The organism is Agrococcus sp. Ld7, assembly GCF_045064095.1.
Classification (GTDB): domain Bacteria; phylum Actinomycetota; class Actinomycetes; order Actinomycetales; family Microbacteriaceae; genus Agrococcus.
Map to the genome: position 1 here is coordinate 1 of NZ_JBISGY010000032.1, position 55271 is coordinate 55271.

A 55271-nucleotide genomic window follows, 5' to 3' on the forward strand; every position below is an offset into this window, starting at 1 on the left:
CCCGTGCCCACCAGCAGCGCGGTCGGGGTCGCGAGGCCGAGCGCGCAGGGGCAGGCGATGATCAGCACGGCGACGGCGGCGGTGAATGCGGCCGCGGCGGGGAAGCCGGCGCCGAGCCAGGCGCCGAGCGTGGCCACGGCGATGGCGATCACGATCGGCACGAAGATGCCGGAGATCTTGTCGGCGAGGCGCTGCACGTCGGCCTTGCCGGACTGCGCGTCCTCCACGAGCTTCGCCATCTGGGCGAGCTGCGTGTCCGAGCCGACCCGCGTGGCGCGCACGACGATGCGGCCGCCGGCGTTGACGGTGGCTCCGGTGACGGTGTCGCCCGCTCCGACCTCGACGGGCACCGATTCGCCGGTGAGCATGGAGGCGTCGACCGCGGAGGTGCCGGAGACGACCGTGCCGTCGGTGGCGATCTTCTCCCCGGGCCGGACGACGAACTCGTCGTCGACGGCGAGATCTGTGGTCGGGATGCGCACCTCGACGCCGTCGCGGAGCACGGCGACGTCCTTCGCGCCCAGCTCGAGCAGCGCTCGCAGCGCCGCGCCAGCCTGCCGCTTGGAGCGCTTCTCGAAGTAGCGGCCAGCCAGGATGAACATCGTCACCCCGGCGCCGACCTCCAGGTAGATGTTCGCGGCACCGTCACTGGGAGCGACGGTGAGCTCGAACGCGTGGGTCATGCCGGGGACGCCGGCGGTGCCGAAGAACAGGGCGTAGAGCGACCACAGCAACGCCGCGCTGGTGCCCATGGAGATGAGCGTGTCCATCGTCGCGGCCCCGTGCCGCAGGTTCGTCCACGCCGCCTTGTGGAACGGCCACGCGCCCCACACGATCACCGGCGCGGCGAGCGCGAGCGAGAGCCACTGCCAGTAGGTGAACTGCAGCGCCGGCGCCATCGCCATGGCGATCACGGGGACGGTGAGCACGACGGAGCCGATCAGCCGGTGCCGCAGACTGACCAGCTCAGCATCCGGAGCCTCGCTCTCGTCGTCCAGCATCGACGGCCGGTCTGGGGCGGGGAGCGCTGCCGTGTAGCCGGTCTTCTCCACCTCGGCGATCAGCAGCGCGGGATCGAAGTCCGCTGGTGCTGAGACCTTGGCCTTCTCCGTCGCATAGTTCACGGTCGCGGTGATGCCGTCGAGCTTGTTCAGCTTCTTCTCGATCCGCATCGCGCAGGATGCGCACGTCATCCCGCCGATCTCCAGCTCCATGCTGGTGGGGGAAGCTGCGGCTGTCGGCTGCGGGTCAGTCATGATCGTCTCCTCGTCGGGGCGTCGGGGCGTCGGGGCGTCGGGCGCGCAGTGCGGATCCCGGGGTAGGAAAGGTGGTCAGTGCCCGTCGTGATCAGCGTCATCGTCGGTGCCGCCGGCGGGCGCGTCGGGGATGCCCGCGCTGCCCGACGGGGGGATTGCGTCGAGCACGAACTGTGCGGTGTGCACCTGTCCGTCGACCTGGAAGCCGAGATACAGCAGGTAGAGACCGGTGGTCGGCACCTCCGCCGTAAACGACACGCCGGGGCCTGCCAGGTCGCCGGGCTGCGGCTCGTCGCCGTGCGCATGCACGTGCAGGTACGCGAGGTCGCCCTGGCGGAGGGCGACCAGGTGCCCGAAGGCGCCGAGGTAGGGCTCGAGATCGGCGACGGGGTCACCGTCCCGGGTCACCTCGACGGTCAGATCGCTCGCGCTGCCCGCCGCCAGCTCGCCGGTGATCGTCACATCGAAGCCGTCGACGTTGTCGCGAAGGCTGACGCCGGCCGGCGGCTGCGGTTCGAGCGTGCCGGCCACGTCGATCATGCGGGAGAGCGTGACGGTCGTGGCGTCCGGCGTCGTGAAGTCGGCGTACACCCGATAGCTGCCGGCGGCTTCCCATGTCCACGGCAGCGACCACGTTCCCGTCGCCGGATCGAGCTCCGGATGCACGTGACGGTACCCGGCGCCGTCGGTGCGGACCGTGATCAGATGCAGGTCCTTCCCGTGGGCAGTCTCGAATGCGGTCACCGGTGTGCCGTCGCCATCGAGGATCTGGAACGAGAGCGGGCTCGTCTCACCCGGCTGCGCGGGCGCGTCGATCGGTCCGATCATGAAGCCCGATTGGGCGATGGTGACTCCGGTCACGTCGATCTCCTGCTCTTCCCGCGTGGTTGCTGGTGGTGCGGTCGTGCTGGTGGCCGGATCGCTGTGGGCCCCTCGGTCGTCCTGCGACCAGGCGGCGACGGTGGCGTCCGGGACGACGGCTGCGGCGATGGCGAAGGTTCCGCCGAAGGCCAGCGCGAGACCAGCGCCGTAGATGACCAAGCGGCCGACGGTGTTCATCGGATCGGCGCCGCCTCGTAGCCGGCCTCATCGACCGCGGCGAGGATCGCCGCCTCGTCGACCGGCTGCGAGCCGGTGACCACGAGCCGGCCGGTCTGCGCGCTCACCTCGATGTTCTCGACACCCGCGACCTGCCCGACCTCGCCGCGGATCGCGACCTCGCAGTGGCTGCAGCTCATGCCGGTGACCTGGAACTCGGAGGTGCTCATGGTGTCTTCCTCTCACTTGACAAGATACCCCTGGGGGGTATTGGTTGAGACGACGATATACCCAGAAGGGGTATGCGCGTCAAGAGGAGGAGCTGAGCGCCATGTCGATGCTCGAGTCGGACGTCTTGATCGTCGGAGCAGGAGCCGCTGGGCACGCAGCGGCGGCCGCGCTGCGCGCAGCAGGGTTCACCGGCTCCGTGCGGATCGTGCATGACGAGCCGCATCCGCCGTACAGCCGAACCTTGGTCGACAAGGCGATCCTGCCCGGCCTGCTCACCGTCGAACAGGCGGCGCTCAAGGATCTGACGCCGCTCGGCGTCGAGCTCGTGCACGGGCGCGCGCTCACCATTGACGCGGATCGGCACGTCGTCCGCCTGCAGGACGGCCGGGCGCTGCCCTACAGCACCCTGCTGCTGGCGATGGGCAGCACGCCAAGGGCGCTTCCCGGCGGTGCTGGTCCCGGCGTCTTCTCGCTGCATCGCGCGGAAGACGCTCTGCGGATCCGCGACCACCTCGGGGACGATCCAACCGGGCGCACCGTGACGGTGCTCGGCGCTGGCCTGGTGGGGTCTGAGGTCGCGAGCTACTTCGCAGCGGCAGGCGCCGAGCTGCAATTGGTCGCGCGATCGGACGTGCCGCTCGCGCGCGTGCTCGGGCGCCCGATCGCGACGCGGCTTCGAGACCTGCACGCCGCGCACGTCGACGCCCACTTCGGGCGAGCCGTGACCGCACTGCTGCCGTCCGCTTCGCACACGGGCGTGAGGCTCGACGACGGCAGCGAGCTGCGCTCGGATCTGGTGATCGTGGCGCAGGGGACCGTGCCGGATACGTCATGGGCGTCCGGGGACGCCGAAGGGGTGAGGGTCGATGACCGCCTGCGGGCGGGCACGATCCCCGGTGCGTACGCGGCCGGCGCAGCAGCAGCGCACACGACCCCGGAGGGCTCGTGGCACCGCATCGACCACTGGGACGATGCCATGGCCCAGGGCGCGCACGCCGCGCGCACCATCCTGCACGACCTCGGTGAAGGCGAGGACCCGGGACCGTACCGCGCGGCCTCCGGTTTCAGCTTGAACGTCTACGGGACTTCGATCATGGGGGTCGGCACCGTGTCACCGAACGCGGTCGTCGGCACGGCCCGCTCGCGTGAGGGCAGCATCGTCACGACCTTCCGTGACGGCGACGGGTGCGTGACGGGGGCGGTCGGACTCTCGGCGGCCCGCGAGATCCTCGCCATCAAGGCCGAGCTCGCGGGCCGCCGATGACTTCCTGATGGCGGCAGGTGTCAGGAGATGAGCGGCTCCCAGCTCTGGCCGAGATCGCTGGTGCGCTGCAGCCCTGCCTCCGTCGCGACGATCACCTCGCCGCCCGGGAGGACCGTCAGCGCGTGGAACTGCCCTGGGGTCGTGCCTACTGGGGCCCACTGCATTCCAGGCTCAGACCGCCACAGCGTGCCGTCGAGATCGACACCGATGACCGTGTCCTCGGCATTGGCGAGCAGCACGAGTGGTGGGGCGCCCTCGACCGGTTGGAAGCTCTCGCCCGTGTCGGTGCTGACGCTGAGTCCGGCGATGCTCGTCAGCAGCAGCCCGTCGCTGGTGGCGAGCAGGTCATAGGGATCCGCTGCCGCGCCTTCGCGCCACGTCGCGCCCATGTCGTCGCTGATGAGGATCTGGCCCGCGTGCACGCCGACCACCGTGCCTGCAGCCGGGTCGTAGGTGAGCGAGTGGAAGTCGGCCACGCCCTCGAGCGATACGGCTTCCCAGGTCTCGCCCGCGTCGGAGCTGTGGATGAGACCGAGGTTCGGCCCCTGCAGGTGCTGAGGCCCAGACGCCCCGGGGTGGCCGGAGGCGAGCAGCTCGCCCCCGGCGCGGGTCAGGCCCATGAGGTCGATGACGTGCTCGCCCACCGGGCCTGCCACATCGCCGGAGTCGAGGTCGACGGTGAACAGGCCGTTGTGGGTGCCGACGAGCAACGACAGTCCGTCGTCGCTCGGGATGAGCTTGTGGATGTGGTTGTCCGTGGTGAGGGATGCCGCGGTCGCGCCCGTGGGGGCGCATGCAGTGGCGGCCAGGATGGTCGCGGCGGAGAGTGCGGCGGCCGCGGCGAAGCGCCGGTGGCGCGGTGATCGATGGAGTTGCATAGACCGTTCTTCTCGATGCAGTTGGCTGAGGGGAGCGGAGTGCCGGCGGCAGCCCACCCGGGAGTGATGCCGGTGTGGGGCGGCAGCAGAACCACCGCCCCCACACCTAGTCGTCACAGTTCGGTCAGCAGCGCTTCCATCTCGGCGATCTCTGTCGACTGGTCGCTGATGATGCGCTCGGCCAGCTCGACCGCTTCGGCGTTCTCGCCGCCGGCGACTTCGGCTTCCGCCATCTCCACTGCGCCGTCGTGATGCACGATCATCTGCTCCAGGAACAGGCTCGACGCCTCGGACCCCGGTGCTTCCTCAAGCTGCGCCATGTCGGCTTCCGACATCATGCCGCCGCCCGTGCCGGAGCCATGGTCCATGCCTTCCATGCCTTCCATGGGCTCCTCGCCCCAGGCCTCCAGCATGGCGTTCATGCGTTCGATCTCCGGCTGCTGCGCCGCCCGGATGCGCTCGGCGAGCTCGGCGACGCGCTCATCGACGTCCGACTTTGTGAGCAGTGTCTCGGACATCTCGATGGCCTGCTGGTGATGGGCGATCATGTTCGTCGCGAACATCACATCGTCCTGGTTGAAGCCCGTCACTTGCGCGCCGCCGGTACTGTTCTCCGTCGGGCTGCTCGAGGTCGAGGGGTTCGTGGCGGGCTCGGACGCGGCGGAGCAGCCGGTGAGCGCGAGGGCGATCGTGAGCGCGCTCGCTGCGAGCGCGCGCTTGGGTGCATGCATGGTGTTCTTCTCTCTGTCAGTCAGGATTGGTTGGGTTGGCCAGATGCGGCTGCATGGGTGCGGCCGCATCGGCTCCATCAAGTCCGGCTGATCGAGAGTGCGACGAGCGACGGGGTGGGAGCAAACCGTGCGAGGAGTGGGAAAGTGGAGCGCGTCGGTGGAGCGCTCGTTCGCACGAACCATCGCACTGGGGAGGCCGGCAACAGCAGCGTGAGTGCCAGCAGTGCCAGCACGCAGCTTGCGGCCATCACCCAGAGTTCGTCACAACCGGTCTCGCCGCAGTGGACTCCGGGCGCTGCGTGGTCGTCGCTCATCGACTGCGAGGCTGCCGTATGAGCAGCATCGTGCGCCGCATGAGGCGTCCCGCCGAGCACGTGCATGGCCAGCAGGCCGACGAGCACTCCGGTCACGGCGAGGATCAGCACGACCAACAGCAGGCGAGTGCGCGAGACCGCGTTACCCCGCCTGCCGCTCAGCGACCGCACCTCGACCACCGACCTCACTCGTCCAGCGTACCGCCCGGCTCGTCGAGCAACCGTGGCGACATGGGCTGGATCAGGGCTGCTGAACCAGCAGCCCCAGTTCGGTTATCCCGTCGAGCATTGACGCTCGGCCGGCTCCTCGTAGGCCGGCACGGGCCGAGCCTCTGCCTCCTGCTGCGTGGTCGCCGCATCGTTGGCTGCGATGTCGTCGATGAGCCACTGCATCTCGAAGATCTCGCGCCGTTGCGCCTCGCTGATCTCGACCGCCAGCTCGCATACCCGCACGTCGTCAAGGTTCGCGCGCTCGGAGCGCGTGATTGCGAGGGAGTGGTGCGGGATCATGGCACTCATGAAGTCGGAGTCGTTCACCGTGGCCTGAGTCCGATCGAGGGCAATACCGCCTCCCAACAACAGCACGCTCACAGCGATCACCGCGATATTCGCCTTCGGGTTCTTGTACATCTGCAGCATCCACGCGAGCATGACGATCCCCATGGCGCCGCCCATCGTCAACGCCATGAACAGGCGGCTCTCACTCCAGCGCACGTGGCCCCACTCCCAGGAGCCGGCGTACATCGCCGCATACATGACAACCATCCCGGTCAGGATCATGGCGGCGAACCGCAAGTACTGCTTCATGCCGGTGTGGGACTTATCCCGGCCGTCGTTGGAGTCTCGTCCGTGCTGGTGATCGTCTTCGTGTTCCATTCTCAATGCTCCTGTTTCGTCTCGTCGCGGCGGCGCCGAATCTGGTGGCCTGGTCCGCCGGGAACATGGTGCAGGCCTCGCCTGCACGCAGGCTTGAACCACGCAACCAGACGGCACGACCCGAGAGGCTGCGGGGGTCAGTACGTGGTGCGTCCTCCGGAGCGGAGGCGATGCAGGTCAGCCCAGTGCGGCAAGCAGGTTCGCGCATGCGCGCTCGCACCGGCGGCACGCCTCAGCGCACACGCGGCAGTGCTCATGCATCTGCGCGTGCTGCTCGCATTCGTCCGCGCACGCCTTACACGCCACCTGGCACGCCTCCAAGAGGGCACGAGTGACGTTGGCGTCGTAGCCGGTGTGACGTGAGAGCACGCGACCCGTCGTCTCGCACACGTCGGCGCAGTCCAGGTTGGTGCGAATGCACTTGGCGAGCTCAGCGACCATCTCCTCCGAGAGGCAGGCGTCGGCGCATGCGGTGCACGTCTGCGCGCACTCGAAGCAGGCTTCGATGCAGGCGGCCAGCACCTGCTGGTCGATGTCACCGAGGTCCTTCGGGTAGGTCTCGAGCATCGCCTTCACGTGGTGGCTCATGAGTCTCTCCTTCGCTCGTCCGTTCTGGTCTGTACTCCATCGAACCGGCTGCGGCGGGGATTGTCACCCCCTCGGTTTGCCATCCGGTGCCAGCGGGCGGAGCCGGGGGCCGGGGCCGCTGCGCTGTGCTCGGCGTCGCCGCCGGTGCCGGCGGAACGTTGACGGGGCCGTTACCAATCCGTTATATTCGATAGGTTCGCGCTGGACGCGATCCGTCGCGAGTCTCTGCATCGCCAGTTGCCGATGCGTCTCGCCGACGTCCGCTTGAAGAACCCTGAGGACCTACCTGGCGTGACGCAGCCCACATCCCCTGCACGGGCAGCGACCGAGGCTCCCTCACAGGCCGGCTCTGCACAGCCGGCCACCCGGCGAGCCCTGCGCGAGCAGGAGCGCGCGGCCCAGGCGATCGCCCGCACCGGCGCCGAAGCGCGTGCAACTGCTCGTGTGCAGGTGCTGCAGGGCTCCCCGTCGCTGTACACGAGTCGCCGTGCGATGCGTGAGGCCGCTACGCAGTCCGCCCGGGAGCTGACGGTCTCGAAGGCCGCGGCGGGCCCCTCGGTGGCCAGCATCACGATTGCGAACCCCGCACTGGGCGCCGACAACGAGCTTCCGGCAACCGGAGGGTCTCCTGCGCCGCGGCGGCTGGCGCCTCGCACGATCCGGCAAGCAGTTCCGACCGCTCCGCCGTCCCGTCCCGCCCCCCGAGCCCGCAACCTGGCGCGAAAGTTCACGGCGGGCAGTGCGCTGGTGTTCATCGGATCGCTCGTCGCCGTCACCTCTCTCCCCGCACAGGCGATTGAAGCGCCAACACTCGCGCCGGAGGTGTTGTCGATCGAACCGAGCTCCCAGGAGTTGGATCGCGTCAACGCCGACAACGACACATTCTTCGCACGCGACGAGATCGTCGTCACCGACCCGCTCGCCGGCGCGAGCATGTCGGATGACGAGTTCGCGAGCTATCAGGCAGTCGCCGACTCAGAGGCGTCCGGCTCGTCGTATGGGGGAGATCCCGCGTTCCCACGGGTCTGGGAGATGCTCAGCACCGACTATGTGCAGAGCCCGTTCCCGAGCTTGGCGCAGTTGCGGATCACGAGTCCGTTCGGATATCGCCCGGGAGGATCCCATGGGGGAACGGATATCGCCCCCGGCCTCGGCACGGAAATTCGGCCCGTTGCGAACGGTGTCGTCTCGGCCGTCTGGCAGGGCAACAATCCCGGCGGTGGCGGCTACACCGTCTTCATCGACCACAACATTGATGGGCAGTTTGTGCAGTCCTGGTACGCGCACATGCTGCCCGGCTCGATCCAAGTCGAAGTCGGACAGGTCGTCGACATCACGACGGTCATCGGTCAAGTAGGCAGCTCCGGCCGCTCGACCGGCCCCCATCTGCACCTCGAGATGAAGAACACCGACTACGTCTCCTTCGATCCGATGCTGTGGCTGCAGACTCGTGAGATGAACCTCGAGTAGCGGTTAAAAGGCCGCCTGGCCGGTTGCCACGCGGCAGCAGTCAACGCAGGGAAACGCCTCGCGCGTTCAGGAAGGTTTCGGGGTTCACGAGCGTGCCGCCGACGCGCAGCTGGAAGTGCAGGTGGCAGCCGGTGACGTAGCCCGTCCTGCCTTCGTACGCGACGACCTGGCCGGCTTGCACACGTTGTCCTGGCGCCACGCTGGCGGGTCGCATCATGTGGTAATACTCGGTCCGCACGCCGCCGCCGTGATCGATATAGAGCATGTTGGCGCCGTAGGTGTCGCGCGAACGCAGCGTCACGACGCCGTCGGCGGCGGCATAGATCGGTGCGCCGCACCCGGCGGCGATATCGACGCCGGCGTGCAGTTTGCGACCGAGCCGGCCGAGCGGATCGTTGCGCATGCCGTAGGCCGAGGTGAAGCGGCCATATAGGGGCGTCTGCCAGCCGCTGTCGCCAGACGGGGCAACAGGGACCACCGTGCCACCGCCGGTGCCTCCGTTTTCGCGAGCGGCTGCGTCCAGCCGGCGCTGCTCCTCGAGCGCGCGCTGGCGGGCAGCCTCGCGCTCCTGCGCTTCGCGCTCGCGTCGCAGCCGCTCCTGTTCGGCCAGCCACGCACGGTGGCGCTGCCCTGCCTGGTAGTCGTCCTCGGTCGCGCGGCGATTCTCGACGAGCACCTGAAGCTGCGCCTCGAGCTCGACGCGATGCCCCTGCTGCGCCACGACCGCCTCTTGCGCGGCGGTTGCCGACGCCTGCGCGGCCGCGTACGCCTCTTCAGCAGCGAGCTTCAGCTCGCGCAACGCGTCGCGGGCGACCGCGGCCTGATCCTGCAGCGACTGCGCCGTGTTGGCGTCCTGCTGCGCCTGCTCGTAAAGGGTGTCAGCGGTGCCTGCGACGCGGTCCAGCATGTCGAGCTCATGCAGCCAGTCGTCGGCCGAGCCGGGGTTGGCGAAGAGTTGGGCGCTCATGTCGCCCGTGCCGCCCGTGCGTGCGAGTTGCGCGGCGAGCTGGCCGGCGGCCAGCTGCGATTCTTCGGCGCTCGCCGAGGCGTCGTCGGCCTGCTGCTGCAGCCCCTCGGCCGCCGCGACGGCCTCGTCGTAGACGCGTTGCGCCTCGATCGCCTCTGCCGCGCGCTGGTCGGAGAGCGCCTGCGCGTTGGCGGCGTCGGACTCGAGCTGCGAGATGAGCGCGCGGATCTCGCCGATCTGCTGGTCCTTGGCGTCCTCGTTGCCGCGGGCGGCCTCAACCTCTGCCCAGGTCGGGAAGCCGTACTCGTCGGCGGCCAGTGCCTGTGGCGCGCCTGGTGCTACCAGGGTCGCGAGCATAGCGCCGATGGCGACGGTGGCCGCGATGCGAGAGTGGAGGCTGCGCCAGCACGAGTTCGCCCGGCCGGCTCGTTCGGTCCGCTCGGGCTGGGCCATGGTCTTCCCGTCTCACAGCTTCGGTCGCTGCATCCTCAGCTGTCGTTCGCGGTCACGCCACGATCGAGCACACGGTACCAACGTTCATGCTCCACCTCACGGTGAATCGCCAGCGGGTGTCGTGCGTTCCGAGTTAGTCGGTGACGTTGATGATCATAGTCAAGCCGCCGGCGCCGTCGGTTTCGACGTTGTTGTTGGTGATGTGGCAGGGGATGAGCCATTGTTCCCGGTTCGAGCGCCTCGCCGTCGTGGGCGACGATGGCGAGGGCCTCGGAGGACGAGCAGGGCAGCCCGCGTAGCACCTCGGCGTCTCGGGCTTTTCGGTGAATCGGCTGAGCTTCACTCCGACATCAGCGGACGTTCGTCGTCGCGAACGTTTCGAGATTTGTGGAGTCCCACCAGTTGCGCGATCCGCAGCGTTGCGGGATCAATGTCGGCGACAAAGAGCCAGGCCAGCTCAATAGGCCGCCAGGGAGGCCTCGTGCTGCTCGTTCTTCGAGTTCAGCATCAGTCAGCGGTGAGGTGGCGCTCGACGTCGGCGTGCGGCAGAGCACTATGCGATTCTGAGCTCGCTGCAGGCGAAGGCAGAGGTGCGGGCGTGACGCTCCGCAGCGGTCAGGTCGCGGAGCGTGCGGGTGTCGGTGTGCGCGACTATGAGCGTCGCGGTCTGCTCGCGGCGCCGTCTCGCAGCCTGGGCGGCCACCGTGCCTACTTTGAGGACACGGTCGCGTTATTGCGCGTGATCAAGTCCGCACAGCGGCTCGGGTTCAGCCTCGACGAGGTGGCCGAACTGCTCGACGCCGGCCGTCGACGCCACCCTGCACCGGATCTGCGCAGCAGTGCGCTGGCCAAGATCGAGGAGATCGAACAGAAGATCGCTGATCTCTCAACAATCCGCGATTCGCTGCGGCAGGTGGTCGATGCCCGCTGTGACAGCCTCGCCGGCTGCACGTGCGCGCAGTGTCCGATCTCGTATGCGGACCTCGTCGTCGCCGAACCAACTGCGCGATCACCAATCGAGCGGTTCCGGCAGTTAGGCATCCAGCCGCGCTGATCCTGTTGGCCGCGCCCGCACCAGGCGGGGGATGAGCCGCACGTAGACGACCATGCCGACGAGCTCGACCAGCGTCTGCGTCACGACGACCAGGGCCGCCAGAGATAGCTGCTCCGGAAGGGCGAGCGCAAGGGGTAGCACCACGAGCGAGTTCCGCGTGGCGCCGCTGAACGCCACGGCGCGAGTCGCCGGCACCTCGAGACGTGCCACCCGGCCCGCCAGGATGCCGAGCGGCACCATCCCGATCAGGAACGCCACGAAGATCGGTGCGACGGCGGCGAGTGCGAGGAGCTCACCGCCGATGCCGGCGACCTGGGATGCGACGACGACCGCGAGGGTCAGCATCATCATCGGCACCATCGCACCGCGTGCGATGCTCATGATCGGTTGGCCGCTGCGGTGCCTGGTTGCGAGCCATTGTGTACCCGCGGCCGCTGCGAGTGGAAGCACGATGAGGACGAGGAAGGCCTCGACGAATGGGCCGAGTTCGACCAGCCCCATGGTCTCCGGGCCGACGAAGAGCAGCAGATAGAGCGGCAGAAGCAGCATCTGCCCAAGCATGAGCAGCGGTGACGCTGCGAGCAGGCGAGCGCTGTCTGCACCGGCCAGGGCGGAGAAGACGATGACGTAGTCGATGCACGGTGTCAGCAGCACGAGGAGCAGCCCGAGGAGCACTGCGGCGTCTGCGGCGACGAGCCTGGACAGCCCGAAGGCCACGGCTGGCACTACCGCGAAGCGAGCACGGTGGTCAGGAACCGCAGATCGCGCGCAGCGGCGCGGATCGCAGCGAACGGCAGCCCCAGGAAGGTCGCGTAGAGCAGCAGCACGAGCACGGGGGTGATGGCGTGCGTCAACGGCTCGCCGAGCGAGGGCAGCGCCATCCCGAGTGGCACCGCGGCTGCGATCGCGCCGAGGTAGAGGGGGATCTGCCATCGCTCCCCCCAAGCCACGACCGACCCCATCGTCCAAGACTACGGAGACGCGTTCGGCCCTGCGCCACGAAACCGAGAACGCTGCGTCACGGCTGCGCCACGAAATTGAGAATGCGCCACCGAAATTGAGAATCTACAAAGTTGCTGTTGCTGTAGGTTCTCCCGCTCCGTGTCGCGCGAGAGCCGCGTGATTCCGGGGAAGTCGGAACGCCGTTAGGCGCCCGCAATTCTCACGTTCGTGTCGCAATCCTCAGATCGAGAGGGCAGCGAGGTGGGTTCTCGCGTTCGGTGACGCACCGGGCCCGCGGGATTCTGGGGGAGCGGGCAGAACCAGGCCCGGCAGCCGGTGATCCGCCACGTCCCGCCGGTCGTGGTCTTGAACTGGCTGAAGTCCAGCTGCCACACCTGGTTCGGCCCCGTTGGCGTGACCGCGAAGGCGGCCTTGCGCTGCTGCGCGAGCTGGCGGTGACGGTGCTCACCGAAGGTCCCCAGAGTTGCTCATCGACCTTCCTCAGGTCGCGGGGTCAGATTAGCGCCGAGCTAGGGCTGTCTGGTGATGTCAATGCTCGTGGCGGCCTCGGCCGGGCAGGTGCGCTCGACCTGCAGCGTGGAGAAGTAGATGTCGAACCGATCGGTGAGCAGGTCGGACGCTTGTTTCAGCACGGCCTCATGCTGGGACGGGTTGGCCACGTGCAGGTGCGCGGAGAAGACGGTGCGCCCCGAGGTGATGGCCCACGCATGCACGTGATGGACGTCCGCAACCCCGTTGATCTCCCCAAGGGCCGCAATCGCTGCCGGCAGGTCAAGGTCTTCCGGGGTGCCTTGCATCAGGATTCTCAGGGCCGACCGGATGATGGTCCACGACGCCCACAGCAGCACCACGCCGAAGACCATGCCAAGCAGCGGGTCGATCGCGAGGAAGCCTGTCAACTGGATGACCACCGCGGAGATGATGATGATGATGCTGCCGACGAAGGTCTGCAGGATGTGCCAGAACGCGCCCTTGATGTTCAGGTTCGTCTTCTGGCGCTGATAAAGCAGCCGGAATGCGATGAGCTCGGTGACAATGCCCCCGGCAGCCACCCCATACATCACCGTGGTGGGCAACTCGATCGGGTCGGCCAGCCGCATCGCTCCCATGTAGAACACATACGCGGCCATCAGGGTGAGGAAGAGCCCGTTGAACAGAGCCCCGATGATCTCCGCGCGAGCCCACCCGAAAGTCTCCTTCGCCGTGGCGGGGCGCTGGCTCAGACGCTGGGCGACCAGCGCGATCAGCACCCCACCGACAGCCGAAAACGTGTGGAAGGCATCGGAGATCACCGCGACCGATCCGGACCACAGCCCGATGACCAACTCGATGACGAAATACACTCCCGTCAGCCATCCCGAGATGCGCAGCGCTCGGCTGTCTCCTCCAGTGGGGAGGTGCGTACTGTGACCGTCTTTGCTCATGGCTTCCTCCTAAAGGCTTTGAAAGGGCGATCGCGGTGGCGCTCTTCACGGCGGAACCTGAGCCACCGATCAGTCGGACGAGCCGAGAAAGTCTTGCGACATGCCGAGCGACCGGTCAGTCAGTCTCATGGAGGTCTCGGCGTCGGGCGCGGTCTTGGTCAAGGCGCGGATAGCGTCGATGGTCTCAGAAACGACGATAGCTTCGTTGAAGACCTGGTATGTCAGATAGGCCTCGTCACCTTCCACGGTGACCAGGTCTTCCCAGACCGCAACTTCCCACATGTCGCCGCGGGGCCGGCCGAGATCCTTCATCAGTTCGACGGTCGAGTTCAGCGCGACGAGGCCGTCAGCCATTCTGATGAACGCGATGCGCGGCGCCGCGCGTAGAGCGGCGAGCACCTCTTCCCGGCTCGCGGCGCGGGTGAGATGAATCGTCCAGTAGTGGTTGTGAGTCTGGGTATGGGCGGCCTTGGCCGCGATGGTCACAACGTCGAGGTCAGGCAGGACCGTCTGCGCATCCGGCCCCTGGTGCGACGGGATGCTCTGCTCCGGAACCATCGTGTTCATGATCCCCCCAAGGTGTGACTCCCACGGATCGGTCGCGCGGCGGATCAGGACACCGCGGGCCTTCGCAAGCAGGTTTGCGTTCTGCAGCGCACCGAGGACCCGCACGATGCTGGTGGTGTTGCAGGAGACCACGCGGGTCATGTTGCGCCCCAAAGCGCTCTCGAAGTTCGCTTGGGCCACGAACGAGTGCCCTGTCGTCGCGTGCGATTCCCCGCCCTGCAGCACGACCTTGACTCCAGCCTGCCGGTACCGCGGCAGATTGTCGGCCGCCACGTGCTTCGGAGTGGTGTCGGCGACGACGTCCGCTTGCTGCAGCAGATCCTCCAGCGAGCCCGCGACGGGCAGTCCGGCTTGAAGCATCTCGTCGCGCGCCCGATCGGTCGACGCGAACAGCGGCAGCCTCCCCGCAACGGACTGGATCCGCCAGTCGGTGACGACGTCGGCGACGCCGACCAACTCCATATCGGGCTGCAGCAGGACCGCGTCTGCGACCCGCTTCCCGATGACGCCGTATCCGTTGACGGCCACTCTGGTCTTGTTCATTCCCTTGCCTCTCCGAAGTGCTGTTGTCTCGTCTGTTGCACGGTCCGTTCAGGACCGTCTGGGACCGCCCTGTCGGTTAGAACGAACTCTTCGCAGCCGCCGCCGGCGAGGGGCACGTACCTTCCGGCGACCCCGACTCGGACAGGGGGAGCGGTACTGGGCTGCAACCGGATGAGCAGACTCTCTGCGCTCAGGGCAACGTCGATGAGGTGCCCCCGGTAGTGGATCTCGAACTCGACGGTTCCCAGGTTGGCGGGCAATCGGGGCGTGAAGGTGAGGGCATCGGCTTCGGTCTGCAGCCCCGCGAATGAGCGGGCGACGATGTCGACTGTTCCCGACATGGCCCCTAGGTGGATTCCCTCACGAGTGGTGCCGCCTTGGGTGTCGTCCAGGTCGGCGACCAGCGCTTCGCGGAAGAGTGCCCAGGCCCGGGACTCATCGAACTGGGAGAGCACCGAGGCATGGACGACCCGGCTCAGGGTGGAGCCCTCCGAGGTGCGGGAGATGTAGTAGTACACGGTGCGTTCGAGGTCGGCTCGCGTGAAGGGATAGCCGAGACGGTGCAGCTGCCCGATCACGCCGGTTGGCCCGAGCAGATAGATGAGCATGAGCACGTCGGCTTGCTTGGCCAGCTTGTACCGGTTCGTCGTGTCGTTCTCTGCTTCCAGGATCAGATCCAGCCGCCCGATGTTCCCGTACTTCGCGCGGTAGCGCGGCCAGTCGAGCTCGATCAGGTCCTCGTATCCGTCGAACTGGCTGATGACTCGGTCGGCATGGAATGACACGGCGAGCGAGCCAGCCAGCCGGGACCAGTGGCTGAGCTCTTCGGGAGCGATCTGGAGACGGTCGATCAGATCATCCGCTTGGTGGCCCGCGAGTTCGGTCAGGACATCGGCAGCACGGTCGCACGCCCAGGAGAGCAGGACGTTGGTGTAGGCGCTGTCCGTCAGGCCCGCGCCGGGTGCATCGGGGTATCCGTCGTGGTACTCATCCGGGCCCATGACTCCGGTCAAGCGGTATCGGTTCGTGGCAGTGTCGAGGGTGACCAGGGACGCGAACATCCTCGTCACCTCGACGATCAGCTCCGCCCCACGCGTGGCCAGCCAGCCTCGATCGCCTGTGGCCTGGAAGTACTGCCATGCGTTGTACGCGACGGCGAGGCCGACGTGCCGCTGTCGGCTGGAGTTGTCCGGCATCCAGCGGGCTGACCGGGTGTTGTAGAGCCAGCGAGGCGTCTCCTCCCGCCCGTCGCTGCCGCTCTGCCAGGGGAACAGCGCTCCCTCGAGGCCCTGCTTGCGGGCGGCCGCCCGCGCGGCGTCCAGCCGCCGCAACCGGTACTCCAGCAATGCGCGACTCACCTGCGGGAGCCGGGACCCGATCACGGGCATGACGAACAGTTCGTCCCAGAAGACGTGCCCGCGATAGCCTTCCCCATTCAGTCCCCGAGCAGGCACGCCAGCATCGAGGGTGGCGGTGTGCTCAGATATCGCCTGCAGCACGTGGAAGACGTGCAGGTTGAGGATCAGCTGGGACTGCCGGTCTGCATCGAGGGTGATCGCGAACCTGTCCCAGAGGCGCCGCCAAGCCGCTTCGTGATTTCCGAGCAGCGCGTCGAACCCGCCACGGTTCCGGGACAGCTCCGCCAAGACAGCGCCCGCCGGCGACGAGATGGCAGTGTCCCGGGAGGTTGCCAGCGCCACCGTCTTGGTCATCGTGACCGGTTCTCCGTCGGTCAGGCGGAGATCGAACTGCCGCCGGTGCCGGCCGGTGCTGGTCTCGGGATGATGGCGTGTCGCGTCGGGGCCGTCGATATCGCTCCGGACGGCGAGGGCGATGCGCACTCGGCTCTGATTGGTCTCGACCTCGCAGAGGACGGTGCTGTCGTCCGTCTCTCTGAACACGGCATCCGTCAGATGGACCTTGCCTGTGCCTGCATAGGCGCGGACGTTGGTGTTGGCGACCCGCGCGTCGATCCCGGCCCGGATGCTGACGGCGCCGTTGAAGCCCCGAGCGGTCAGCGTGGTCTCGAGGGCAGCCAGGTGAGGGTTGTGCATCGAGACCAGGCGGCGCTGCACCACCGCGAGCCGTTCCCCGCCCGGGCCGGTGAGGGTGGAGTGACGGGTCAGCACACCCCGACGCAGATCCAGCTCGCTCCGATCCTTCGGGACGTCGATCTCTCCGGTTGACCACCAGGGACCGTCGCCGATGCGAACGTCCACCGGCAGCCAGTTGGGGACGTTGACCAGGTGTTCCTCTTCCAGCTCGCGGCCGTGGATGATGCCGACAGTGCGGTTGTAGATGCCGGCCAGATAGGTTCCGGGATAGTGGGTCCCGTCATCGCTTCGCTCCGGGCGCGCGCCTCTGGTGGCCATGTACCCGTTGCCCAGTGCGGTGAGGGTCTCCCTGTGGCCCTCGTGCGCCGGATCGAACCCTTCGTAGCTCAGCGTCCACGGGTCGGTGCGCGAGGCGCCCAGATCCAGTTGGCTGACGTCTCCCAGGACGACATCGGCCCCTGCGTCCTCCAGTTGCTCCCGATCTCCCGTGCGGTCGATCCCCACGACCAGTCCGAACCCGCCGGTGCGCGCGGCCCGTACTCCGGAGACGGCGTCCTCAATGACCGCGACCTGTTGGGGCGCCACCCCGAGCCGGTGCGCAGCCTCCAGGAACATGGCCGGATCGGGCTTGCCGGGCAGCCCCAGATCCCCGGCCACTCGGCCGTCGACGATCACGTCGAACGCCGCCTCCAGGCCGGAATCAGCCAGCAGTGCGCTCGAGTTCCTGCTGGCGGTGACGAGGCCCACGGGGACCCCTCCGGCGCGGAGACGCTCCAGCAGTGCGACCGTGCCGGGGAAGGCGCTCGCGCCGTCACGCGCCAGCGCAGCCAGGAACAGCTCGTTCTTCCGTGCCCCCAATCCGGCCACCGTCAAGGCGTCGGGGGGATCGCCGGGCGACCCCTCGGGGAGCCGGATGTCGCGAGAGGCCAGGAAGGCGCGGATGCCATCCGCGCGGCTCCGCCCATCGACGTAGAGCCGGTAGTCCTGATCCGGGTCGAAGGGGTGGTTCGACTGCGCGCCGGACCTCGGGTCTGCGAGGAAGGAGTCGAACAGTTCCTGCCAGGCCGCCGCATGCACGGTGGCCGTCTGAGTCACCACCCCGTCCATATCGAACAGCACGGCGTCATAGGGCACTGCGGTGCGGTGGTCGGAGCGCGCTGGCGAGGGAATGTCCGCGGCGTGCTGCGGAGTCATGTCAAGCGGGCTCATCCAGTGGTTCCTGCTCACGCTGGTTGGCGGGCCCGGGGGCGGCCGTCCACTCCCAGTTCCTGATCTCCGGCATGTCTTCGCCGTGGGTGCGGATGTACTGGCGGTGCTCGACGAGCTTGTTCAGGAGCCCCTCGCGTACGTGCGCCGAGACGTCCTTGAGGCGCGGCACGCGGTCGATCGCGCTGATCGCGAGATTGAGCCGGTCGATCTTGTTCAGCACACACATATCGAACGGCGTCGTCGTGGTGCCTTCTTCCTTGTATCCGTGGACGTGGAGGTTGCCGTGGTTGGTGCGCCGGTAGGTGAGTCGATGGATGAGCCACGGATAGCCGTGGTAGGCGAAGATCACCGGCTTGTCTGTGGTGAACAGCGCGTCGAACTCCCGGTCAGACAGGCCGTGCGGGTTGTCGGCCTCGTCCTGCAGCCGCAGCAGATCGACCACATTCACCACCCGGATGGATAGGTCCGGGAAGTGGTAGCGCAGGATGTCGACCGCGGCCAGGGTTTCCATCGTGGGCACGTCTCCGGCGCAGGCCATGACCACGTCGGCTTCCGCATGCGCGTCCGTGCTCGCCCAGTCCCAGATGCCGATGCCCTTTGTGCAGTGCGCGATGGCATCCGGCATGTTCAGGTACTGCAGCTGCGGCTGCTTGCCCGCCACGATGACGTTGACATACTGACGGCTGCGCAGGCAGTGATCGGCTACCGACAGCAGAGTGTTGGCGTCCGGGGGCAAGTACACTCTCACGACCTCGGGCTTCTTGTTCAAGACGAGGTCGATGAATCCGGGATCCTGGTGCGAGAAGCCGTTGTGGTCCTGCCGCCACACGTGCGAGGTCAGCAGATAGTTGAGGGATGCGATCGGCCGGCGCCAGGGGATGTCGTTCGTCGTGTCCAGCCACTTGGCGTGCTGATTGAACATGGAGTCGACGATGTGGATGAACGCCTCGTAGCAGGAGAAGAGTCCGTGCCGTCCCGTGAGGAGGTAGCCTTCCAGCCAGCCTTGGCAGGTGTGCTCGGAGAGGATCTCCATCACGCGTCCGTCGCGCGCCAGACCGTCGTCGTCAGGCGTGGTGTGAGCGTTCCAGGCACGGTCGGTTGCTTCCAGGATCGCTGAGAGGCGGTTCGAGTTGTTCTCGTCCGGGGCGAAGACCCGGAAGTTGTCCTCGTTGCCGGCCATCGTGTCCCGCAGCATCTCGCCGAGGACGCGTGTCGCTTCCACCGCTCCGGTGCCAGGCTCGGTCACCGGCACGGCGTAGTCGCGGAAGTCGGGCATCCGCAGGTCTCGCAGCAGCGCCCCGCCGTTCGCGTGCGGGTTGGCGCTCATCCGTCGTGTCCCTCCGGGGTGCAGGTTGCGGATGGCTTCCACGGGCGCCCCGGACTCGTCAAAGAGCTCCTCCGGGCGGTAGCTGCGCAGCCAGTCCTCGAGGACCTGACGGTGGCTGTCGTTCTCGCGAGCTGCGCTGAAGGGCACTTGGTGGGAGCGCCAAGAGCCCTCGACCTTCTTCCCGTCCACCTCGGCGGGGCCCGTCCACCCCTTGGGGGATCGGAGCACGATCATCGGCCAGCGCGGCCTCTCCGTCTTGCCCTCCTCGCGGGCGCCGCGCTTGATCTCCTGTATCTCGTCGACGCAAGCGTCCAGGGCTCTGGCGAAGTTCTGGTGCATCTGTTCGGGGTCGTCGCCCTCGACGAAGTACGGAGCATGGCCGTAGCCGCGCAGGAGTTTGTCGAGCTCGTCACGGTCGATTCGTGCGAGGACCGTTGGGCTGGCGATCTTATAGCCGTTCAGGTGCAGGATCGGCAGGACGGCCCCGTCTCGGGCGGGGTTCATGAATTTGTTGGAGTGCCAGCTCGCAGCCAGCGGCCCGGTCTCCGCTTCTCCATCGCCCACCACGGCCGCGACGATCAGGTCCGGGTTGTCGAAGGCTGCGCCGTATGCGTGGGAGAGGGCATAGCCCAGCTCCCCGCCTTCATGGATGGATCCGGGAGTCTCCGGGGCGACGTGACTGGGAATGCCTCCTGGGAAGGAGAACTGCTTGAACAGCCGTCTCATGCCGGCCAGGTCCTGAGTGACATCGGGGTAGATCTCGCTGTAGGTCCCCTCCAACCAGCCGGCCGCCACCGGGCCTGGTCCACCGTGTCCGGTGCCCATGACGTACATCATGTTCAAGTCGCGCTCCATGATGCTGCGGTTCAAGTGGGCGTAGATGAAGTTCAAGCCCGGGGTGGTGCCCCAGTGCCCTAGCAGCCGCGGCTTGACGTGCTCCGGCAGCAGCGGCTCCCGCAGCAGCGGATTGTCCATCAGGTAGATCTGTCCCACGGACAGGTAGTTCGCCGCCCGCCACCAGGCGTGGATGCGATGCAGCTGGTCGGGTGTCAGCACGGCTCCCTTGTCGGAGTGCTCCGGGGTGGGCTTCATGATGGAATCACCTCTCGATATCGTCACAACGTGGTCGGCCAGCGCCTGCCGCGTGAGATCAGCTATTCGATTGTGGTCGGGTCGAGCTTGACACGGCGCAGCAGCTGGGCGTTCAGCGCGACGACGATCGTGGAGGCCGACATCAATATCGCGGCGACAGCGGGGGAGATCGACACGCCAGCGAATGCCAGCACGCCGGCTGCCAGGGGGACGGCGATGATGTTGTACCCGGTGGCCCACACGAGGTTCTGGATCATCTTCCGGTAGCTCGCGCGGGAGAGATCGACCATGGCCAGCACGGCCCGCGGGTCGTTGCTGGCGAGAACGACCCCCGCAGACTCCATCGCCACGTCCGTGCCGGCTCCGATGGCGATGCCGACCTCAGCCCTGGCGAGCGCGGGGGAATCGTTGACGCCGTCGCCGACCATGGCGACCTTCAGTCCACGAGACTGCAGTTCGCCGACCTTCTTGTCCTTGTCCTCGGGCAGGACCTGAGCGAACACTTCGTCGATGTGCAGCTCAGCGGCAACGGCGTCGGCGACCTGCTGGGCGTCGCCCGTGATCATGGCCACCCTGATACCGCGCTTCTGCAGCGCGGCGATGGCTTGGCGGGACTCGTCGCGGATCTCGTCCTCCAAGCTGAGCGCGCCGACGACCTGTCCGTCGCGAATGACGTGAAGCACGGAGGCACCGCGTTCTACCCACGGTTCGGCCTGGGCGGTTAGAGCGCGCGGCACTTCGAGTCCCTCTGTCTTGATGAGGTTCGGTCCGCCGACCGCGACGGCGGATGCGCCGATGTCTGCAGTCACGCCGCGGCCGGTCAGTGAAGCGAATCCGCTGGCGACGGGGATCTGGAGGCTGCGGTCCTGTGCCGCCGCGACGATCGCGCGGGCGGAGGGGTGCTCGCTGTCCGCTTCCACGGCAGCCGCCAGCTCCAGCACTTCGTCGCCGGTCATGCCTTCGACCGCGGCGACGCCGGTGAGGGCGGGCTGCCCCTTCGTCAGGGTGCCGGTCTTGTCGAAGAGCACGACATCGATGGTGCGCATCCGCTCCAGCGCCATGCGGTCCTTGATCAGCACCCCGGCACGGGCGGCCTGCTCGGTCGAGATAGCGATCACCAGCGGAATGGCGAGACCCAGGGCATGGGGGCAGGCGATGACCAGGACGGTGACCGTGCGGACCACGGCCTCATCGGGGTAGCCCAGCAGTGTCCAGACGATGAAGGTGATGATGCCGGCGCCGAGCGCGAAGTAGAACAGGAATGCCGCGGCCTTATCGGCTAGTGCCTGAGCCTTGGAAGATGATGCTTGCGCTTCGGCGACGAGCCGTTGGATGCCCGCGAGGGCTGTGTCGGCGCCAATTGCGGTCACTCGGACTCGGAGCGCACTGTCGGTGGCGACAGTCCCTGCCACTACCGTGTCGCCGGGGCCGCGCGGCACGGTCTTCGATTCACCCGTGATCATGGATTCGTCGAGCTCGGCGTGTCCTTCGGTGATCTCGCCGTCCGTCGGGAGGCGCGCTCCAGAGCGAACCAGCACGACATCGTCGAGGGACAGCTGTGAGATAGCGACGACCTCGGTTCCATCACCCGTGACTCGCTCGGCCTCGTCGGGCAGAAGCGCAGCCAGGGCGTCCAAGGCCCCACGTGCTGAGCCGAGAGCACGCATCTCGATCCAGTGCCCCAACAGCATGATGACCACAAGCAGAGCCAGCTCCCACCAGAAGTCGAGATCGAGGCCTCCGATGCCGAGCGTGGTGATCCAGGATGCGACGAACGCGACGGTGATCGCCATCGAGATCAGCAGCATCATGCCTGGTTGCCGGCTGCGCAGTTCGGTCCAGCCGCCCTTCAGGAACGGGGAGCCCCCGTAGAAGAAGATGACAGTTCCCAGGACCGGAGGAATCCATGTCGACCCTGGGAACTCCGGGATGCTGTATCCCAGCAGGTCGGAGAACATCGGGCTGAAGTACACGACCGGGATGGACAGCACAAGACTGACCCAGAACTTGTTCCTGAACATCGCCGTGCTGTGTCCGGCATGCTGGCCGTGCTGGTGGACTGCATGCTCATCGTCTATCGCCGAATGGGCATGGTCGTCCGGCATCGCCTGCCCATGCGTGCTGTGGTCGGCGTGCTCGTCATGGCTGGCCGGCGCACTGCCCTCGGGGTGGTCTGGATGGTGCGTGTGGGGGCTGCTCATGGCGGCCAACCTATACCCCTGAGGGGTATAGGGCAAGCGTCGCGCGTATACCCCCCAGGGGTATCGTCTCTCTGCCCCCGGCACTCACGCCCGGGTCGTGAAGCAACGTCGATGGACCTCGCGGTGGAGGCCCCTCCAGGACGAGATTCGCCGCGTGTCTGGAACATGCCGCTCGCGAGTAGCGGGTCCGACTCAGATGATCGTGGTAGTGGAGGCGATCCAGCCCTGCATCTCGTTCATAATGGCGTCCCATGCGCCCGTCACCATCAGCACGCCGATGATCATCAGTGTCACCCCTCCGCCGATGTTGATCGCTCGGACGTGTCGGCGCATCCACGCGATCGCCGAGCCCATCCAGCCGAGTCCCACCGCGAGCAGCAGGAACGGTATGCCCAGACCCAACGCGTAGGCGAAACCCAGGAGAGCTCCTTGCCAAGCGCTGCCGGTCGTGACGGTGAGGGCGCTGATCGCCGCCAGTGTCGGGCCCGAGCACGGGGTCCAGCCGAGCGCGAAGATGACGCCCACCAGGGGCGCTGCCCACATCCCACCAGCCTTAAGCTGCTGCGGCTTCCAGACGCGCTGGAGAAAGCGGAGCTGCCCAATGAACACCAGCCCCAGCAGGATCAGCAGCACACCGAGAACGCGCACGAGCACGGCGGACCAGACGAGCAGGAACGAGCTGACCGCACCGACGAGGGCGGTGCCGAGCACGAATACGGCGGTGAAGCCGACGACGAATAGCGCCACGCCGGTGATGAGCCTCGCTCGGCCGCCCTCCTCGCCGACGAGTGAACCCATCAGGCCCAGATAGCCCGGGACCAGCGGAAGGATGCAGGGGCTTGCGAAGGAGACGATGCCTGCCAGCAGCGCCATCGGCACGGAGATCAGCAGCTGTCCACTGAGGACGGCACCGCCGGGGTCCAGGGCTACGCCCTGGACGAGCATCAGGGTCATCGCTCCAGTTCCTCCCGGAGCAGGGTCGACAGGATGCTGGTGTCCGTGACGGCCCCGGAGACGCGAGCTGCCACACGCCCCTCGGCGTCGAGGATGATCGTCGATGGCACCGCGTTGGGGGCGATGATGCCGGTAAAGGCGAGCTGGCCCTGTGCAGATTGGTCGTCGAGGACCGAGGGGTACTCGATGCCGAACTCCTCCTCAAAGGCCATGGCCTGGGCGGCCCCGTCGCGCACGTTGATGCCGATGAAGTCGACGCGATCGCCGTACTCGGCATGCAGTTCCGCGAGTACGGGCGCCTCGATGCGGCAGGGCGGGCACGCGGCGTACCAGAAGTTGACCAGCGCGACGCCCTCGAGCGCCGCGGAGTCGAACTCGCTGCCGCTGGCCAACGGGCCGGCGAACGAGCCGGGCGCGGCGCGATCCGCCGGCGCGATCTCCGTGACGATGCCGTCACCAGCGATGTAGCCCGCGTCGCCGACCTGGCCCGCGACGCCGGCTGCGCTGGCGCAGCCGGTCAGCACGAGTGCGCCGATTGCCGTCGTGATGGTCAAGAGACGGCGAACAGTGCCACTCATCAATCCTCCAGGAGTCATCCGCACCGAAAATCGAACACTCGCCGGCTAGTGTTCTGTCGCCGGCCGCCTGAGGCGGGCGGGAGAACCTTCGAGGCGAGGGTTCGGCCCAACGCTGGCTTGGCGGGATGCCCGCGCTGCTCAGGGCGACCCGAAGCGTCGGATGGGCATCACTAGGGACTGTATTGATCGGTCCTATGAACGTCGCGACCGCCCTGTATCGCGGCGTGGCAGCGGCCTGCCCATTGTGGTTTGGCACTTCCGTTGCGGTCGGCGGGCTGTGCGGTATCGGGTGATTCAGCGGACGAGACGTTCGATCGCCTGCGATGCCTCGCGAATCTTCTCCTCGGCGACGTCGCCGCCGGCCCGGGCGGCGTCGGCGATGCAGTGGCGGAGGTGGTCCTCGAGGAGACCGACGGCGACGTTCTGCAGCGCTCCGGTGAGCGCGGAGATCTGGGTGAGGATATCGATGCAGTACCGCTCTTCATCGACCATGCGGCCAATGCCGCGCGCTTGCCCTTCGATGCGTTTGAGTCGCGCGAGGTATCCGGCTTTGTCAGAGATGTAACCCTGCTCGCCGTGGTCGCAAGCGGTTGCGGCGGTCGTGCTGTCTGTCACGGTTCCCTCCGGTCCTGGTGCACGCATCGATCCGGGACCGCAGCTCAGACCTCGGCGGCGTACTTCGCGGGATCGGCGTCGAACAGGGGCCCGCAGGCGGCGCAGCACAGGTAGTAGCGGGCGCCGTCGTAGTCGCGGACGAGGCCCGCGGCCTCGGCGTCCGCCTTCAAGACCGTGCTGCCGGGCATCACCGGGCACTCGGCGATCTCATCCGCGGACGCGGTGACGTGCCCGTGAGCATCGGTGGCACTGTGGCTGTGCCCGTGATCTTCGTGCTGGTCGGTGTGACCGTGGTGGCCGGCGTCATCGTGGTGACCGGTGGTGTTGGACATGGGGGTTCCTCTCAGTGATGGGTGTCGACAGCTATCGGCCGTGCTGCGGGGGGCGGCGCGGTCGTGGCGGTCGGTGTGGGGTCCACCGCCTCGCTCGTGAAGCTGCGCAGGCGGAGGCTGTTGCCGACGACGAAGACGCTCGAGAACGCCATCGCCGCGCCGGCGAGCATGGGGTTGAGTAGGCCGAGGGCGGCGAGCGGGATCGCGGCGACGTTGTAGGCGAAGGCCCAGAACAGGTTGCCCTTGATGGTGCCGAGCGTCTTCCGGGAGAGCCGGATGGCGTCGGCGGCGCTGCGCAGGTCGCCGCGCACGAGCGTGATGTCCGATGCCTCGATCGCGACATCAGTGCCGGTGCCCATCGCAAGGCCCAGGTCGGCCTGGGCGAGCGCGGCGGCGTCGTTGACGCCATCGCCGACCATCGCGACGGCCTTGCCCTCGCGCTGCAGACGGGTGACGACGTCGACCTTGTCCTGCGGCAGCACCTCGGCGATCACGTCGGTGATGCCGACCTCGGTGGCGATCTGCTCGGCGACCGCCTGGTTGTCACCGGTGAGCAGCACCGGGGTCAGCCCGAGGCGCTTGAACTGCGCCACGGCGGCGGCACTGCTGGGCTTGACGGCGTCGGCGACGACGAGCACGCCGCGCGCCTGCCCGTCCCAGCCGACCGCGATCGCTGTCTTGCCCTGCCGCTCGGCCGCGGCTTTCGACTCGGCGAGCTCGGCGGAAAGGTGCAGCGACCAGTCGGCCAGCAGCGACGCGCGGCCGACGATGACCGCGTGCCCGTCGACGACGCCCTGCACTCCCTTGCCCTCGATGTTCGTGAAGCCTTCCGGGGTCGGCAGTGTCCCGAACTCCTGCACCGCGGCCTTCGCGACGGCCTGGGCGATCGGGTGTTCGGAGGCGTCTTCCAGGGCGCCCGCGAGTCGCAGCAGCTCGGTCCGGTCGGTGCCGACGGCGGTGTGCACATCGGTCAGGGTCATCTTCCCTGTGGTGACGGTGCCGGTCTTGTCGAGCACGATGGTGTCGATGCGGCGCGTGGACTCGAGCACTTCCGGTCCCTTGATGAGGATCCCCATCTGGGCACCGCGGCCCGTGCCCACCAGCAGCGCGGTCGGGGTCGCGAGGCCGAGCGCGCAGGGGCAGGCGATGATCAGCACGGCGACGGCGGCGGTGAATGCGGCCGCGGCGGGGAAGCCGGCGCCGAGCCAGGCGCCGAGCGTGGCCACGGCGATGGCGATCACGATCGGCACGAAGATGCCGGAGACCCTGTCGGCGAGGCGCTGCACGTCGGCCTTGCCGGACTGCGCGTCCTCCACGAGCTTCGCCATCTGGGCGAGCTGCGTGTCCGAGCCGACCCGCGTGGCGCGCACGACGATGCGGCCGCCGGCGTTGACGGTGGCTCCGGTGACGGTGTCGCCCGCTCCGACCTCGACGGGCACCGATTCGCCGGTGAGCATGGAGGCGTCGACCGCGGAGGTGCCGGAGACGACCGTGCCGTCGGTGGCGATCTTCTCCCCGGGCCGGACGACGAACTCGTCGTCGACGGCGAGATCTGTGGTCGGGATGCGCACCTCGACGCCGTCGCGGAGCACGGCGACGTCCTTCGCGCCCAGCTCGAGCAGCGCTCGCAGCGCCGCGCCAGCCTGCCGCTTGGAGCGCTTCTCGAAGTAGCGGCCAGCCAGGATGAACATCGTCACCCCGGCGCCGACCTCCAGGTAGATGTTCGCGGCACCGTCACTGGGAGCGACGGTGAGCTCGAACGCGTGGGTCATGCCGGGGACGCCGGCGGTGCCGAAGAACAGGGCGTAGAGCGACCACAGCAACGCCGCGCTGGTGCCCATGGAGATGAGCGTGTCCATCGTCGCGGCCCCGTGCCGCAGGTTCGTCCACGCCGCCTTGTGGAACGGCCACGCGCCCCACACGATCACCGGCGCGGCGAGCGCGAGCGAGAGCCACTGCCAGTAGGTGAACTGCAGCGCCGGCGCCATCGCCATGGCGATCACGGGGACGGTGAGCACGACGGAGCCGATCAGCCGGTGCCGCAGACTGACCAGCTCAGCATCCGGAGCCTCGCTCTCGTCGTCCAGCATCGACGGCCGGTCTGGGGCGGGGAGCGCTGCCGTGTAGCCGGTCTTCTCCACCTCGGCGATCAGCAGCGCGGGATCGAAGTCCGCGGGTGCTGAGACCTTGGCCTTCTCCGTCGCATAGTTCACGGTCGCGGTGACGCCGTCGAGCTTGTTCAGCTTCTTCTCGATCCGCATCGCGCAGGATGCGCACGTCATCCCGCCGATCTCCAGCTCCATGCTGGTGGGGGAAGCTGCGGCTGTCGGCTGCGGGTCAGTCATGATCGTCTCCTCGTCGGGGCGTCGGGGCGTCGGGGCGTCGGGCGCGCAGTGCGGATCCCGGGGTAGGAAAGGTGGTCAGTGCCCGTCGTGATCAGCGTCATCGTCGGTGCCGCCGGCGGGCGCGTCGGGGATGCCCGCGCTGCCCGACGGGGGGATTGCGTCGAGCACGAACTGCGCGGTGTGCACCTGTCCGTCGACCTGGAAGCCGAGATACAGCAGGTAGAGACCGGTGGTCGGCACCTCCGCCGTAAACGACACGCCGGGGCCTGCCAGGTCGCCGGGCTGCGGCTCGTCGCCGTGCGCATGCACGTGCAGGTACGCGAGGTCGCCCTGGCGGAGGGCGACCAGGTGCCCGAAGGCGCCGAGGTAGGGCTCGAGATCGGCGACGGGGTCACCGTCCCGGGTCACCTCGACGGTCAGATCGCTCGCGCTGCCCGCCGCCAGCTCGCCGGTGATCGTCACATCGAAGCCGTCGACGTTGTCGCGAAGGCTGACGCCGGCCGGCGGCTGCGGTTCGAGCGTGCCGGCCACGTCGATCATGCGGGAGAGCGTGACGGTCGTGGCGTCCGGCGTCGTGAAGTCGGCGTACACCCGATAGCTGCCGGCGGCTTCCCATGTCCACGGCAGCGACCACGTTCCCGTCGCCGGATCGAGCTCCGGATGCACGTGACGGTACCCGGCGCCGTCGGTGCGGACCGTGATCAGATGCAGGTCCTTCCCGTGGGCAGTCTCGAACGCCGTCACGGGTGCACCGGCTGGGTCGAGGATCTGGAACGAGAGGGTGCTGGTCTCGCCCGGCACTGCGGGGGTCTGGATCGGCCCGATCATGAAGCCTGATTGGGCGATGGTCAGTCCGCTCACGTCGATCTCCTGTTCTTCCCGCGTGGTCGCGGGTGGCGCGGTCGTGCTGGTGGCCGGATCGCTGTGGGCGCCTCGATCGTCCTGCGACCAGGCGGCGACGGTGGCGTCCGGGACGACGGCGGCGGCGATGGCGAAGGTTCCGCCGAAGGCCAGCGCGAGGCCGGCACCGTAGATGACCAAGCGGCCGACGGTGTTCATCGGATCGGTGCCGCCTGGTATCCGGCCTCATCGACCGCGGCGAGGATCGCCGCATCGTCGACCGGCTGCGAGCCGGTGACCACGAGCCGGCCGGTCTGCGCGCTCACCTCGATGTTCTCGACACCCGCGACCTGCTCGACCTCGCCGCGGATCGCGACCTCGCAGTGGCCGCAGCTCATGCCGGTGACCTGGAACTCGGAGCTGCTCATGGTGTCTTCCTCACACTTGACAAGGTACCCCCGGGGGGTATTGGTTGGCACGACGATATACCCAGAGGGGGTATGCCGTCAAGAGGGGGAGATGAGCGCCATGTTGATCCTTGAGTCGGACGTCTTGATCGTCGGAGCCGGCGCTGCCGGACACTCGGTAGCGGTGGCTCTGCGTGCGCTGGGCTTTGCCGGTTCCGTGCGCATCGTCCAGGACGAGCCGCATCCGCCCTACAACCGGACCTTGGTCGACAAGGGGATCCTGCCCGGCCTGCTCACCGTCGAGCAGGCGGCGCTCAAAGATCTGACGCCGCTCGACATCGATCTCGTGCGAGGTCGTGGGATCGTAGTGGATGAGACTCGGCCCGCAACCCGCCTCCAGGACGGGCGAGCGCTGACGTCCCGCGCGCTGCTGCTGGCGATGGGCAGCTCGCCAAGGCCGCTTCCCGGCGGTGCTGGTCCCGGTGTCTTCTCGCTGCATCGTGCGGACGACGCCATGCGGATCCGCGACCACCTCGGCGACGATCCCGCCGGGCGCGCCGTGACAGTGCTCGGCGCCGGCCTGGTGGGATCGGAAGTCGCGAGCTACTTCGCTGCGGCCGGCGCCGGTGTGCAACTGGTCGCGCGATCGGACGTGCCGCTCACGCGCGTGCTCGGGCGCCCGATCGCGACGCAGCTGCGCGACCTGCATGCCGCGCACGTCGACATCCACTTCGGGCGAGCCGTGACCGCACTGCTGCCGTCCGCTTCGCACACGGGCGTGAGGCTCGATGACGGCAGCGAGCTGCGCTCGGATCTGGTGATCGTGGCGCAGGGGGCCGTGCCGGATACCTCGCGCACCACGGTCACTACGCGGAGGCGCGCGCGAATCTCGATGACTCGCTCGAGCTGCTGTCCAACGTCGCCGACATCTATGCCAACGCCGACGACGCGAACCGCCGGCTGTGCAACCAGGCGCTGTTCAAAGCGATCTACGTCGACGAGGACAACGACGTGCGCGTCGGCTACCGCACTCCATACGACGGACTGAGCGACGCCGACTTGCAAGCCGACGCTCTCACCTGGGCCGCCGAGGCAAAGAAAGAGGGCCAGGTGCGAACTTCCTCCAAGGGTGGTCCCTTGGTCGAAAGTTCACACCTGACCCGTCTGGGGTGAGTAACGGGACTTGAACCCGCGACATCCGCCACCACAAGGCGGCGCTCTACCAACTGAGCTATACCCACCATGTGCGCCCAAGGCGCAACTCGGACAGTCTACGACATTGCGCCGCCGAACACCGAATCGGGCTCAGGCCGGCAGGTGCGTGCCGAAGCCCTCGGTCACCGCTGCCGAGATCTGCTGCAGCTCCTCGGTCGTGCGACCGGGGGCATCCGTGAACACCGCCGCGCGGTAGTAGCGCAGCTCGCGGATGGATTCCAGGATGTCGTCGAGCGCGCGGTGGCCGCCGGCCTTCTCGGGCGCCTGGAAGTAGGCCCGGGGGAACCAGCGGCGAGAGAGCTCCTTGACGCTCGACACGTCGATCGATCGGTAGTGCAGGAAGCCGTCGAGTGCGGGCATGTAGCGCGCGAGGAACGCGCGATCGGTGCCGATGGTGTTGCCCGCCAGGGGAGCGGAGCGCTCGAGCGGCACGAAGCGCTGCACGTACGCGAGCACGTCGAGCTCTGCCTCGGCGAGCGCGACGCCGTCGGGGATCTCGCGGTCGAGCCCGCTTGTCGCGTGCATCTTCCGGACGAAGTCGTCCATCTGCTCGAGCGCTGCATCCGACGGCTTGATGACGAGCTGGAGGCCGGGATCGAGCACCTCGAGCTCGAAGTCGGTGACGACCACCGCGATCTCGACGAGCTCGTCGACCCGTGGGTCGAGACCCGTCATCTCGCAGTCGATCCAGACGATCCGATCACTCACAGCCACGTCGCGAGTCTATGCGTGATCAGGCGAGCGCCGCGAAGAGCTCGTCGGCCGTGATGTCGGCGAGCGTGCCGATCGTGCGCTCCGCCGGCACCGGCGACTCGGTGAGCTGCGTGGTGAGGAACCACAGGCGAGCGCCGGCTGCGACCGCTGCTCGCGCCCCGCTTCCCGAATCCTCGAAGGCGATGCAAGCGGATGCGTCGGCACCCAGCCTGCGGATAGCCTGCGCGTAGGGCTCCGGGTCGGGCTTGGATCGCTCCACATCATCGGCCGAGACCGCGAACCGCAGCGCACCCTCGGGCGCGACGTCGAGCATTGCCCGGGCATTCGCCCCCGACGCGTTCGTGATGAGCGCGGCCGGGATGCCGGCTGCTGCCACCCGGGCGAGCAGCGCCCGACTGCCCGGCAGCCACGGCACATCCTCGCGCACCAGGTCGGCCACCGACCCGGCGATCGCCTCGATGATCGATGCGGGCTCCATCTGCACCCCGCGCTCGCGCATCCGATCTGCCCATTCGACCATCGGCCGACCGGTCGTCCAGTGCGCGTCCTCGGCGGTCCACTCGATGCGATGCTCGCGGGCGAAGGCACGCATCTGCTCGTGCCAGATGGGCTCCGAGTCGATCAGCGTTCCATCCATGTCGAACAGCAGTGCGGCGGTCATGCCCCCAGCCTGCCATCGTGCGGGTCCGCGGCGCTCACCAGCAAAAGCGCGTCGCATCCTGGGGGAAGCGGAACCATGCCATTGCGCGCGACGGTGTGATCACCCTGAGGCCACCGCCGTCATCGCCCGACCATGCGTCGGCCCCAGGCGCATAGCCGTCGTCACGGTACTTCTCGAAGGCTGCAGCGAGCCGCGCCCCGAGGTCCGCGGGGTCGGCGCGGGTTGCGAGCGACATGCCCTCGACGATCACCGCCTCCTTGCCGTCCTCCAGCGTCAGTGTGACCGCTGGATTCCGCTCCGCGTTGCGCGCGTGGCGCGTGTCCGGGGAGCCGTCGTACCAGAAGCGGCCATTCACCCAGACGCCCCAGCGCGGGATCGAGTGCGGGCGCCCATCGGGTCGAACCGACGCGAGCCAGTAGTGGTGCGCAGCCGCGAGCCGGGATTCCACCTCGCCCCACTCCAGCAGTCCGGCGTCATCCTCCGGCAGGCCGTAGCCCTTCGGCAGCGTTGGGCGGTCGCGGCGCGGAGCGGGCAGGGGTGCGAGATCGACGAGCATGACGCCAGGATGCGTCGGGCCACCTACGAGCGCCAGAGGCGTGTTGCGGATCTCGGTCCGGTCCCGCGCCGTGCCCCCGGCAGGAATCGAACCTGCGACCAAGAGATTAGAAGGCTCCTGCTCTATCCGCTGAGCTACGGGGGCGTGCCGAACGGCGACTCGACTCTAGCGAGTCGAGCACTGCCAGCGTCGGACCGATGCGGCTCTAGGCTGGTCGGATGCTCGAAACCCTGACGCAGACCGCTGCCGACTCCGAAGCGCTCACCGGTGTCGCCGGCTGGGCGGTCGGCCTGATGGACGCGATCGGGGCGCCCGGTGCCGCCGTCGCGATCGCCGCCGAGAACCTCTTCCCGCCGATCCCGAGCGAGATCATCCTGCCGCTGGCGGGCTTCGCAGCCGCGCAGGGATCGTTCTCGATCGCAGAGGCGATCATCTGGACGACGATCGGCTCGGTGGTGGGCGCGCTCGCGCTCTACCTGCTCGGCAGGCTGCTCGGGCACGACCGGCTCTCGCGGATCGCCGCGAAGATGCCGCTCGTGCGCGCGAGCGACATCGAAAAGACCACCGCGTGGTTCGCCAAGCACGGCTGGAAGACGGTGCTCTTCGGTCGATTCCTGCCGATCTTCCGCAGCCTGATCTCGATCCCCGCGGGCATCGAGAAGATGCCCGTGCTGCTGTTCCTCGGCCTCACGGCGGTCGGCTCCGCGATCTGGAACACGATCTTCATCATGGTCGGCGTGACGCTCGGTGCGAACTACCACGCGATCGAGCCCTATATGGACACGCTGCAGTGGGTGGTGATCGGCGCCGTCGTGCTCGTGCTCGGCATCTGGGTCGCGCGGCGGATGCTGCTGAACCGCGCCGAGGGCAAGCACCTGCTGCACGGTGAATGACGGCCGCGAGACGAATCCTCCAGCTCCGGGAATAGCCGCGACACCTGCCTGGTTGTTCGATTGTGAAAGACTTTCCGAACACAGAAAGGCATCACCCATGTTGCAGAGCATCCCCGGTTACCAGGCAGGCACCTACGTCATCGACAGCTCCCACTCGAACGTCACCTTCTCGGTGCGCCACATGATGGTCGCGAAGGTGCGCGGCGAGATCGAAGGGCTCGAGGGCACCATCGTGCTCGGCGAGCAGCCGGAGGAGTCGACCATTACGGCCACGGTCGACCCGAAGACGATCAACACCAAGAACGCGGACCGCGATGCGCACCTGCGCTCCAATGACTTCTTCGCAACGGACGAGTACCCCGAGTGGACCTTCGTCTCGAAGGGCGCGCGCGTCGAGGGCGACGACCTGATGATCGATGGAGATCTGCAGCTGCGTGGCGTGACCAAGCCCGTCTCGCTGCTGGTGGAGTTCGGTGGCATCGGCCCCGACACGTTCGGCAACGTCCGCGCGGGCGCATCGGCTCGCACGCGCGTGAAGCGCAGCGAGTTCGGCATCAGCTGGAACGTCGCGATCGAGACGGGCGGCGTCATGCTGTCCGACGACGTCGACGTCGAGATCGAGATCTCAGCGATCCAGCAGGTCGCCGCGACCGTCTGAGCGGATCGCGCGGTGGTGGGGTCGGGGCGTACGCCTCGGCCCCACTGCTCGTCGGCGCGGACGCACGGGCGCGGGCTCAGGGACCGGTGAAGCAGGCGAGTGCGTCCTCGAGCGCCCAGCCCGTGCCGATCGGCAGCAGCGTCGTGCCGCCCGGCAGCAGCCTGCGCGCCTCGAACACGAGCCCGGACCGGGCGTCGACCTGGGCGATGTAGCCGAGCGTGAGGCCGGAGGCGCTGCTCACGCGCCAGAGATCATCGCGCACCCGGCGGGTAGCCACGTGCGGCGCCGTGGGCGCCATGCGTCGCTGGTCGCTGGTCATGATGGCCATCGCAGATCCTCTCCGTCGTCTTCGACGCTACGTCCGGCCACCCACACGCATCCCGCGCGCCGATGCGGTGCCCTGCGTTCTCCACAGGTCGCTCGAAGCAGCGCGTCGATCGCGACCGCACTGCGTCATCCTGCGTCGCATGAGCGAAGCAATCACCGTCGTCGGGTCCCTCGGAGGCGACCCGACGCTGAAGTCCGTGAACGGCGACCGCGTCGCCGAGTTCCGCATCGGCTGCAGGTCGCGCCGCAAGGAGGGCGAGACCTGGGTCAATGGGCACACCAATTGGTTCTCCGTCGAGGCGTGGGGAGGCTTCGCCGATCACGTCGGTGCCTCGCTCCGCAAGGGCGACGTCGTCGTGGTGCTCGGCAAGCTGAAGGTCGACCAGTGGGAGTCGGGCGAGAAGCGCGGCACGAGCATCAAGATCCGGGCAGAGCACATCGGCCACTCCCTCCGCCTCGGACCGGCTCTGCGCCAGCGCACCGGCACGGCGACAGCCGCAGCAGCGGCCGTCGACCAGCCGTGGCCCGGTTACAGCGACGACGAGCCCCTCTCGGAGGACCCGCTCGAGACGCTGGCGTCGTCGACATCCGCAGGTGCGCTCGACCGATCCGCGTCCGAGCCGCAACCCGTCTGGGCGACGCCGGGCGAGGTGCCGTTCGGCCCCTAGGCTTGGCGGGTTCCCCAACTCGCGGCGAAGGAGGGCGTGTGCGTCGGACCGCGGCCCTCATGCTGCTCGCGTCGGTGATCCTCGCGGGCTGCTCGGCGTCGCCAGGAGCCGACTCAGCCGCGGAGGATGCGTCGCCGACGGCGGCCGCGACCCCGGCGCCCGACGAGGCGATGCGGGATGATCCCGAGCTCGCAGCCTTCCGCAATGCGCTTGAGGCGCGCTCGCCGCTCGACCCCGATGCCCTGGTCGACGCGGTGGTGGCCGCGGGATTCCCGAGTTCGAGCCTCGAGCGCACCCGCGAGCTCGACTCGCTGGGCGCCCCGGTGTCGTTCCTGGAGATCGCGGCGCGCGTCGACGACGGCTGCCTGATCGGCCAGGTGGGCGACGGGCCGCCCATGGCGATCCGAACCGAAGCGCTCGCCAGCGGGCGATGTCTGGTCGGCGACGTGATCCGCCTAGACTGAGGGCATGGCCGAGTACATTTTTTCGATGGTCCGCGCCCGCAAGACGGTGGGCGACAAGGTAATCCTCGACGACGTCACGATCGCGATCATCCCAGGCGCCAAGATCGGCGTGGTGGGACCCAATGGCGCGGGCAAGTCGACGATCCTCAAGATCATCGCCGGGCTCGAGACCACCTCGAACGGCGAGGCGAAGCTGAGCCCCGGCTACTCCGTCGGCATGCTCATGCAGGAGCCGGAGCTCGACGAGTCGAAGACCGTGCTCGAGAACGTGCAGGGGGCCTTCGGCCACCTCACCGCGAAGATCGACCGCTTCAACGAGATCTCCGCCGAGATGGCGAACCCCGACGCCGACTTCGACGCGCTGATGGCTGAGATGGGCACCCTGCAGGAGGAGATCGACGCAGCCGACGCGTGGGATCTCGACTCCCAGCTCGAGCAGGCGATGGACGCCCTGCGCTGCCCGCCTGGCGACTGGCCGGTGACGAACCTCTCCGGTGGTGAGCGGCGCCGCGTGGCGCTGTGCAAGCTGCTGCTCGAGAAGCCGGATCTGCTGCTGCTCGATGAGCCCACGAACCACCTGGACGCCGAGAGCGTGCTCTGGCTCGAGCAGCACCTCGCGAAGTACCCGGGCGCCGTCATGGCCGTCACGCACGACCGGTACTTCCTCGACCACGTCGCCGGCTGGATCTGCGAGGTCGACCGCGGTCGTCTCTACCCCTACGAGGGCAACTACTCCACCTATCTCGAGAAGAAGGCCGAGCGCCTGCAGATCCAGGGCAAGAAAGACGCGAAGCTCGCGAAGCGGCTCTCCGACGAGCTCGACTGGGTGCGCTCGAACTCGAAGGGCCGGCAGGCGAAGTCCAAGGCTCGTCTTGCCCGCTACGAGGAGATGGCGACGGAGGCCGAGCGCACCAGGAAGCTCGACTTCGAGGAGATCCAGATCCCGCCGGGCCCGCGTCTCGGCTCGGTCGTGCTGGAGGCGAAGGAGCTCGAGAAGGGCTTCGACGGCCGCATGCTCATCGACGGGCTGTCCTTCACGCTGCCTCGCAACGGCATCGTGGGTGTGATCGGGCCGAACGGCGTCGGCAAGACGACGCTCTTCAAGACGATCGTGGGCCTCGAGCCGCTCGACGGCGGTGACCTGAAGATCGGTGAGACGGTCAAGCTCAGCTACGTCGACCAGAGCCGCTCCAACATCGATCCGAACAAGAACCTGTGGGAGGTCGTCTCCGAGGGCCTCGACTACATCCAGGTCGGCAACGTCGAGATCCCGTCGCGCGCCTACGTCAGCCAGTTCGGCTTCAAGGGCCCCGACCAGCAGAAGCGCGCCGGCGTGCTCTCGGGCGGTGAGCGCAACCGCCTGAACCTGGCGCTGACGCTCAAGGAGGGCGGCAACCTGCTGCTGCTCGATGAGCCCACCAACGACCTCGACATCGAGACGCTCGGCAGCCTGGAGAACGCGCTGCTCGAGTTCCCTGGATGTGCGGTGGTCATCACGCACGACCGATGGTTCCTGGACCGCATCGCCACGCACATCCTCGCCTACGAGGGCACCGAGGAGGACCCCGCGCAGTGGTACTGGTTCGAGGGCAACTTCGAGTCCTACGAGCAGAACAAGATCGAGCGCCTCGGCCCGGACGCGGCGAAGCCGCACCGCTCCGCGTACCGCAAGCTCACGAGGGACTGATGCGGCTGCCGGTGCCCGTGCTGGTGCGCTGGTCGGATCTGGATGCGTACGGGCACGTGAACAACGCATCGCTGCTGACGCTGCTCGAGGAGGCCCGCATCGTCGCGTTCTGGGCAGGCTCCGAGGGCGCGCCAGCCACGGCGATCATCGACGCGGGCGCCGGCGCGAGCACCGTCACGGTGATCGCGAGGCAGGAGGCGGAGTATCTCGCCGAGATACCCCACCATCGCGAGCCCATCATCGTCGAGACCTGGATCGGACAGCTCGGCGGCGCGTCGATGGACGTCTGCTACGAGGTGCGCTCACCCGATGCCTCGCAGCTCTACGCTCGCGCGCAGACGACCGTGGTGATGCTGGACGCCGCGAGCGGCGAGCCGCGGCGCCTGACCGCTGAGGAGCGTCGCGCGTGGGAGCCCTTCGTCGAAGCGCCCATCGTGTTCCGTCGCGGGGCGAAGCAGACCTAGGCTGCTCGCGCGCAACGCCAGGCTCGATAGGCTGGCAGCGCAACGTAGCACCCGCAGCAAGGAGCACATCCCATGACCGACACCGTCGTCGACACCCCCGCGCAGCCGGCCGAGCCGACTGCCATCCCGCACTGGATCTCCGGCGCCCGGCGCGAGGGGAAGGGCCGCACCGCGCCGGTCTACAACCCCGCCATCGGCCAGGTCGTGTCGGAGGTCGGGCTCGCAAGTGCCGATGAGGTCGGCGAAGCGATCGCGGCCGCGAAGGCGGCGTTCCCGGCATGGCGCGATCTCTCGATCGCGAAGCGCCAGTCGATCATGTTCCGCTTCCGCGAGCTGATCGTGCAGCGCAAGGACGAGCTCGCCACGATCGTCACGCGGGAGCACGGCAAGGTGCACTCCGACGCCCTCGGCGAGATCACGCGCGGCATCGAGGTCGCCGAGCTCGCCACGGCCTTCCCGCTGCTGACGAAGGGCGAGTTCTCGGAGAACGCCTCGACCGGTGTCGACGTCTACTCGCTGCGCCAGCCGCTCGGGGTCGTCGGCATCATCAGCCCCTTCAACTTCCCCGCGATGATCCCGCTGTGGTTCGCACCCGTCGCGCTCGCCGCCGGCAACTGCGTTGTGATCAAGCCGAGCGAGAAGGATCCGTCGGCTGCCGTGTTCATCGCCGAGCTCTTCTCGGAGGCCGGCCTTCCCGACGGCGTGCTCTCCGTCGTGCACGGCGACAAGGAGGCGGTCGACACGCTCCTGACGCACCCGGACGTCGAGGCCATCTCCTTCGTGGGCTCGACCCCCATCGCCGAGTACGTCTACCGGACGGGCTCGGAGCACGGGAAGCGCGTGCAGGCCCTCGGCGGTGCGAAGAACCACATGCTGGTGCTGCCGGATGCCGACCTCGACGTCACGGCCGACGCCGCGGTCAACGCTGGCTTCGGCTCAGCGGGCGAGCGCTGCATGGCGATCTCCGTCGTCGTCGCTGTCGATGTCATCGCCGACGAGCTCGCCGCGAAGATCAAGGAGAAGATGGCGACCATCCGCACGGGTGACGGCACGCGCGACAACGACATGGGACCGCTCATCACGGGTCAGCACCGCGACAAGGTGGTCGGCTACATCCAGACCGCCGCTGACGACGGTGCCGACGTGCTCGTCGACGGCCGCGACCCGGAGGTCGACGGGGACCCGAACGGCTTCTGGGTGAAGCCGACGCTCATCGACAACGTGCCGACCGACTCCGACGCGTACAAGGACGAGATCTTCGGCCCGGTGCTCTCGATCGTGCGCGTCGCCTCCTACGAGGAGGGCCTCGAGCTCATCAACGCGAACCCGTACGGCAACGGCACGGCCATCTTCACCAATGACGGCGGCGCGGCCCGCCGGTTCCAGAACGAGGTGCAGGTGGGCATGGTCGGCATCAACGTGCCCATCCCGGTGCCCGTCGGCTACCACTCGTTCGGTGGCTGGAAGCGCTCGATCTTCGGGCAGGGCAAGGCCTACGGCAAGCACGCGTTCGACTTCTACACGCAGGAGAAGGTCGTGACGAGCCGCTGGCTCGACCCGAGCCACGGCGGCCTCAACCTGGGCTTCCCGCAGAACTGACGCGCGCCGCCGCGGCCGAGCCTGCGTGTCAGCGCTCGGCCCGGCGGATGCCCATGATCAAGGACGTGCCGAAGCTGCCGGTTGCGGGATTCACCTCGTCGTCGACGAAGCGCCCCTCGAGGGCCATGCCGATGCGCTCTGCGACCCGGCGCGAGGCGACGTTCTGCTCGTCCAGCTGCGCCGTCACCCTGTGCGCGCCGATCGCGAAAGCCAGCTCGAGTGCGGCAGCGGCCGCCTCGCCCGCGATGCCCTTGCCCTGCGCCTCCGGTGCGATCATCCAGCCCAGCTCCGCCTGCCGGCTCGCGAGGCTCGTGAGGCGCACCATCAGGTCGCCCACGAGCCGTCCGTCGAGCACGATCCCCAGCTGCGCGGCGTCGCCATCCTGCAGGAACACCGGAGCGCCCCCGGCCGTCCACGCCATCAGCTCCGCTTCCGTCTGGTCGCGCGTGTAGGTCCAGCGACGCTGGCCCGACGCGTTGCGGTAGGAGCGCACCGCATCGATGTCGGCCGGCCGCAGCGCGCGCAGCAGCAAGCGCTCGGTGTGCAGGGGCAGGGCATCGCGCAGGACGCGCATCGCCTCCGCGGGCTCGATGGGCGTGACCGTCACGGCGTGCTCGCGTCGTCCTCTGGCACTCGCACCATGCCCTCCTGGGCCACCGTGGCGACGTGCGTGCCATCGGCGGCGTAGACGTAGCCGTGGCCGAGCCCGCGGCCGCCGCCGGACGAGCTGGTCTCGAGCTCCAGCAGCAGCCATTCGTCGACGCGTGCGGGCCGGTGCCACCACAGCGCGTGATCGAGGCTCGCGGCCTTGAGCCCCGGCGTCGTCCACGCGGCACCGTGCACGCGCACGATGGGCTCGAGCATCGCGTAGTCGGAGAGGTAGGCGAGCGCCGCGCGGTGCAGCGCGTCGTCGTCCGGCAGGCGGTCCTTGGCCCGGATCCAGACGTGCTGCTTCCCGTTGCGCGGCCGCGCCGGGTCGGGCAGGTAGATCGGGCCCTCGACGTGGCGGATGTCGAATGGGCGCGCGATCACGGCCCGCGCGTGCGGATTGGCGGCGTAGGGCGCCAGCAGCTCCTCGGAGCTCGGCAGCTCGTCCGGCCCCGGCAGGCCCTGCGGCATCGCGTGCTGCGAGCTCCTGCCCGGATCCTCGTCCTGGAACGATGAGATCATCGACATGATCGGCACGCCGCTCTGGTAGGCCTGCACGCGACGAGTCGAGAACGAGCGGCCGTCGTGGATGCGCTCCACCGCCAGCGTGATCGGCTGCTCGACGTCGCCGGGGCGCACGAAGTAGCTGTGGACGGAATGGATGCGGCGGTCCGAGGCGACGGTGCGCTGCGCGGCGACCACGGCCTGCGCCATCACCTGGCCGCCGAAGATCCGGCCTCCGGGCATCGGGTGGCTCGCGCCCGTGAAGATGTCCTCGTTCGTGCGCGCGCCGGTGTCCGACAGGGTCAGCGTCTCCAGCAGCATGCGGATGCTCTCGGTCATGCCGGTCCTCTCGACGAAGCTCGTGCCCGGTCGGGCGGCTCTAGTCTAGAAGCGCATGCACGCCATACTCTCGCTCGACGACCGCGCCCGAGCCGACCTCGTCCTGCTGCTCGACCGAGCGGCGGTGTTCGGCGACGGCACCGTGCGGCTGCTGGCCGACGGAGGCGTCGCGCTGCTGACGACGCCCATGACCGCATCCTCCGGCCTGCTCGAGATCGGGCCTACGGTGCTCATCGCTCGTGCGGCTCGCATGCGCGAGCCCGCGCGGTTCGACGGTGTGGTCGCGCTGCCGGCGCTGCGCGACGCGCTGCGCGATGGGGCCGATATCGAGGTGCCGGATGCGCTGGGCCGACCGGCGTGGGCCGCGGTCTCGCCGCCGCGCGGGGGCTGGGCGCACCGGGGCGACGTCGATCCGGCCGTGGTCCGCGAGCTCGCCTCGCAGGCGGCGGCCGACATCGAGGCCGCGCTGCCGGCGTCACCCGGCGAGCCGGTGCGCCGCAGGGCGGAGCGCGCGGCCTGGGGTCGCAGCGTCGATCCGAGCGGACTCACCGCGGGGCAGGCGGCCGCGCTGGTCGCGATGCGCTTCCTCGGCGACGAGCCGGTGCGCGTCACCGAGTCGGGCGGCTGGATGCGGGCTGCCGGTCGCGCTGGCGAGGTCCTTGCTCGCTAGCGCTGCGAGTTCCCGTCGCGCGGCTCCGCGCCACCGAGCAGCCGTCGAAGCCCCGCGGGCACGATCTCCAGTGCGGGGTCGTCGAAGCGCTCGGGCTCGAGCCACCACACCGGGTGGCCCGCGTCCGTCGTGGGTGGAATGACCGCATCCGCCGCCATCGTGGCCGCGAACACGTGCACGAGCTCGTGCAGGTCGCGGCCCGCGAAGGCGATGCGGTGCTCGAGCTCACCCAGGGGAGCGCCGACGGAGATCTCGACACCGAGCTCCTCGCGCAGCTCGCGCACGGCAGCATCCGCCGCCGCCTCTGTCGGTTCGATGCCGCCGCCCGGCGGTCGCACGAGCGTGCGGCCGGTGCCCGGCTCGACGGCGCTCGTCACCAGCAGCGCCCCGTCGGCGCGCCAGAGGAGCGCGATAGCGATGCTGCGCGGGGTCGGGCTTGCGCTCACAGCACCTCGACGCCGGGGATCGCCGCAAGCTCCTTCGCCAGCCCGCCGCCGTTGGGCGACCAGACCCACGGGTGCATCGAGCGCGTCTCGGCGTGCTTGCGACCACCCGCGAGCACAGCCTCCTGCACCGAGAGCTCACGAATCGCGATCGCCCGCACCGACGCGGGATGCGCGCTCGCGAACTCGCCGTAGATCTCCTCATCGTGCTGGCCGTCGTCGCCGACGAGCAGCCAGGTGATGTCGGGGAACTCGCGCGCGAGACGTCGCAGCTCCCTGCGCTTGTGGTCCTTGCCGGAGCGGAAGAAGCGGTCGTGCGTCGGACCCCAATCGGTCAGCAGCATGCTGCCGGCCGGGTACAGGTTGCGGGAGAGGAAGCGGCTGAGGGCCGGGGCGGCATTCCAGGCGCCCGTCGAGAGGTAGACGAAGGGGCTGCCGGGGTGCGCGTTGGCGATCCGCTCGTAGAGCACGGCCATGCCGGGCACGGGCTGGCGCCCGTGCTCGTCGAGCACGAACGCGTTCCACGCCGCGAGCAGCGGGCGGGGGAGCGAGGTGACCATCACGGTGTCGTCGATGTCGCTCACGACGCCGAAGCGCGTCGCGGGGTCGACGATGAACACGCTCGCCACCACCGGCGCCGATCCGGCGACCGACAGGGTGATCTCCTGCCAGCCGGCATCGAGCCGGGCGGGCACGATCGCGTCCACGAGGCCGCCGCGGTCCGCGACCACGACGTGCCGCTCGCCACCGGCGTCGATCGTCACGTCGATGCTGTTGAGCGAGAGCGAGGTGAACGAGCGCCAGCCGCGCACGTTCTCATAGTGCACGCTGCGCTCCGCACCCGGTTCGACGAGCAGCACGCGCGCGAGCACACGCATCCAGCCGTCACCGCCATAGCCCGGGTAGGTGACGATCGCCGGGAGGCGGCCCGCGCGCAGGGCGCTGGCTTCGCGGTGCTCGTGGATCCAGTCCTCCACGCGCGCGGCCGTGTGCCGGATGCGCTCGGGGATCCGAGACAGTGGATCGAGCTCCTCCATGCGTGACCTCCAGAGCCGTGAACGCTCCTCGACCCTACTGGCTCGGCATGGCCGGCTATGCCGGGTTGAGCAGCTCGGCTCCCTGCTCGCGGACGCTGCCGACACGCTTGTCGACGATGTGGGCGGTCAGGCTCGCGACCGCTTCGGCCGCGTCAGCGACCACAGCACCGAGCGCGGCCTCGCCATCCTCGGTGGGATCGAGCCAGGCATCCCGCATCTGCGGCGCGATGACGACCGGCATGCGCTCGTGGATGGAGGCGAGCTCGCCGGCGGAGGCGGTGGTGAGGATCGTGGTCGACAGCAGCCACGAGCCGTCCGGCTGCTTCCACCAGGCGTAGAGGCCCGCGAACGACACCGGTGCGCTGCCATGCACGTAGAACGGCGTCTTTGCATCACCCTGCCGCTGCCACTCGTACCAGCCGTCCGCGGGCACGAGCGCGCGGCGCTCGCGCACCGCATCGCGGAACATCGGCTTCTCAGCCGCCGTCTCGCTGCGAGCGTTGAACGCGCGGACCCCGATCGACACGTCGTCGGCCCACGCGGGCACCAGTCCCCATCGGGCTGCCTCGAGTCGACGGATGGGCGGCCCGTCGTCACGGGGGGTCGGCTCGACGACGATCGGCACCGTGGTGGTGGGCGGGATGTTCCAGTTCGGCTCCGGCAGGGCGTCGCTCGCCTCGTCGATCTCGAACAGGGCGACGAGGTCGCTCACGGGTGTGGCCAACACGTATCGTCCGCACATATGCGAGATGCTCTCACTCTTGCAGGCAAGATGCGACAGAATGAGTGCATGAGCGATCACCGCACGCCGCCACTGTCGCTGTCGGTGCGGCACGAGCCGGTGCAGGCCAGGGCTGCGCACCGCGTGGAGACGCTGCTCGACGCAGCCGCCGCCGTCGTGGTGGAGCACGGCATCGAGCACCTCACGACGGCCCTCGTCGCCGAGCGTGCCGGCGCGTCGATCGGCACCGTCTACCGCTACTTCCCGGATCGCGTCGCCGTGCTGGTCGCGCTCGCCGAGCGCAACCTCGAGCGCCTGCGATTCGCGATCGAGCGCGAGCTGAGCCAGCCGCACGTGACGTGGAGCGAGGCGATGCAGGGGCTGATCGACGCCATGATCGAGACCTTCCGCACCGTGCCGTCGTTCCGGATGCTGCGTGCGGGCGAGGGCCTGGATCTCGGCCCCGCGCACCGTGACGCCGTGGCGCCGCTGTTCGTCGACGACCTGCTGGGCTACCTGCGCGAGCGCTGGGGCGTGGAGGCCAAAGAGGCGCAGCGAGAGCAGCTCGAGCTGGCGATCGGTGGGCTCGACGCGCTCGTCACCTACGCGTTCCTGCACGACCCCGACGGCGACCCGCGCTACCTGGCGATGGGCGTGCGGCTCGCGCGCGAGCAGCTCTCGGGGCTGGTCGCCGACGCCTGAGCCGCGCGGCGTCAGTCACAGCCCGCGCTCGGTTCGCTCGTGCGGCTCGTCTTCGAGGTGGCGTGCCTCGAACCGCGCGATCACCCGCTTCGCCAGCCACACGAGCACGATGAAGCCGGCCACCACGCCCACGAGCACGAAGCCCGCACCGTGCAGGCGGTTCGCCAGCTCGCGATACGTGTCACCCGCCAACCACCCCGCGCTCGCGTAGGCCGTCGCCCAGATGAGGCACGCGGGGATCGTCCAGGCCAGGAACCGTCGATAGCGCATCGCGGACGCGCCGACGATGAGCGGCACGAGCGAGTGCGCGACCGGCAGGAAGCGAGACAGGAAGATCGCCGGACCGCCGCGGCGAGCGAGGTACCGCTCCGTTCGTCGCCATCGCGCCGACGCGCTCGGCCAGCGCCGCTCCAGCCACGCATCGATCTTCGGCCCCAGCCAGTGCCCGATGGCGAAGCCGATCGACTCTCCGGCGAGCGAGCCGACCACGACCGCCCCGATCAGGCCCAGCCACCACGGCCACTCCTCGACGGCGAGCGCTGCGACGATCACGATGGTGTCGCCCGGCACCGCGAGGCCAAGCAGCACGCTCGTCTCCAGCAGCATGGCGACTCCGGCGAGCAGCGTGCGCAGCAGCGGATCGACCGAGCCGATGGCGTCGAGGAAGCTGCCGATGGCGTCGTCGATCACCGCGAGACCACACTCGCGGCATCGCGCTCCCGCTCGAGCCGCTGCTGCCACGCATCGGCGCGCGTCGCCGCAGCCACGTGCGGACCGTGCCGCCATTCGGAGACCGCGCGGATGCCGCGCAGCGCGTTCGCGAGCCAGACCTCGCAGCCGTCCAGGTCGGCGGGAGACGCTGCCTCCTCGCGCACCTCGATGCCATCCGCGCGCGCGATCTCGACCAGCACGGCGGCCGTCACCGAGCCGAGGCGGGGGATGCGCGCATCCGGCATGCAGAGCGCATCGCCCCGCCACCAGAGCACCGCCGACCAGCTGCTCTCGGCGATGCTGCCGTCCACCGTGATGATGGGTTCCACCGCGGCACCCACGCGCGCCGACTCGGCCGATTGCAGCTCGCCGAGGGCCGCGAGATCCGGGCCCTTCTGCAGCGGCTGCGATCTCGGGTCTCGCTGCGCGGTCGTCACGGCAACGGTCCGCGACGGCTCCGGCGCCGGCCGGATGCGCAGCCGGATGCCCGCCGGGGTCAGATCGAGCCGCGGCGACCAGCGGCCCGTGCTCGGCGCCAGTCGTGCCGCGGCCGCGCTCGCGGCCAGCGCGTCGGCGGGATCGCCGCCCGCGTGCTCCACCGCATCGGTGAATCGCCGCTGGTGACGCTCGAAGGCGAGCGTTCGGCCGTCGACGACCAGCCAGGAATCGGCCGCGAGCGTGGCCGTGACCTGCTCGTCGACGGGGGAGAAGGTCGAGTGCATCCAGGCGCGCACGCCGTCGATACCGCTCATAGGATCGACCCTATGCCTGCGACCCATGTGCCGCTCCTGCCGCACCTCGGTGCGCACTGGGCGCGGGACGCCGCCGTCTCGCCCGAGGCCGCCTTCGCGTCGCTGGAAGCCTCGGGTGGCGACGTCGTGTGGCTCGACTCCTCATCGCGGGGCGCCCACATCATCGGCGTCGGGGCGCACGTGCTGATCGTGCGCGACGGCGTCGCCGAGCTCGATGGTGCGCCGATCGCGGGCGATGCCGTTGCCGCGCTCGAGACCGCTCGCTCGGCGCTGCCGGGCGCGTGGGTCGGTTGGTTCGGCTACGAGGCAGGCGTGCGGATGCTCGGGCTCGCGCCGCCCGCGGAGTCGTCCGGCGCGGCGCGGTTCCCCGAGGCGGCGTGGCTGCTGCTCGACCGCTGGGTCGTCGTGGCGGGCGGCGAGGCCCAGCTGCAGTCGCGCGACGGGCAGCCGTGGTCGCTCGAGCCGGCGCCGGTGCGGCTGCCGCCCATGGCCGGCGTCGACCCCGCGGCCCTGCGCTGGCGGGACGACGATGCCGCCTATGCCGAGAAGGTCGCGCGCTGCCGCGCGCACATCCGCGCCGGCGACTCCTACGTGCTGTGCCTGACGACAGCCATCGATGGCCCGCACATCGACCCGATCGCGACGCACGCGCGGCTGCGCTCGGCGAGCCCCGTCCATCACGGTGGGCTGCTGCGCATCGCGGGCGTGACCGTCTCGAGCGCGAGCCCAGAGACCTTCCTGCGCGTCGAGGACGGCGTCGCCACCACCCGCCCGATCAAGGGCACCAGGCGCCGCGGCGCCGACGATGACGCCGCGCTCGCGCGCGAGCTGTTCGAGAGCGAGAAGGAGCGCGCCGAGAACGTCATGATCGTCGACCTGTGCCGCAACGACCTGCAGCGGGTGTGCGCGCCGGGGACGGTCGAGGTGACGAGCCTGCTGGCGGTGGAGACCTATCCGACGGTGCATCAGCTGGTGTCGACCGTTCGGGGCCGGCTGCTGCCGGGGCTCGGGCCGCTCGATGCCGTCCGGGCGCTGTTCCCAGCGGGCTCGATGACCGGCGCGCCCAAACGCCGCACGGTCGAGCTGCTGCAGGCGCTCGAGGGGGCACCGCGAGGCGTCTACTCCGGCTGCTTCGGCCTCGTCGCAGGGGAGACGTGCCACCTGGCGATGGTGATCCGCAGCGTCGTCGCAGACGAGCACGGCACGCACATCGGCGTCGGAGGCGGTGTGACGGCGCTCTCCGACCCGGCGTTCGAGGTCGAGGAGCTGCACGTGAAGGCGGCGGCCCTGCTCGCGGCCCTCGTGCCTCGCTGACGCGGCGTCAGGCCGGCAGCGACTCCGCCAGCTCGACCAGCTCGTCGAGCTCCACCGTCCATCCCGCTGCGAGCGACCGCAGCGCCTCGCGGCGGGTCGCGTCATCGCCCTCGAGCGGGAAGCCCGACTCCACGAGGTGCACCTGCGTGCCCTGCTCGGTGGGGGAGAGCGTGATCTGCACGGCGGATGCGCGACCGGAGAGGATCCCCTCGGCCCACTCGAATGCGAAGCGCTCCTCGGGCACGACCTCGCGGATCCTCGCGGCCAGCACGACCTCGCCGGTCCACGCGAAGCGGCCGGTCGCGCCCTCGACGACGCCATCGGGGAAGGCGGCGATGTCGCCCAGCCACTGGGCCAGCAGATCGGGCTCCACGAGGCAGCGCCAGACGGCGGCGACAGGCGCGTCGATGGCGACGATGCGCGTCACGCGCGACGCGGGAACGTCGACGGTCGCTGGCGGGTTCTCGAACTCCGGCACCGATCACCTCCTCGACATGGCCCTTCGATTGTAGGCACGACTCGTCTGCGGTCGCGCCCGCGTAGACTGGACAGCCGGTTGCAGCCGCCGACGGCTGGCCTCACCCAGGAGCATCAGTGACTGACGAGACATACGACTTCGCCCGCATCGAGCAGCGTTGGCTGCCCGAGTGGGAGGCCCTGCGACCCTTCGCGACGGATGACGAGACGGACACGCGCCCGCGCAAGTACGTGCTCGACATGTTCCCGTACCCGTCGGGGGATCTCCACATGGGCCACGCGGAGTCGTACGCCTACGGCGACGTGCTGGCACGCTACTGGCGCCAGCAGGGGTTCAACGTGCTGCACCCGATCGGCTGGGACTCCTTCGGACTTCCGGCCGAGAACGCGGCGATCAGGCGCGGCGAGGATCCGAAGCAGTGGACCGAGTCGAACATCGAGCAGCACAAGCGCTCGATGCGCAAGTACGCCGCGGCATTCGACTGGGATCGCATCCTGCACACGAGCGATCCGCAGTACTACAAGTGGAACCAGTGGCTGTTCCTCGAGCTCTACAAGGCCGGCCTCGCGTACCGCAAGCCCTCCAACGTCAACTGGTGCCCCCAGGACCAGACGGTGCTCGCCAACGAGCAGGTCGTCGACGGTCGCTGCGAGCGCTGCGGCACCGCTGTGGTCAAGAAGAAGCTCACGCAGTGGTACTTCAAGATCACCGACTACGCCGACCGTCTGCTCGACGACCTGAACCAGCTCGAGGGCCGCTGGCCCGCGAAGGTGCTGCGCATGCAGCGCAACTGGATCGGCCGCTCGGAGGGCGCTGAGGTCGAGTTCGAGATCGAGGGGCACCCGGGCCGCGTGCCCGTCTTCACCACGCGCCCCGACACGCTCTATGGAGCGACGTTCATGGTCGTCGCGCCGGATTCCGACCTGGCCGCTGAGCTGGCTGCCGGTGCCGACCCGGAGGTGCGGATGCGCTTCCAGTCGTACCTCGACGACGTCGGTCGCATGACCGAGATCGACCGCCAGAGCACCGAGCGAGTCAAGACCGGCGTCGACCTGGGCCGCTTCGCGATCCACCCGTTGACGGGCGAGCGGATGCCCGTGTGGGCCGCCGACTACGTGCTGGCGGACTACGGCCACGGCGCCGTGATGGCCGTGCCCGCGCACGATCAGCGCGACCTCGACTTCGCGCGCGCCTTCGACCTGCCGGTCAAGGTGGTCGTCGACACGAACGCGCCCGTCACCGGCGTGATGCCCGCGATCCCGCTCGACGAGGACGGCAACGCCGTGTGGCCCGACGAGGCGCCGTCGCTCGACCCGAAGTCCACGGGCGAGGCGCTCACGGGCGACGGCCGCATGATCAACTCGGGCGAGCTCGACGGACTGTCGAAGACGCACGCCATCGGCCGCATGGTGCAGCTGCTGGAGGCAAAGGGCGTCGGCCGTTCGGCGAAGTCCTACCGCCTGCGCGACTGGCTCGTGAGCCGGCAGCGCTACTGGGGCACGCCCATCCCCATCATCCACACCAATGACGGCCAGGAGGTGCCGGTGCCGCTCGAGCAGCTGCCCGTCACGCTGCCCGACTCGGCCGGCCTCGACCTCACCCCGAAGGGCACGAGCCCGCTCGGCGCGGCCGAGGAGTGGATGGCCGTGGAGTCGCCGATCGACGGCAGCCCCGCGCGCCGCGACCCCGACACGATGGACACGTTCGTCGACTCGTCCTGGTACTACCTGCGCTTCCTGAGCCCGAAGGACGACACGCAGGCGTTCGACCGCGCGCAGGTCGAGCGCTGGGCACCGGTGGACCGCTACGTCGGCGGCGTCGAGCACGCCATCCTGCACCTGCTCTACGCGCGCTTCATCACGAAGGTGCTGTTCGATCTCGGCCACGTGCCGTTCACGGAGCCCTTCGAGTCGCTGCTCAACCAGGGCATGGTCATCCTCGACGGGTCGAAGATGTCGAAGTCGAAGGGCAATCTCGTCACGCTCTCGGAGGAGCTGGAGCGCTTCGGCGTCGATGCCGTGCGCCTGACGATGTCGTTCGCCGGCCCGCCGGAGGACGACATCGACTGGAAGGACGTCAGCCCGACCGGCGCGCAGAAGTTCCTCGCGCGAGCGTGGCGGCTGTCGAAAGAGGCGCTCGCGAAGCCGGGCACCGACCCGAAGCCGGGCGACCGCGCGCTGCGCCGCGAGACCCACAAGTTCCTGGCGGATGCGCCGGGGCTCATCGAGGGCCTGAAGTTCAACGTCGTCGTTGCGCGGCTCATGGAACTCACCAACGTCACGCGCAAGGCCGTCGACGCCGGTCCCGGTGCCGGCGACCCCGCGGTGCGCGAGGCCGTCGAGACGATCGCGCTGGGCCTGTCGCTGTTCTCGCCGTACACGGCGGAGGACATGTGGGCGAACCTCGGTCATCAGCCCTCGGTCGCGAACGCCGGCTGGCGCAAGGCCGACCTGTCGCTCACGAAGGAGGACAGCGTCACGGCCGTCGTGCAGGTCAACGGCAAGGTGCGCGATCGCATCGACGTGGCGGCCGACATCACGGACGCAGAGCTGGAGCAGGCCGCACGCGACCTGCCGGGCGTGCAGCGAGCCATGGGCGACGCCGAGATCCGCAAGGCAATCGTGCGAGCCCCGAAGCTCGTGAACTTCGTCATCGGCTGACCCCGCCCCGCCACCCCCTCTCCCGTAGGTCGAGGAGCGGCCGCCGAAGGCGGCCGCGTCACGAGACCGGGTGCCTCTGCGTAGGTCGAGGAGCGCCCGCTCTCCGTAGGTCGAGGAACCCCTCGCTCTCCGTAGGTCGAGGAGCGTCCGCCGGAGGCGGCCGCGTCACGAGACCGGCCCCACCTCCGTAGGTCGAGGAGCGCCCGCCGAAGGCGGCCGCGTCACGAGACCGGGCGCGACGACCTCACGTCCCTCCACAACCGAGCGCCCGCCGTCCCCGCGCCCCCGCGCATCCGCCCTACCGTGCCGGAATGGCCGGAACGGATGCGCGCTGGCGGCTGGGCGCGGGCGCCGCGGTGCTGCTCGTGCTCGGCGCGGTCGCCGGCGGCGTCGCGCAGCGAATGGTGGTCGATGCGCAGCAGGCGGCCGTCCTTCCATCCCCGGTCGCGACCGCCGCGGGCGACCTCGTCGTGGACGTGCAGGGCGCGGTGGCCGAGCCCGGCGTCTATCGGCTGCCGCACGGCGCCCGCGTGCTGGACGCGCTCGCCAGGGCAGGCGGCACAGCGGAGAACGCGGCCCCCGGCGCACTGAACCTCGCTCGCGCGCTCGTCGACGGCGAGCAGCTCATCGTGCTGACGGTCGACGAGCAGGCTGCGGCCGCCGTTGCTGGGCCAGCGAGCGGCAGTGTGGGCACGGGCCCCGGCGGGCTCGTGTCGCTCAACCGCGCAGACCAGGCGACGCTCGAGACGCTGCCGCGCGTCGGGCCCACGCTCGCGCTCGCCATCATCGCCCACCGCGACGAGCACGGCCCCTTCACCGACATCGCCCAGCTCGACGACGTCTCTGGCATCGGCCCCGCACTGCTGTCGTCGCTGACACCGCTCGTGACGCTCTGATGCGCGACGTGCGGCTTGCGCTCCCCGTGGCGATCGCGTGGGCGATGCTCGCGGCGTTGAGCACGCACGCCGCACTGCTGGGGGTGGCCGCCTTGGTCGCCGCATCCGTCGCGGTCGCATGCCTGATCGCGGCGCACCTGGCCAGGCACAGCGCGCCCACCATCGGCACCGACGTGCTCCGCACCGTGGCGGTCGGCGCTGCACTTGCGTGTCCGCTGCTGCTGGCCGGTGACGCGATGGTCTCCAGCGGATTCGACGAGTGCGATGAGCTGACCCTGCTGCTGCTCGGCCAGACCGCGCCCACCGAGGTGCTGATCACCGGGTGCGACGGCGCCGCGCCGGCTGCGCTCGGCACCATGCGCAGCGCCATGCTGCTGCGGGCGCCGGATGTGCCGCTCACGATCGGCGCGACCGCTGCTGGAGCATGCAGCGCGTGGCTCGATGGCTCGCGCTGGCTGCTGACGTGCACGGATCTGGAGCTCACCGAGCCCGCGGCCTGGCTGGCCTGGGCGGGCCCGCTGCGCGACGGGCTGCTGGCCGCCTCGGCGCAGCTGCCGGGTGCCGGCGGCGAGCTGCTGCCCGGTCTCGCGATCGGTGACGAGCGACGCGTGAGCCCGCAGCTGCGCGCGGCGATGCTCGAGACCGGGCTCTCGCACCTCACCGCCGTCTCGGGTGCCAACTGCGTGGTCGTCGTCGGGGCCGCCTTCCAGTCGGCGGCAGCGCTCGGGGCTCGCCGCACGGTGCGCGTGGCGGTCGCGGCCGGCGCGCTCGGCGCCTTCGTCGTGCTCGTCACACCGGAGCCCTCGGTCGTGCGAGCCGGAGCGATGGCATCGATCGGCTTGCTCGGCATCGTCACCGGTCGTCGCGCAGGTGCCGTGGCAGTGCTCTCCCTCGCCGTGCTGCTCGTGCTGGCGCTGCAGCCGCACCTGGCGACGAGCGCCGGCTTCGCGCTCTCGGTGCTCGCCACCTGCGGCCTCATCGTGCACGGTCCTCCGATCTCCCGCGTACTTGCGCGCTGGTTGCCGACACCGCTTGCGGCCCTCATCGCCGTGCCGCTCGCCGCCCAGCTGTGGTGCCTGCCGGTGCTCGTCGGGCTCGACGCGCGTGTCAGCCTCGTCTCGGTGCTGGCGAACCTGCTGGCGGGCCCCGCGGCACCGGTGGTCACGGTGATCGGACTGTCTGCCTGCCTTGCGGCGCCGCTTGCTCCGGCGGTCGCCGTCGGCCTCGCCTGGGTCGCGTGGATTCCCGCGGCATGGATCGCCGGGGTCGCGATGGTCGCGCAGCAGCTGCCGGGCGCCCAGATCCCCTGGCCCGCCGCGCCATGGGGTGCGGTGGCGGCATCCGTCATGCTCGGCATGATCGCGATCGGTCACGCGAGGGGGCGGTTCGGGCGCTCTATCGCCGCCGCGCTGGTCGTGGGACTGGTCGTCGGCCTCGGCGCCGCCTGGCCGAGCATCCGGTTGGGCGCTCTCGCCGACTGGCGCGTCGCGCAGTGCGATGTCGGCCAGGGGAGTGCCACCGTCGTGCGGCACCAGAGCGCGGTCGTGCTGGTCGACAGCGGGCGGGATCCCGCACCGGTGCGACGCTGCCTGAGCACGCTCGGCGTGCAGCGCGTCGACCTGCTGGTGCTCACGCACTTCGACGCGGACCACGCGGGCGGCGCGTCAGCCCTGGTGGGACGCACCGGGATGCTCGTGCACGGTCCGCTGGACGATCGCGCGGTCCGCGTCGTGCAGGAGCTCGCGACCGGCGGCGCCGCCACGCAGGAGGCTCGACGCGGCGACGCGTGGCAGGTGGGGGAGATGCGGGTGGAGGCGCTCTGGCCCGTCGGTGACCCCGCGCCCGGCAACGATGCCAGTGTGGCCGTCGCGATCGACCTGCCGGACGACGGCCTCGAGCTGCTGGTGCTCGGCGACCTGGGTGCCGAGGCGCAGTCGCAGCTGCTGCGGCGCGGCCTCCCTGCGGCTGCCATCGTGGTGGTGGCGCATCACGGCTCCGCGGATCAGCTGCCGGCGCTGTACCGCCGGGTGGGCGCATCCGTCGGCCTGATCGGCGTCGGCGTGAACGACTACGGCCATCCGACCGAGGCCGCCCTCCGCCTCCTCCGCGACGTGGGCACCGTGTCGCTGCGCACCGACGAGCTCGGCATCATCGCACTCGCGGTCGACGAGCAGGGTGTGCGCGTCTGGTCCGAGCGCGTCGGTGGCGCGCCGTAGGCTGATGGCATGGCAGCGAGCGGCACCAAGATCGCGATTCCGAAGATCACATGGGAGCAGGTGTCGCCGGCGCCGGTCGTGCTGGTGTTCGGCAAGGAGTCGTTCCTCGCAGACCGTGCGCTCCAGCGACTGAAGTCGCTGCTGCTGCTCGAGGATCCAGAGCTCGAGGTCTCGGATGTCGATGCCGGCGCCTACACCGACGGTGCGCTCGAGATGATCGCGAGCCCCTCGCTGTTCGACGAGCCGCGCCTCGTGCGGGTCGAGAACGGCGTGAAGGCAACCGACGCGTTCATCGCCGACGCGCTGCGCTACCTCCAGCAGCCGGTGGACGGCACGACGCTCGTGATCCGCCACGACGGTTCGACGGTGCGCGGCAAGAAGCTGCTGGATGCGATCCGCGCGACGCCCGGGGCGATCGAGGTGCTGTGCCAACCGCTCGGCCGGGGCGACCTCGTGCCCTTCGCGCGCAACGAGCTGCGGCTGCTGGAGCGCGAGGCGACGCCCGGGGCGATCGCCGCGCTCGTCGACGCGTTCCACTCCGACATCGCCGAGCTCGCGAACGCCATCCGACAGGTCGCGCTCGACACGGATGGCCCGGTCACCGAGCAGGTCGTGCGCACGTACTACTCGGGTCGGGTCGAGACGACCGCGTTCGCCGTCGTCGACGAGGTCATCGCCCGCGACACCGCCAAGGCGCTCGTGACGCTGCGCCACGCGATCGCGACCGGGGCCGATCCGGTGCCGATCGTCGCGGCCTTCGCCATGCGCTTCCGGCAGCTCGCCAAGGTCTCGGGCGCGGGAGGCGGCGACGGGCAGGCCGCACGGCAGCTCGGCATGCAGGACTGGCAGGTGCGGAACGCCCGCAAGGACCTGCGCAGCTTCACCGACGCGACGCTCTGCGATGCGATCGAGGCGATCGCGCATGCCGACCACGCGGTGAAGGGCGCCGAGCGCGATCCGCAGCACGCGGTGGAGCGACTCGTGCGGCAGCTCGCCGACCGCAGCGTCGCCTGAGCTGCGCGCCGGCGCGCCCGCGCGCATCCGCCGTCCGGTACGAAGTGGGCGCGCGACGCGGGGCGAGGCGACCGTTCCGTACCGGAACAGGTGCCCGCCCGCGCGCACTGCGGGGAGCGGTACGAAGCGGTCGCGCGACGCGAGGCGACGCGACCGTTCCGTACCGGAACAGGTGCCCGTCCGCGCGCGCTGCGGGGGAGCGGTACGGAACGGTCGCGCGACGCGGGGCGAGGCGACCGTTCCGTACCGGAACGGGTGGCCGCCCGTGACCCCCGCGGAGGTGGCCGCCCGCTCGCAGTGCCGCGGAGCGGTACGAAGTGGTCGCCTCACTCGGGACGAGGTGACCGTTTGGTACCGGTACGGGACCGTCGGCGGGCAGCGAGCGGGCGAGCGCGCCCGCGAACGACGAAGGGGACCCCGAGCGGGGTCCCCTTCGAGCGAGCGCGGCTGCTTAGAGCGCGGCGACCTGCTTCGCGATGGCCGACTTGCGGTTCGCGGCCTGGTTCTTGTGGATGACACCCTTCGACACGGCCTTGTCGAGCTTGCGCGTGGCAACGGTGACCTTCGCCTGCGCGGCGTCCTTGTCGCCGGCGGCGATGGCCTTGTGGGCCTCGCGCACAGCGGTGCGGAGCTCGCTCTTGAGCGCGCGGTTGCGGTCGGTCGCCTTCTGGTTCGTCAGAATGCGCTTGATCTGCGACTTGATGTTCGCCATGGTGTCCTGTTCTTGGTTCGTACGAGTTGATTGGCGGCGGCTTCTGCTCACCAGAGCCCGCCGCGACCCGCTCTCGCGCGACGAGCGCGCAGAAGAAGGGGAAGCCAACGAACGATGGTATCAGCGTGCGAACGCCACCCGCAACGCGGCGCCCGGCATCTGCTGTGGGAGAATGGAGCATTCCGCACCGCGACCACCCCGCGGCCCCCTGAGCTTTTCGATGAGAAGGACCCGTGAGCCCCCGAGCGACCAAGGCACTCGAGCCAGCCGCGACCCACCCCGCGCAGCTCCGCAACTTCTGCATCATCGCGCACATCGACCACGGCAAGTCGACCCTGGCCGACCGGATGCTGCAGCTGACCGGCGTCGTCGACGACCGCTCGATGCGCGCGCAGTACCTCGACCGCATGGACATCGAGCGAGAGCGCGGCATCACCATCAAGTCGCAGGCCGTGCGCATGCCGTGGGAGCTCGAGGGTGAGACCTTCGCGCTCAACATGATCGACACGCCCGGCCACGTCGACTTCACCTACGAGGTGAGCCGCTCGCTCGCCGCGTGCGAGGGCGCGATCCTGCTCGTGGATGCGGCGCAGGGCATCGAGGCGCAGACGCTCGCCAACCTCTACCTGGCGATGGAGAACGACCTCGAGATCATCCCGGTGCTCAACAAGATCGACCTGCCGGCCGCCGACCCGGAGAAGTACGCGGCCGAGATCGCCCGCCTCATCGGCGGCGATCCCGACGACGTGCTGCGCGTGAGCGGCAAGACCGGTGAGGGCGTCTCCGAGCTGCTCGACCGCGTGGTGCGCTCCGTGCCCGCGCCCGTCGGGGATGTCGATGGCCCCGCCCGCGCGATGATCTTCGACTCCGTCTACGACACCTACCGCGGCGTGGTCACGTACGTGCGCGTCATCGACGGCCGCCTCGCGCCGCGCGATCACATCCAGATGATGTCGACCGGCACCAAGCACGAGCTG

Annotated in this window: 53 protein-coding genes, 2 tRNA genes and 1 pseudogene (1 of these 56 running past the window's edge); 19 read left to right on the forward strand and 37 right to left on the reverse strand. The window is 69.2% G+C overall.

Features of this window, described 5'->3' with window-relative positions; genetic code table 11:
* The 3 genes from ACJJVL_RS09130 to ACJJVL_RS09140 all read right to left on the reverse strand — a co-directional run.
* Window positions 1-1256, reverse strand: a 1256-nt coding sequence (locus ACJJVL_RS09130) for a heavy metal translocating P-type ATPase (RefSeq protein ID WP_405218300.1), incomplete at its 3' end; no start/stop codon positions are given.
* A 75-nt stretch (window positions 1257-1331) separates the two neighbouring features.
* A complete protein-coding gene (locus tag ACJJVL_RS09135; protein ID WP_405218301.1) occupies window positions 1332-2315 on the reverse strand; it encodes a heavy-metal-associated domain-containing protein in 984 nt (327 codons plus the stop codon).
* Window positions 2312-2524 carry a heavy-metal-associated domain-containing protein gene (locus tag ACJJVL_RS09140; protein ID WP_405218302.1) on the reverse strand — a complete coding sequence of 71 codons (213 nt, stop codon included), beginning with the start codon at window positions 2522-2524 and terminating at the stop codon, window positions 2312-2314. The genes ACJJVL_RS09135 and ACJJVL_RS09140 overlap by 4 nt, the downstream gene beginning before the upstream one ends.
* 101 nt (window positions 2525-2625) lie before the next feature.
* Between ACJJVL_RS09140 and ACJJVL_RS09145 the strand changes: the two genes are divergently transcribed.
* Window positions 2626-3789 (forward strand): NAD(P)/FAD-dependent oxidoreductase, encoded by a 1164-nt coding sequence (locus ACJJVL_RS09145; protein WP_405218303.1) that lies wholly within the window; start codon window positions 2626-2628, stop codon window positions 3787-3789.
* A 20-nt stretch (window positions 3790-3809) separates the two neighbouring features.
* Here the strand turns inward: ACJJVL_RS09145 and ACJJVL_RS09150 are convergent, their stop codons facing one another.
* From ACJJVL_RS09150 to ACJJVL_RS09170, 5 genes are all read right to left on the reverse strand, one after another.
* Entirely contained in the window at window positions 3810-4667 is an 858-nt protein-coding gene (locus tag ACJJVL_RS09150; protein ID WP_405218304.1) for a WD40/YVTN/BNR-like repeat-containing protein, read from the reverse strand.
* A 113-nt stretch (window positions 4668-4780) separates the two neighbouring features.
* Window positions 4781-5476: a DUF305 domain-containing protein gene (locus ACJJVL_RS09155; protein ID WP_405218305.1), complete on the reverse strand. Its 696-nt coding sequence runs from the start codon at window positions 5474-5476 to the stop codon at window positions 4781-4783.
* A complete protein-coding gene (locus ACJJVL_RS09160; protein WP_405218307.1) occupies window positions 5476-5901 on the reverse strand; it encodes a DUF6153 family protein in 426 nt (141 codons plus the stop codon). Before ACJJVL_RS09160 ends, ACJJVL_RS09155 begins: the two co-directional genes overlap by 1 nt.
* A gap of 84 nt (window positions 5902-5985) precedes the next feature.
* A complete protein-coding gene (locus ACJJVL_RS09165) occupies window positions 5986-6588 on the reverse strand; it encodes a DUF305 domain-containing protein (protein ID WP_405218308.1) in 603 nt (200 codons plus the stop codon).
* A 177-nt stretch (window positions 6589-6765) separates the two neighbouring features.
* A complete protein-coding gene (locus tag ACJJVL_RS09170) occupies window positions 6766-7176 on the reverse strand; it encodes a four-helix bundle copper-binding protein (protein ID WP_405218310.1) in 411 nt (136 codons plus the stop codon).
* A 243-nt stretch (window positions 7177-7419) separates the two neighbouring features.
* Here ACJJVL_RS09170 and ACJJVL_RS09175 point away from each other — a divergent pair, with 243 nt between their 5' ends.
* The gene (locus ACJJVL_RS09175) at window positions 7420-8646 is read left to right on the forward strand and encodes a peptidoglycan DD-metalloendopeptidase family protein (RefSeq protein WP_405218311.1); all 1227 of its coding nucleotides are present in this window, start codon (window positions 7420-7422) and stop codon (window positions 8644-8646) included.
* A 40-nt stretch (window positions 8647-8686) separates the two neighbouring features.
* Here ACJJVL_RS09175 and ACJJVL_RS09180 read toward each other — a convergent pair whose 3' ends face one another.
* Window positions 8687-10066 (reverse strand): peptidoglycan DD-metalloendopeptidase family protein, encoded by a 1380-nt coding sequence (locus ACJJVL_RS09180; RefSeq protein WP_405218312.1) that lies wholly within the window; start codon window positions 10064-10066, stop codon window positions 8687-8689.
* Window positions 10067-10664: 598 nt separating this feature from the next.
* Here ACJJVL_RS09180 and ACJJVL_RS09185 point away from each other — a divergent pair.
* Entirely contained in the window at window positions 10665-11120 is a 456-nt protein-coding gene (locus ACJJVL_RS09185) for a MerR family DNA-binding protein (RefSeq protein ID WP_405218314.1), read from the forward strand.
* On the opposite strand, the pseudogene ACJJVL_RS09190 reads toward ACJJVL_RS09185, so the two are convergent.
* The 13 genes and pseudogenes from ACJJVL_RS09190 to ACJJVL_RS09250 all read right to left on the reverse strand — a co-directional run bounded on the left by ACJJVL_RS09190 (window position 11100) and on the right by ACJJVL_RS09250 (window position 28592).
* A pseudogene (locus ACJJVL_RS09190) lies at window positions 11100-12082 on the reverse strand (arsenic resistance protein). The gene ACJJVL_RS09185 and the pseudogene ACJJVL_RS09190 sit on opposite strands and share 21 nt — an antisense overlap.
* A 510-nt stretch (window positions 12083-12592) precedes the next feature.
* The gene (locus ACJJVL_RS09195; protein ID WP_405218316.1) at window positions 12593-13507 is read right to left on the reverse strand and encodes a cation diffusion facilitator family transporter; all 915 of its coding nucleotides are present in this window, start codon (window positions 13505-13507) and stop codon (window positions 12593-12595) included.
* A gap of 69 nt (window positions 13508-13576) precedes the next feature.
* Entirely contained in the window at window positions 13577-14617 is a 1041-nt protein-coding gene (locus ACJJVL_RS09200; RefSeq protein ID WP_405218317.1) for a type II glyceraldehyde-3-phosphate dehydrogenase, read from the reverse strand.
* Window positions 14614-17880 (reverse strand): beta-phosphoglucomutase family hydrolase, encoded by a 3267-nt coding sequence (locus ACJJVL_RS09205; protein ID WP_405218318.1) that lies wholly within the window; start codon window positions 17878-17880, stop codon window positions 14614-14616. Before ACJJVL_RS09205 ends, ACJJVL_RS09200 begins: the two co-directional genes overlap by 4 nt.
* The gene (locus ACJJVL_RS09210) at window positions 17867-20299 is read right to left on the reverse strand and encodes a phosphoketolase (RefSeq protein WP_405218319.1); all 2433 of its coding nucleotides are present in this window, start codon (window positions 20297-20299) and stop codon (window positions 17867-17869) included. The genes ACJJVL_RS09205 and ACJJVL_RS09210 overlap by 14 nt, the downstream gene beginning before the upstream one ends.
* Window positions 20300-20361: 62 nt before the next feature.
* Window positions 20362-22500 (reverse strand): heavy metal translocating P-type ATPase, encoded by a 2139-nt coding sequence (locus ACJJVL_RS09215; protein ID WP_405218320.1) that lies wholly within the window; start codon window positions 22498-22500, stop codon window positions 20362-20364.
* 192 nt (window positions 22501-22692) lie between these two features.
* Entirely contained in the window at window positions 22693-23454 is a 762-nt protein-coding gene (locus ACJJVL_RS09220) for a cytochrome c biogenesis CcdA family protein (RefSeq protein ID WP_405218321.1), read from the reverse strand.
* Window positions 23451-24032, reverse strand: a complete 582-nt coding sequence (locus ACJJVL_RS09225) for a TlpA family protein disulfide reductase (protein WP_405218323.1) — start codon at window positions 24030-24032, stop codon at window positions 23451-23453. Before ACJJVL_RS09225 ends, ACJJVL_RS09220 begins: the two co-directional genes overlap by 4 nt.
* Before the next feature lie 294 nt (window positions 24033-24326).
* Complete coding sequence (locus ACJJVL_RS09230; RefSeq protein WP_405218325.1) at window positions 24327-24674, reverse strand: metal-sensitive transcriptional regulator; 348 nt, start codon at window positions 24672-24674, stop codon at window positions 24327-24329.
* 17 nt (window positions 24675-24691) lie between these two features.
* Entirely contained in the window at window positions 24692-24979 is a 288-nt protein-coding gene (locus ACJJVL_RS09235) for a hypothetical protein (protein WP_405218327.1), read from the reverse strand.
* 11 nt (window positions 24980-24990) lie between these two features.
* Entirely contained in the window at window positions 24991-27324 is a 2334-nt protein-coding gene (locus tag ACJJVL_RS09240) for a heavy metal translocating P-type ATPase (RefSeq protein WP_405218329.1), read from the reverse strand.
* Between the two features lie 75 nt (window positions 27325-27399).
* Window positions 27400-28383, reverse strand: a complete 984-nt coding sequence (locus ACJJVL_RS09245) for a heavy-metal-associated domain-containing protein (RefSeq protein ID WP_405218330.1) — start codon at window positions 28381-28383, stop codon at window positions 27400-27402.
* Window positions 28380-28592 (reverse strand): heavy-metal-associated domain-containing protein, encoded by a 213-nt coding sequence (locus ACJJVL_RS09250; RefSeq protein ID WP_405218331.1) that lies wholly within the window; start codon window positions 28590-28592, stop codon window positions 28380-28382. The genes ACJJVL_RS09245 and ACJJVL_RS09250 overlap by 4 nt, the downstream gene beginning before the upstream one ends.
* A 91-nt stretch (window positions 28593-28683) precedes the next feature.
* Between ACJJVL_RS09250 and ACJJVL_RS09255 the strand changes: the two genes are divergently transcribed.
* Window positions 28684-29619: an FAD-dependent oxidoreductase gene (locus ACJJVL_RS09255; RefSeq protein ID WP_405218333.1), complete on the forward strand. Its 936-nt coding sequence runs from the start codon at window positions 28684-28686 to the stop codon at window positions 29617-29619.
* A gap of 117 nt (window positions 29620-29736) precedes the next feature.
* On the opposite strand, the gene ACJJVL_RS09260 is transcribed toward ACJJVL_RS09255, so the two are convergent.
* The 5 genes from ACJJVL_RS09260 to ACJJVL_RS09280 all read right to left on the reverse strand — a co-directional run bounded on the left by ACJJVL_RS09260 (window position 29737) and on the right by ACJJVL_RS09280 (window position 31861).
* Window positions 29737-29812, reverse strand: a tRNA-His gene (locus ACJJVL_RS09260).
* A gap of 64 nt (window positions 29813-29876) precedes the next feature.
* Window positions 29877-30461 (reverse strand): oligoribonuclease, encoded by a 585-nt coding sequence (gene orn / locus ACJJVL_RS09265; RefSeq protein ID WP_405218465.1) that lies wholly within the window; start codon window positions 30459-30461, stop codon window positions 29877-29879.
* Between the two features lie 58 nt (window positions 30462-30519).
* Complete coding sequence (locus ACJJVL_RS09270; RefSeq protein ID WP_405218335.1) at window positions 30520-31161, reverse strand: HAD family hydrolase; 642 nt, start codon at window positions 31159-31161, stop codon at window positions 30520-30522.
* A gap of 34 nt (window positions 31162-31195) precedes the next feature.
* The gene (locus ACJJVL_RS09275) at window positions 31196-31717 is read right to left on the reverse strand and encodes a pyridoxamine 5'-phosphate oxidase family protein (RefSeq protein ID WP_405218336.1); all 522 of its coding nucleotides are present in this window, start codon (window positions 31715-31717) and stop codon (window positions 31196-31198) included.
* A gap of 71 nt (window positions 31718-31788) precedes the next feature.
* Window positions 31789-31861, reverse strand: a tRNA-Arg gene (locus tag ACJJVL_RS09280).
* A gap of 74 nt (window positions 31862-31935) precedes the next feature.
* On the opposite strand from ACJJVL_RS09280, the gene ACJJVL_RS09285 reads away from it, so the two are divergent.
* Together ACJJVL_RS09285 and ACJJVL_RS09290 are read left to right on the forward strand one after the other, a co-directional pair.
* A complete protein-coding gene (locus ACJJVL_RS09285; RefSeq protein ID WP_405218338.1) occupies window positions 31936-32610 on the forward strand; it encodes a DedA family protein in 675 nt (224 codons plus the stop codon).
* A gap of 97 nt (window positions 32611-32707) precedes the next feature.
* The gene (locus ACJJVL_RS09290; RefSeq protein WP_405218339.1) at window positions 32708-33268 is read left to right on the forward strand and encodes a YceI family protein; all 561 of its coding nucleotides are present in this window, start codon (window positions 32708-32710) and stop codon (window positions 33266-33268) included.
* 76 nt (window positions 33269-33344) lie between these two features.
* On the opposite strand, the gene ACJJVL_RS09295 is transcribed toward ACJJVL_RS09290, so the two are convergent.
* On the reverse strand, window positions 33345-33596 hold the full coding sequence (locus ACJJVL_RS09295; protein WP_405218341.1) for a hypothetical protein: 252 nt from the start codon (window positions 33594-33596) through the stop codon (window positions 33345-33347).
* Window positions 33597-33735: 139 nt separating this feature from the next.
* Here ACJJVL_RS09295 and ACJJVL_RS09300 point away from each other — a divergent pair, with 139 nt between their 5' ends.
* From ACJJVL_RS09300 to ACJJVL_RS09320, 5 genes are all read left to right on the forward strand, one after another.
* Window positions 33736-34263 carry a single-stranded DNA-binding protein gene (locus tag ACJJVL_RS09300; protein WP_405218343.1) on the forward strand — a complete coding sequence of 176 codons (528 nt, stop codon included), beginning with the start codon at window positions 33736-33738 and terminating at the stop codon, window positions 34261-34263.
* 38 nt (window positions 34264-34301) lie between these two features.
* Window positions 34302-34727, forward strand: a complete 426-nt coding sequence (locus ACJJVL_RS09305) for a DUF6993 domain-containing protein (RefSeq protein ID WP_405218345.1) — start codon at window positions 34302-34304, stop codon at window positions 34725-34727.
* Between the two features lie 4 nt (window positions 34728-34731).
* Window positions 34732-36414 (forward strand): energy-dependent translational throttle protein EttA, encoded by a 1683-nt coding sequence (gene ettA, locus ACJJVL_RS09310; protein WP_405218347.1) that lies wholly within the window; start codon window positions 34732-34734, stop codon window positions 36412-36414.
* Window positions 36414-36878 (forward strand): acyl-CoA thioesterase, encoded by a 465-nt coding sequence (locus ACJJVL_RS09315; protein ID WP_405218349.1) that lies wholly within the window; start codon window positions 36414-36416, stop codon window positions 36876-36878. The genes ettA and ACJJVL_RS09315 overlap by 1 nt, the downstream gene beginning before the upstream one ends.
* A 72-nt stretch (window positions 36879-36950) precedes the next feature.
* On the forward strand, window positions 36951-38477 hold the full coding sequence (locus ACJJVL_RS09320; protein ID WP_405218351.1) for a CoA-acylating methylmalonate-semialdehyde dehydrogenase: 1527 nt from the start codon (window positions 36951-36953) through the stop codon (window positions 38475-38477).
* Between the two features lie 28 nt (window positions 38478-38505).
* Here the strand turns inward: ACJJVL_RS09320 and ACJJVL_RS09325 are convergent, their stop codons facing one another.
* Together ACJJVL_RS09325 and ACJJVL_RS09330 are read right to left on the reverse strand one after the other, a co-directional pair.
* Window positions 38506-39084 (reverse strand): GNAT family N-acetyltransferase, encoded by a 579-nt coding sequence (locus tag ACJJVL_RS09325; protein WP_405218352.1) that lies wholly within the window; start codon window positions 39082-39084, stop codon window positions 38506-38508.
* The gene (locus ACJJVL_RS09330; RefSeq protein WP_405218353.1) at window positions 39081-39968 is read right to left on the reverse strand and encodes an acyl-CoA thioesterase; all 888 of its coding nucleotides are present in this window, start codon (window positions 39966-39968) and stop codon (window positions 39081-39083) included. The genes ACJJVL_RS09325 and ACJJVL_RS09330 overlap by 4 nt, the downstream gene beginning before the upstream one ends.
* Window positions 39969-40023: 55 nt before the next feature.
* Here ACJJVL_RS09330 and ACJJVL_RS09335 point away from each other — a divergent pair, with 55 nt between their 5' ends.
* Window positions 40024-40638: a hypothetical protein gene (locus tag ACJJVL_RS09335; protein ID WP_405218354.1), complete on the forward strand. Its 615-nt coding sequence runs from the start codon at window positions 40024-40026 to the stop codon at window positions 40636-40638.
* Here the strand turns inward: ACJJVL_RS09335 and ACJJVL_RS09340 are convergent.
* From ACJJVL_RS09340 to ACJJVL_RS09350, 3 genes are read right to left on the reverse strand one after another with little or no spacing between them, the layout of a single operon-like run.
* Entirely contained in the window at window positions 40635-41084 is a 450-nt protein-coding gene (locus tag ACJJVL_RS09340) for an NUDIX domain-containing protein (RefSeq protein ID WP_405218355.1), read from the reverse strand. The genes ACJJVL_RS09335 and ACJJVL_RS09340 overlap by 4 nt on opposite strands.
* Window positions 41081-42118, reverse strand: a complete 1038-nt coding sequence (locus ACJJVL_RS09345) for an App1 family protein (protein ID WP_405218356.1) — start codon at window positions 42116-42118, stop codon at window positions 41081-41083. The genes ACJJVL_RS09340 and ACJJVL_RS09345 overlap by 4 nt, the downstream gene beginning before the upstream one ends.
* A gap of 55 nt (window positions 42119-42173) precedes the next feature.
* The gene (locus ACJJVL_RS09350) at window positions 42174-42860 is read right to left on the reverse strand and encodes an SOS response-associated peptidase (protein ID WP_405218357.1); all 687 of its coding nucleotides are present in this window, start codon (window positions 42858-42860) and stop codon (window positions 42174-42176) included.
* 48 nt (window positions 42861-42908) lie between these two features.
* Here ACJJVL_RS09350 and ACJJVL_RS09355 point away from each other — a divergent pair, with 48 nt between their 5' ends.
* Window positions 42909-43541 carry a TetR family transcriptional regulator gene (locus tag ACJJVL_RS09355; protein WP_405218359.1) on the forward strand — a complete coding sequence of 211 codons (633 nt, stop codon included), beginning with the start codon at window positions 42909-42911 and terminating at the stop codon, window positions 43539-43541.
* Between the two features lie 15 nt (window positions 43542-43556).
* Here ACJJVL_RS09355 and ACJJVL_RS09360 read toward each other — a convergent pair whose 3' ends face one another.
* Both ACJJVL_RS09360 and ACJJVL_RS09365 read right to left on the reverse strand, forming a co-directional pair.
* On the reverse strand, window positions 43557-44231 hold the full coding sequence (locus tag ACJJVL_RS09360) for a DedA family protein (RefSeq protein WP_405218360.1): 675 nt from the start codon (window positions 44229-44231) through the stop codon (window positions 43557-43559).
* A complete protein-coding gene (locus ACJJVL_RS09365; RefSeq protein ID WP_405218362.1) occupies window positions 44228-45004 on the reverse strand; it encodes an aminotransferase class IV in 777 nt (258 codons plus the stop codon). The genes ACJJVL_RS09360 and ACJJVL_RS09365 overlap by 4 nt, the downstream gene beginning before the upstream one ends.
* A gap of 12 nt (window positions 45005-45016) precedes the next feature.
* Here ACJJVL_RS09365 and ACJJVL_RS09370 point away from each other — a divergent pair, with 12 nt between their 5' ends.
* On the forward strand, window positions 45017-46318 hold the full coding sequence (locus tag ACJJVL_RS09370; RefSeq protein WP_405218364.1) for an anthranilate synthase component I family protein: 1302 nt from the start codon (window positions 45017-45019) through the stop codon (window positions 46316-46318).
* Window positions 46319-46325: 7 nt separating this feature from the next.
* Here the strand turns inward: ACJJVL_RS09370 and ACJJVL_RS09375 are convergent, their stop codons facing one another.
* Window positions 46326-46796, reverse strand: a complete 471-nt coding sequence (locus ACJJVL_RS09375) for an SRPBCC domain-containing protein (RefSeq protein WP_405218365.1) — start codon at window positions 46794-46796, stop codon at window positions 46326-46328.
* A gap of 116 nt (window positions 46797-46912) precedes the next feature.
* Between ACJJVL_RS09375 and leuS the strand changes: the two genes are divergently transcribed.
* The 4 genes from leuS to holA all read left to right on the forward strand — a co-directional run bounded on the left by leuS (window position 46913) and on the right by holA (window position 53582).
* A complete protein-coding gene (gene leuS, locus ACJJVL_RS09380; RefSeq protein WP_405218366.1) occupies window positions 46913-49456 on the forward strand; it encodes a leucine--tRNA ligase in 2544 nt (847 codons plus the stop codon).
* 311 nt (window positions 49457-49767) lie between these two features.
* Window positions 49768-50352 carry a helix-hairpin-helix domain-containing protein gene (locus tag ACJJVL_RS09385; protein WP_405218368.1) on the forward strand — a complete coding sequence of 195 codons (585 nt, stop codon included), beginning with the start codon at window positions 49768-49770 and terminating at the stop codon, window positions 50350-50352.
* Complete coding sequence (locus ACJJVL_RS09390) at window positions 50352-52568, forward strand: ComEC/Rec2 family competence protein (protein WP_405218370.1); 2217 nt, start codon at window positions 50352-50354, stop codon at window positions 52566-52568. Before ACJJVL_RS09385 ends, ACJJVL_RS09390 begins: the two co-directional genes overlap by 1 nt.
* A 9-nt stretch (window positions 52569-52577) precedes the next feature.
* Window positions 52578-53582, forward strand: coding sequence for a DNA polymerase III subunit delta (gene holA / locus ACJJVL_RS09395; protein WP_405218371.1), 1005 nt, complete (start codon window positions 52578-52580; stop codon window positions 53580-53582).
* 451 nt (window positions 53583-54033) lie between these two features.
* Here the strand turns inward: holA and rpsT are convergent, their stop codons facing one another.
* Window positions 54034-54294 (reverse strand): 30S ribosomal protein S20, encoded by a 261-nt coding sequence (rpsT, locus tag ACJJVL_RS09400; protein ID WP_405218373.1) that lies wholly within the window; start codon window positions 54292-54294, stop codon window positions 54034-54036.
* Between the two features lie 233 nt (window positions 54295-54527).
* On the opposite strand from rpsT, the gene lepA reads away from it, so the two are divergent.
* Window positions 54528-55271, forward strand: partial view of a translation elongation factor 4 gene (gene lepA, locus ACJJVL_RS09405; protein WP_405218375.1) — the 5' portion only. 1107 nt of this gene lie beyond the right edge of the window; only the first 744 of its 1851 coding nucleotides appear in the window; the start codon lies at window positions 54528-54530; its stop codon lies off the right edge, out of view.

Excerpts from the sequence above, each read along its gene's own strand:
- ACJJVL_RS09135 (WP_405218301.1), bottom strand. The coding sequence starts at position 2,315 with ATGAACACCGTCGGCCGCTTGGTCATCTACGGCGCTGGTCTCGCGCTG.
- ACJJVL_RS09140 (WP_405218302.1), bottom strand. The coding sequence starts at position 2,524 with ATGAGCACCTCCGAGTTCCAGGTCACCGGCATGAGCTGCAGCCACTGC.
- ACJJVL_RS09145 (WP_405218303.1), top strand. The coding sequence starts at position 2,626 with ATGTCGATGCTCGAGTCGGACGTCTTGATCGTCGGAGCAGGAGCCGCT.
- ACJJVL_RS09150 (WP_405218304.1), bottom strand. The coding sequence starts at position 4,667 with ATGCAACTCCATCGATCACCGCGCCACCGGCGCTTCGCCGCGGCCGCC.
- ACJJVL_RS09155 (WP_405218305.1), bottom strand. The coding sequence starts at position 5,476 with ATGGAGCCGATGCGGCCGCACCCATGCAGCCGCATCTGGCCAACCCAA.
- ACJJVL_RS09165 (WP_405218308.1), bottom strand. The coding sequence starts at position 6,588 with ATGGAACACGAAGACGATCACCAGCACGGACGAGACTCCAACGACGGC.
- ACJJVL_RS09170 (WP_405218310.1), bottom strand. The coding sequence starts at position 7,176 with ATGAGCCACCACGTGAAGGCGATGCTCGAGACCTACCCGAAGGACCTC.
- ACJJVL_RS09175 (WP_405218311.1), top strand. The coding sequence starts at position 7,420 with ATGCGTCTCGCCGACGTCCGCTTGAAGAACCCTGAGGACCTACCTGGC.
- ACJJVL_RS09180 (WP_405218312.1), bottom strand. The coding sequence starts at position 10,066 with ATGGCCCAGCCCGAGCGGACCGAACGAGCCGGCCGGGCGAACTCGTGC.
- ACJJVL_RS09195 (WP_405218316.1), bottom strand. The coding sequence starts at position 13,507 with ATGAGCAAAGACGGTCACAGTACGCACCTCCCCACTGGAGGAGACAGC.
- ACJJVL_RS09200 (WP_405218317.1), bottom strand. The coding sequence starts at position 14,617 with ATGAACAAGACCAGAGTGGCCGTCAACGGATACGGCGTCATCGGGAAG.
- ACJJVL_RS09205 (WP_405218318.1), bottom strand. The coding sequence starts at position 17,880 with ATGAGCCCGCTTGACATGACTCCGCAGCACGCCGCGGACATTCCCTCG.
- ACJJVL_RS09210 (WP_405218319.1), bottom strand. The coding sequence starts at position 20,299 with ATGAAGCCCACCCCGGAGCACTCCGACAAGGGAGCCGTGCTGACACCC.
- ACJJVL_RS09215 (WP_405218320.1), bottom strand. The coding sequence starts at position 22,500 with ATGAGCAGCCCCCACACGCACCATCCAGACCACCCCGAGGGCAGTGCG.
- ACJJVL_RS09220 (WP_405218321.1), bottom strand. The coding sequence starts at position 23,454 with ATGACCCTGATGCTCGTCCAGGGCGTAGCCCTGGACCCCGGCGGTGCC.
- ACJJVL_RS09225 (WP_405218323.1), bottom strand. The coding sequence starts at position 24,032 with ATGAGTGGCACTGTTCGCCGTCTCTTGACCATCACGACGGCAATCGGC.
- ACJJVL_RS09230 (WP_405218325.1), bottom strand. The coding sequence starts at position 24,674 with ATGCGTGCACCAGGACCGGAGGGAACCGTGACAGACAGCACGACCGCC.
- ACJJVL_RS09235 (WP_405218327.1), bottom strand. The coding sequence starts at position 24,979 with ATGTCCAACACCACCGGTCACCACGATGACGCCGGCCACCACGGTCAC.
- ACJJVL_RS09240 (WP_405218329.1), bottom strand. The coding sequence starts at position 27,324 with ATGACTGACCCGCAGCCGACAGCCGCAGCTTCCCCCACCAGCATGGAG.
- ACJJVL_RS09245 (WP_405218330.1), bottom strand. The coding sequence starts at position 28,383 with ATGAACACCGTCGGCCGCTTGGTCATCTACGGTGCCGGCCTCGCGCTG.
- ACJJVL_RS09250 (WP_405218331.1), bottom strand. The coding sequence starts at position 28,592 with ATGAGCAGCTCCGAGTTCCAGGTCACCGGCATGAGCTGCGGCCACTGC.
- ACJJVL_RS09255 (WP_405218333.1), top strand. The coding sequence starts at position 28,684 with ATGAGCGCCATGTTGATCCTTGAGTCGGACGTCTTGATCGTCGGAGCC.
- orn (WP_405218465.1), bottom strand. The coding sequence starts at position 30,461 with ATGACGGGTCTCGACCCACGGGTCGACGAGCTCGTCGAGATCGCGGTG.
- ACJJVL_RS09270 (WP_405218335.1), bottom strand. The coding sequence starts at position 31,161 with ATGACCGCCGCACTGCTGTTCGACATGGATGGAACGCTGATCGACTCG.
- ACJJVL_RS09275 (WP_405218336.1), bottom strand. The coding sequence starts at position 31,717 with ATGCTCGTCGATCTCGCACCCCTGCCCGCTCCGCGCCGCGACCGCCCA.
- ACJJVL_RS09285 (WP_405218338.1), top strand. The coding sequence starts at position 31,936 with ATGCTCGAAACCCTGACGCAGACCGCTGCCGACTCCGAAGCGCTCACC.
- ACJJVL_RS09290 (WP_405218339.1), top strand. The coding sequence starts at position 32,708 with ATGTTGCAGAGCATCCCCGGTTACCAGGCAGGCACCTACGTCATCGAC.
- ACJJVL_RS09295 (WP_405218341.1), bottom strand. The coding sequence starts at position 33,596 with ATGGCCATCATGACCAGCGACCAGCGACGCATGGCGCCCACGGCGCCG.
- ACJJVL_RS09300 (WP_405218343.1), top strand. The coding sequence starts at position 33,736 with ATGAGCGAAGCAATCACCGTCGTCGGGTCCCTCGGAGGCGACCCGACG.
- ettA (WP_405218347.1), top strand. The coding sequence starts at position 34,732 with ATGGCCGAGTACATTTTTTCGATGGTCCGCGCCCGCAAGACGGTGGGC.
- ACJJVL_RS09315 (WP_405218349.1), top strand. The coding sequence starts at position 36,414 with ATGCGGCTGCCGGTGCCCGTGCTGGTGCGCTGGTCGGATCTGGATGCG.
- ACJJVL_RS09320 (WP_405218351.1), top strand. The coding sequence starts at position 36,951 with ATGACCGACACCGTCGTCGACACCCCCGCGCAGCCGGCCGAGCCGACT.
- ACJJVL_RS09330 (WP_405218353.1), bottom strand. The coding sequence starts at position 39,968 with ATGACCGAGAGCATCCGCATGCTGCTGGAGACGCTGACCCTGTCGGAC.
- ACJJVL_RS09335 (WP_405218354.1), top strand. The coding sequence starts at position 40,024 with ATGCACGCCATACTCTCGCTCGACGACCGCGCCCGAGCCGACCTCGTC.
- ACJJVL_RS09345 (WP_405218356.1), bottom strand. The coding sequence starts at position 42,118 with ATGGAGGAGCTCGATCCACTGTCTCGGATCCCCGAGCGCATCCGGCAC.
- ACJJVL_RS09350 (WP_405218357.1), bottom strand. The coding sequence starts at position 42,860 with ATGTGCGGACGATACGTGTTGGCCACACCCGTGAGCGACCTCGTCGCC.
- ACJJVL_RS09355 (WP_405218359.1), top strand. The coding sequence starts at position 42,909 with ATGAGCGATCACCGCACGCCGCCACTGTCGCTGTCGGTGCGGCACGAG.
- ACJJVL_RS09365 (WP_405218362.1), bottom strand. The coding sequence starts at position 45,004 with ATGAGCGGTATCGACGGCGTGCGCGCCTGGATGCACTCGACCTTCTCC.
- ACJJVL_RS09370 (WP_405218364.1), top strand. The coding sequence starts at position 45,017 with ATGCCTGCGACCCATGTGCCGCTCCTGCCGCACCTCGGTGCGCACTGG.
- ACJJVL_RS09385 (WP_405218368.1), top strand. The coding sequence starts at position 49,768 with ATGGCCGGAACGGATGCGCGCTGGCGGCTGGGCGCGGGCGCCGCGGTG.
- ACJJVL_RS09390 (WP_405218370.1), top strand. The coding sequence starts at position 50,352 with ATGCGCGACGTGCGGCTTGCGCTCCCCGTGGCGATCGCGTGGGCGATG.
- holA (WP_405218371.1), top strand. The coding sequence starts at position 52,578 with ATGGCAGCGAGCGGCACCAAGATCGCGATTCCGAAGATCACATGGGAG.
- rpsT (WP_405218373.1), bottom strand. The coding sequence starts at position 54,294 with ATGGCGAACATCAAGTCGCAGATCAAGCGCATTCTGACGAACCAGAAG.